Annotated in this window: 50 protein-coding genes (2 of these 50 only partly in view); 26 read left to right on the top strand and 24 right to left on the bottom strand. The window is 63.2% G+C overall.

Annotated elements, in window-relative coordinates:
• The 3 genes from AAF358_04005 to AAF358_03995 all read left to right on the top strand — a co-directional run.
• Positions 1–744, top strand: the 3' portion of a protein-coding gene (locus tag AAF358_04005) for a HAMP domain-containing sensor histidine kinase (GenBank protein ID MEM7704690.1). The gene continues 570 nt to the left of window position 1, outside the view; the window shows 744 of its 1,314 coding nt (coding positions 571–1,314); its start codon lies beyond the left edge, outside the window; the stop codon is at positions 742–744.
• A gap of 87 nt (positions 745–831) precedes the next feature.
• Positions 832–2,298, top strand: coding sequence for a diguanylate cyclase (locus AAF358_04000; GenBank protein MEM7704689.1), 1,467 nt, complete (start codon positions 832–834; stop codon positions 2,296–2,298).
• A gap of 32 nt (positions 2,299–2,330) precedes the next feature.
• The gene (locus tag AAF358_03995; GenBank protein MEM7704688.1) at positions 2,331–3,113 is read left to right on the top strand and encodes a dihydrofolate reductase; all 783 of its coding nucleotides are present in this window, start codon (positions 2,331–2,333) and stop codon (positions 3,111–3,113) included.
• Here the strand turns inward: AAF358_03995 and AAF358_03990 are convergent.
• Entirely contained in the window at positions 3,110–3,904 is a 795-nt protein-coding gene (locus tag AAF358_03990) for a symmetrical bis(5'-nucleosyl)-tetraphosphatase (GenBank protein MEM7704687.1), read from the bottom strand. The two genes, AAF358_03995 and AAF358_03990, sit on opposite strands and share 4 nt — an antisense overlap.
• A gap of 43 nt (positions 3,905–3,947) precedes the next feature.
• Here AAF358_03990 and AAF358_03985 point away from each other — a divergent pair, with 43 nt between their 5' ends.
• Genes AAF358_03985 through AAF358_03975 form a run of 3 tightly spaced genes read left to right on the top strand, consistent with a single transcriptional unit; the run spans position 3,948 to position 7,727 of the window.
• On the top strand, positions 3,948–5,663 hold the full coding sequence (locus AAF358_03985; GenBank protein ID MEM7704686.1) for a proline--tRNA ligase: 1,716 nt from the start codon (positions 3,948–3,950) through the stop codon (positions 5,661–5,663).
• Positions 5,647–6,468 (top strand): peptide chain release factor N(5)-glutamine methyltransferase, encoded by an 822-nt coding sequence (gene prmC, locus AAF358_03980; protein ID MEM7704685.1) that lies wholly within the window; start codon positions 5,647–5,649, stop codon positions 6,466–6,468. Before AAF358_03985 ends, prmC begins: the two co-directional genes overlap by 17 nt.
• The gene (locus AAF358_03975) at positions 6,465–7,727 is read left to right on the top strand and encodes an MFS transporter (GenBank protein MEM7704684.1); all 1,263 of its coding nucleotides are present in this window, start codon (positions 6,465–6,467) and stop codon (positions 7,725–7,727) included. The genes prmC and AAF358_03975 overlap by 4 nt, the downstream gene beginning before the upstream one ends.
• Positions 7,728–7,771: 44 nt before the next feature.
• Here the strand turns inward: AAF358_03975 and AAF358_03970 are convergent, their stop codons facing one another.
• Both AAF358_03970 and lgt read right to left on the bottom strand, forming a co-directional pair.
• Complete coding sequence (locus AAF358_03970) at positions 7,772–8,566, bottom strand: thymidylate synthase (GenBank protein MEM7704683.1); 795 nt, start codon at positions 8,564–8,566, stop codon at positions 7,772–7,774.
• A gap of 8 nt (positions 8,567–8,574) precedes the next feature.
• Entirely contained in the window at positions 8,575–9,426 is an 852-nt protein-coding gene (gene lgt, locus AAF358_03965) for a prolipoprotein diacylglyceryl transferase (GenBank protein ID MEM7704682.1), read from the bottom strand.
• Positions 9,427–9,549: 123 nt separating this feature from the next.
• On the opposite strand from lgt, the gene AAF358_03960 reads away from it, so the two are divergent.
• Complete coding sequence (locus AAF358_03960) at positions 9,550–11,568, top strand: thioredoxin domain-containing protein (GenBank protein ID MEM7704681.1); 2,019 nt, start codon at positions 9,550–9,552, stop codon at positions 11,566–11,568.
• A gap of 70 nt (positions 11,569–11,638) precedes the next feature.
• On the opposite strand, the gene AAF358_03955 is transcribed toward AAF358_03960, so the two are convergent.
• On the bottom strand, positions 11,639–13,360 hold the full coding sequence (locus tag AAF358_03955; protein MEM7704680.1) for a Zn-dependent hydrolase: 1,722 nt from the start codon (positions 13,358–13,360) through the stop codon (positions 11,639–11,641).
• A complete protein-coding gene (locus AAF358_03950) occupies positions 13,360–14,391 on the bottom strand; it encodes a tetratricopeptide repeat protein (GenBank protein MEM7704679.1) in 1,032 nt (343 codons plus the stop codon). The genes AAF358_03955 and AAF358_03950 overlap by 1 nt, the downstream gene beginning before the upstream one ends.
• Between AAF358_03950 and AAF358_03945 the strand changes: the two genes are divergently transcribed.
• From AAF358_03945 to AAF358_03935, 3 genes are all read left to right on the top strand, one after another.
• Positions 14,378–14,536 carry a hypothetical protein gene (locus AAF358_03945; GenBank protein MEM7704678.1) on the top strand — a complete coding sequence of 53 codons (159 nt, stop codon included), beginning with the start codon at positions 14,378–14,380 and terminating at the stop codon, positions 14,534–14,536. The genes AAF358_03950 and AAF358_03945 overlap by 14 nt on opposite strands.
• Positions 14,537–14,633: 97 nt before the next feature.
• Entirely contained in the window at positions 14,634–15,479 is an 846-nt protein-coding gene (locus tag AAF358_03940; protein MEM7704677.1) for a mechanosensitive ion channel domain-containing protein, read from the top strand.
• Positions 15,476–16,351 carry an NAD(P)-dependent oxidoreductase gene (locus AAF358_03935; protein MEM7704676.1) on the top strand — a complete coding sequence of 292 codons (876 nt, stop codon included), beginning with the start codon at positions 15,476–15,478 and terminating at the stop codon, positions 16,349–16,351. Before AAF358_03940 ends, AAF358_03935 begins: the two co-directional genes overlap by 4 nt.
• Here AAF358_03935 and AAF358_03930 read toward each other — a convergent pair.
• From AAF358_03930 to AAF358_03915, 4 genes are all read right to left on the bottom strand, one after another.
• Positions 16,332–17,213 carry a LysR substrate-binding domain-containing protein gene (locus AAF358_03930; protein ID MEM7704675.1) on the bottom strand — a complete coding sequence of 294 codons (882 nt, stop codon included), beginning with the start codon at positions 17,211–17,213 and terminating at the stop codon, positions 16,332–16,334. The two genes, AAF358_03935 and AAF358_03930, sit on opposite strands and share 20 nt — an antisense overlap.
• A 1-nt stretch (position 17,214) precedes the next feature.
• Positions 17,215–18,549: a dicarboxylate/amino acid:cation symporter gene (locus tag AAF358_03925; GenBank protein ID MEM7704674.1), complete on the bottom strand. Its 1,335-nt coding sequence runs from the start codon at positions 18,547–18,549 to the stop codon at positions 17,215–17,217.
• 219 nt (positions 18,550–18,768) lie between these two features.
• Complete coding sequence (locus AAF358_03920) at positions 18,769–19,179, bottom strand: phasin family protein (protein MEM7704673.1); 411 nt, start codon at positions 19,177–19,179, stop codon at positions 18,769–18,771.
• A gap of 125 nt (positions 19,180–19,304) precedes the next feature.
• Positions 19,305–20,594: a serine hydrolase domain-containing protein gene (locus tag AAF358_03915; protein MEM7704672.1), complete on the bottom strand. Its 1,290-nt coding sequence runs from the start codon at positions 20,592–20,594 to the stop codon at positions 19,305–19,307.
• A 188-nt stretch (positions 20,595–20,782) separates the two neighbouring features.
• Here AAF358_03915 and AAF358_03910 point away from each other — a divergent pair, with 188 nt between their 5' ends.
• Positions 20,783–21,364: a LemA family protein gene (locus AAF358_03910; GenBank protein MEM7704671.1), complete on the top strand. Its 582-nt coding sequence runs from the start codon at positions 20,783–20,785 to the stop codon at positions 21,362–21,364.
• A gap of 64 nt (positions 21,365–21,428) precedes the next feature.
• Positions 21,429–23,372 (top strand): M48 family metallopeptidase, encoded by a 1,944-nt coding sequence (locus AAF358_03905; GenBank protein MEM7704670.1) that lies wholly within the window; start codon positions 21,429–21,431, stop codon positions 23,370–23,372.
• 59 nt (positions 23,373–23,431) lie between these two features.
• On the opposite strand, the gene AAF358_03900 is transcribed toward AAF358_03905, so the two are convergent.
• Positions 23,432–26,134 carry an EAL domain-containing protein gene (locus tag AAF358_03900; GenBank protein ID MEM7704669.1) on the bottom strand — a complete coding sequence of 901 codons (2,703 nt, stop codon included), beginning with the start codon at positions 26,132–26,134 and terminating at the stop codon, positions 23,432–23,434.
• 285 nt (positions 26,135–26,419) lie between these two features.
• Positions 26,420–28,354 carry an alpha/beta hydrolase domain-containing protein gene (locus AAF358_03895; protein ID MEM7704668.1) on the bottom strand — a complete coding sequence of 645 codons (1,935 nt, stop codon included), beginning with the start codon at positions 28,352–28,354 and terminating at the stop codon, positions 26,420–26,422.
• Positions 28,355–28,555: 201 nt separating this feature from the next.
• On the opposite strand from AAF358_03895, the gene AAF358_03890 reads away from it, so the two are divergent.
• The 4 genes from AAF358_03890 (at position 28,556) to AAF358_03875 (ending at position 31,689) form a co-directional block, all read left to right on the top strand.
• Positions 28,556–28,834 (top strand): permease, encoded by a 279-nt coding sequence (locus AAF358_03890; GenBank protein ID MEM7704667.1) that lies wholly within the window; start codon positions 28,556–28,558, stop codon positions 28,832–28,834.
• Entirely contained in the window at positions 28,831–30,096 is a 1,266-nt protein-coding gene (locus AAF358_03885; protein MEM7704666.1) for a TAXI family TRAP transporter solute-binding subunit, read from the top strand. Before AAF358_03890 ends, AAF358_03885 begins: the two co-directional genes overlap by 4 nt.
• The gene (locus AAF358_03880) at positions 30,093–31,385 is read left to right on the top strand and encodes a TlpA disulfide reductase family protein (protein MEM7704665.1); all 1,293 of its coding nucleotides are present in this window, start codon (positions 30,093–30,095) and stop codon (positions 31,383–31,385) included. Before AAF358_03885 ends, AAF358_03880 begins: the two co-directional genes overlap by 4 nt.
• Positions 31,386–31,515: 130 nt before the next feature.
• Entirely contained in the window at positions 31,516–31,689 is a 174-nt protein-coding gene (locus AAF358_03875) for a hypothetical protein (GenBank protein ID MEM7704664.1), read from the top strand.
• A 104-nt stretch (positions 31,690–31,793) separates the two neighbouring features.
• Here the strand turns inward: AAF358_03875 and ilvC are convergent, their stop codons facing one another.
• Positions 31,794–32,819 (bottom strand): ketol-acid reductoisomerase, encoded by a 1,026-nt coding sequence (gene ilvC / locus AAF358_03870; GenBank protein ID MEM7704663.1) that lies wholly within the window; start codon positions 32,817–32,819, stop codon positions 31,794–31,796.
• Between the two features lie 102 nt (positions 32,820–32,921).
• Between ilvC and ilvY the strand changes: the two genes are divergently transcribed.
• Both ilvY and AAF358_03860 read left to right on the top strand, forming a co-directional pair.
• The gene (ilvY, locus tag AAF358_03865; GenBank protein MEM7704662.1) at positions 32,922–33,836 is read left to right on the top strand and encodes an HTH-type transcriptional activator IlvY; all 915 of its coding nucleotides are present in this window, start codon (positions 32,922–32,924) and stop codon (positions 33,834–33,836) included.
• 2 nt (positions 33,837–33,838) lie between these two features.
• Positions 33,839–34,867, top strand: a complete 1,029-nt coding sequence (locus AAF358_03860) for a glucokinase (GenBank protein MEM7704661.1) — start codon at positions 33,839–33,841, stop codon at positions 34,865–34,867.
• 52 nt (positions 34,868–34,919) lie between these two features.
• Here AAF358_03860 and AAF358_03855 read toward each other — a convergent pair whose 3' ends face one another.
• Positions 34,920–35,669 (bottom strand): glucose 1-dehydrogenase, encoded by a 750-nt coding sequence (locus AAF358_03855; GenBank protein MEM7704660.1) that lies wholly within the window; start codon positions 35,667–35,669, stop codon positions 34,920–34,922.
• Between the two features lie 102 nt (positions 35,670–35,771).
• Here AAF358_03855 and AAF358_03850 point away from each other — a divergent pair, with 102 nt between their 5' ends.
• A complete protein-coding gene (locus AAF358_03850; protein MEM7704659.1) occupies positions 35,772–36,686 on the top strand; it encodes a LysR family transcriptional regulator in 915 nt (304 codons plus the stop codon).
• 9 nt (positions 36,687–36,695) lie between these two features.
• Here the strand turns inward: AAF358_03850 and panB are convergent, their stop codons facing one another.
• A complete protein-coding gene (gene panB, locus AAF358_03845; protein ID MEM7704658.1) occupies positions 36,696–37,517 on the bottom strand; it encodes a 3-methyl-2-oxobutanoate hydroxymethyltransferase in 822 nt (273 codons plus the stop codon).
• 195 nt (positions 37,518–37,712) lie between these two features.
• Here panB and AAF358_03840 point away from each other — a divergent pair, with 195 nt between their 5' ends.
• The 4 genes from AAF358_03840 to AAF358_03825 are packed head-to-tail and all read left to right on the top strand — an operon-like array spanning position 37,713 to position 41,823.
• Complete coding sequence (locus tag AAF358_03840) at positions 37,713–38,303, top strand: 3-hydroxyanthranilate 3,4-dioxygenase (GenBank protein ID MEM7704657.1); 591 nt, start codon at positions 37,713–37,715, stop codon at positions 38,301–38,303.
• 6 nt (positions 38,304–38,309) lie between these two features.
• Entirely contained in the window at positions 38,310–39,590 is a 1,281-nt protein-coding gene (gene kynU, locus AAF358_03835; protein MEM7704656.1) for a kynureninase, read from the top strand.
• On the top strand, positions 39,587–40,981 hold the full coding sequence (locus tag AAF358_03830; GenBank protein ID MEM7704655.1) for an NAD(P)/FAD-dependent oxidoreductase: 1,395 nt from the start codon (positions 39,587–39,589) through the stop codon (positions 40,979–40,981). The genes kynU and AAF358_03830 overlap by 4 nt, the downstream gene beginning before the upstream one ends.
• Positions 40,978–41,823 (top strand): tryptophan 2,3-dioxygenase family protein, encoded by an 846-nt coding sequence (locus AAF358_03825; GenBank protein ID MEM7704654.1) that lies wholly within the window; start codon positions 40,978–40,980, stop codon positions 41,821–41,823. Before AAF358_03830 ends, AAF358_03825 begins: the two co-directional genes overlap by 4 nt.
• 28 nt (positions 41,824–41,851) lie before the next feature.
• On the opposite strand, the gene AAF358_03820 is transcribed toward AAF358_03825, so the two are convergent.
• A complete protein-coding gene (locus AAF358_03820) occupies positions 41,852–43,477 on the bottom strand; it encodes a choline dehydrogenase (protein MEM7704653.1) in 1,626 nt (541 codons plus the stop codon).
• 224 nt (positions 43,478–43,701) lie between these two features.
• On the opposite strand from AAF358_03820, the gene ppc reads away from it, so the two are divergent.
• Both ppc and AAF358_03810 read left to right on the top strand, forming a co-directional pair.
• Positions 43,702–46,407, top strand: coding sequence for a phosphoenolpyruvate carboxylase (gene ppc, locus AAF358_03815; GenBank protein MEM7704652.1), 2,706 nt, complete (start codon positions 43,702–43,704; stop codon positions 46,405–46,407).
• Positions 46,408–46,486: 79 nt separating this feature from the next.
• Positions 46,487–47,227, top strand: coding sequence for a hypothetical protein (locus AAF358_03810; GenBank protein ID MEM7704651.1), 741 nt, complete (start codon positions 46,487–46,489; stop codon positions 47,225–47,227).
• 28 nt (positions 47,228–47,255) lie between these two features.
• On the opposite strand, the gene AAF358_03805 is transcribed toward AAF358_03810, so the two are convergent.
• The 9 genes from AAF358_03805 to AAF358_03765 form a co-directional block, all read right to left on the bottom strand.
• The gene (locus AAF358_03805; protein ID MEM7704650.1) at positions 47,256–48,623 is read right to left on the bottom strand and encodes a radical SAM protein; all 1,368 of its coding nucleotides are present in this window, start codon (positions 48,621–48,623) and stop codon (positions 47,256–47,258) included.
• Positions 48,620–49,357: a prolipoprotein diacylglyceryl transferase family protein gene (locus AAF358_03800; protein ID MEM7704649.1), complete on the bottom strand. Its 738-nt coding sequence runs from the start codon at positions 49,355–49,357 to the stop codon at positions 48,620–48,622. The genes AAF358_03805 and AAF358_03800 overlap by 4 nt, the downstream gene beginning before the upstream one ends.
• A 3-nt stretch (positions 49,358–49,360) precedes the next feature.
• Positions 49,361–49,663 (bottom strand): hypothetical protein, encoded by a 303-nt coding sequence (locus AAF358_03795; GenBank protein MEM7704648.1) that lies wholly within the window; start codon positions 49,661–49,663, stop codon positions 49,361–49,363.
• A gap of 141 nt (positions 49,664–49,804) precedes the next feature.
• Positions 49,805–51,082, bottom strand: coding sequence for a hypothetical protein (locus AAF358_03790; GenBank protein ID MEM7704647.1), 1,278 nt, complete (start codon positions 51,080–51,082; stop codon positions 49,805–49,807).
• Positions 51,083–51,148: 66 nt separating this feature from the next.
• Positions 51,149–53,473 carry a TonB-dependent receptor gene (locus AAF358_03785; GenBank protein MEM7704646.1) on the bottom strand — a complete coding sequence of 775 codons (2,325 nt, stop codon included), beginning with the start codon at positions 53,471–53,473 and terminating at the stop codon, positions 51,149–51,151.
• Positions 53,473–54,444, bottom strand: a complete 972-nt coding sequence (locus AAF358_03780) for a FecR domain-containing protein (GenBank protein ID MEM7704645.1) — start codon at positions 54,442–54,444, stop codon at positions 53,473–53,475. Before AAF358_03780 ends, AAF358_03785 begins: the two co-directional genes overlap by 1 nt.
• 94 nt (positions 54,445–54,538) lie before the next feature.
• A complete protein-coding gene (locus tag AAF358_03775; protein ID MEM7704644.1) occupies positions 54,539–55,030 on the bottom strand; it encodes an RNA polymerase sigma factor in 492 nt (163 codons plus the stop codon).
• Positions 55,031–55,040: 10 nt separating this feature from the next.
• Positions 55,041–55,772, bottom strand: coding sequence for a TonB family protein (locus AAF358_03770; protein ID MEM7704643.1), 732 nt, complete (start codon positions 55,770–55,772; stop codon positions 55,041–55,043).
• Positions 55,769–57,190 (bottom strand): hypothetical protein, encoded by a 1,422-nt coding sequence (locus AAF358_03765; GenBank protein MEM7704642.1) that lies wholly within the window; start codon positions 57,188–57,190, stop codon positions 55,769–55,771. Before AAF358_03765 ends, AAF358_03770 begins: the two co-directional genes overlap by 4 nt.
• A 196-nt stretch (positions 57,191–57,386) precedes the next feature.
• Here AAF358_03765 and AAF358_03760 point away from each other — a divergent pair, with 196 nt between their 5' ends.
• A protein-coding gene (locus AAF358_03760) for a pyridoxal-phosphate dependent enzyme (GenBank protein MEM7704641.1) crosses the window boundary here: on the top strand, positions 57,387–57,671 show its 5' end (the start). 675 nt of this gene lie beyond the right edge of the window; 285 of the gene's 960 nt are visible here — the first part of the coding sequence; it begins with the start codon at positions 57,387–57,389; its stop codon lies beyond the right edge, outside the window.

Below are 57,671 nucleotides of genomic sequence, written 5' to 3'. Positions count from 1 at the left end.
ACGCACCCGGAACCGTTGGCGCCAAACTACGCTGATGATGAGGTCGGGCAGCTCGCTCGAGGACTGGACGAATACGCCGAGCGTCTCACGGCGATGGTGGTGCGGGATAAGGAGTTCAACGCGGACGTGAGCCACGAGCTGCGGACGCCGTTGGCGGTGATCAAAAGCGCCACCGAGCTGCTGCTGGCGCAGCCCGAGGTGGATGAAAAGACGCGAACCCGACTCAACCGAATCGAAAGGGCCGCCCGTCAGACCACCGAATTGACCGAAGCGCTGCTCCACCTGGTTCGAGCGGAACGGGTGGATCGCGCGACCGGCGAATACTTCCGCGTTGATCGAATTGTCGAGGAGGTGGTCGACTTCAAGCGGGTGCAGATCGGCAGCAAGCCGGTGGAAGTCTCGATCAAGGTGGTCAACTCGTTTCTCGTATGTGCGCCCGAGTCGGTCATCGCGGTGGCGTTGGGCAATCTGATCGGCAACGCGTTCAAATACACGCCGCAGGGGAGCGTCGACATTACCGTGGTGAACAATCAGGTGGTGGTCGAAGATACGGGCCCCGGGCTCGCCGAAGACGAGCTGCGCAAGGTTTTCACCCGCCACTATCGCGGCAGCACGGTCAAAGGAAAAGGCTCAGGACTGGGGTTGGCGATTGTGCAGCGCTTCTGCGAACTCTACGAATGGACTGTGGACGTGGCGAGCCGAGATGGGGGTGGTCTAAGGGCCACGCTGTCTTTTGGTAAATAGGCGGCCAAACCGTGCCTGCTGATCGGACACGATTTCATCGACCGGCGGAAGCTGACGGATGAGCCATCTAGCAGCATAATTGCGTCTATGCCGAAACTCGCCGCCGCCCGAAGCGCTTTTGATGAAGCACGTTTTGTGCAGGCCGCCGAGTCGGCGCGTGGTTTTCTTGCCCAGGAAGACATCGAGCCTTCCCGCGCGGCGCAGGCGATGGCGCTGGAGGGCGCAGCGCTGGTGCAGCTTGGCCTGTACCGCGACGGCCTCGACGCACTTCGCCTCTCGATCAATCTCCACCTCGAGCACGACCAGCGCGAAGAGACGGGCTTTGCGCATAACTACATCGGCATTGCGCACGAAGAGTTGGGCGACCTCCAGCAGGCGTATCAGAACTACGAACAGGCGCTGGCGCTCGCCAACCACACCGCAGACCGAAGCCTGCAGGCTCGCGTGCTGGCCAACATGGGCGACGCCATGGCGAGCGAGGGACGGTTCGACGATGCGTTGAAGCAGCTCGAGCGAGCGGCGCGTCAGGCGGAGCAGAGCGGCGAAAACGCGATGCTCGGATGGATCGAGGGCGCTCGCGCGCGAGCGCTCGCGGCCAAAGGTGACGTCGAAGCGGCCGGCGAGTGGTTCGCCAGCGCGATCGCCCACTGCCATCAGGATAAGGAGACGCGCAGCGAGGCTGAGATTCTGCTGCATTTCAGCGATTACCTGGCGAGCCTGGGTCATCAGACTCAGGCGCTGGAGAATCTCAACTCCGCGCTGCGGATCTTTCGTGCCGTCAACGCCCGCTCAGGCGTTGGCCGGGCCCACGAGAAGCTGGCCCGGCTCGCGGAAGAGATGGGCGACTTCCAGTCGGCCCTCGCGCATTTTCGGGAGTACCATCAGGTCCAGACCGATATGCTCGAAGAGCTGGCGACGGCGCGCGTTCAGTCGATGGTCAATCAGCGGGACCTGGAGCGCGCCCAAATGGAGCGGGCGGTGTCACACCTGCGAAACGTCGAGCTGGCCGAGGCGCTGAAGGAGGTGGAGGCACAGAAGGCGGAGCTTGAGCGGCTGAGTATCCGCGATCCGCTGACCGGCACCTACAACCGCCGCTATCTGGATAGCTGCCTCGGTAAGGAATACAACTTTGCCGAGCGACACGGGACAGCGCTTTCGCTGGCGGTGCTAGACCTCGATCACTTCAAGCAGGTGAACGACCAGTACTCCCATACGGTGGGTGATGAGGTCCTCAAACAGCTGGTTGAGCTGCTGCTGGATTGGGTCCGGACGGAAGACGTCCTGGCTCGCTTTGGCGGCGAGGAGTTTGTGCTGGTGATGCCCGGCACCGACGAAGCCGGTTCCGTCAGAGCTTGCGAAAAGCTGCGAGTTGCCGTCGAGCGCCGCAGCTGGGAAGCGCTGGAGTCTGGCCTGAGGGTCACCATCAGTATCGGGGTGGCCGACAACCAGGGCACCTGCGGCTGGTCGGAGATGATGTCAAAAGCCGATCGGCGTCTATATCGGGCGAAAGACGCGGGTCGCAACCAGGTTTTTCCCAGACCGGAAAATCCTTGAAGCGGCTGCTTTCACTCATTGAGAAGGAATCCATGAAAATACTGACCCTGATCGCCGCGATAGACCAGGCGCGAGCCATCGGCATCGACGGGGGGCTGCCTTGGCACCTGCCGGAGGACCTCAAGCACTTTAAGGCTTCGACGGTCGGAAAAACGGTTTTGATGGGGCGCCGCACGTTCGAGGAAGTGGGCAAGGCGCTTCCCCGGCGCCAGAACCTGATTTTGTCGCGGTCGATGACCACCGCGCCGCCGGGCTGCGTGCTGGCCGCCACGCTGACGGACGCTCTGGCCATGGCGGACTCCGACGAGGTGATGGTAATCGGCGGTGGCGAGATCTATCGCGCCACGCTGCGCCGGGCTAGCCGCCTGCTGATCACCCACGTCCACACGCGGGTTGCCCGAGCGGACACCTGGTTTCCGCGAATCTCCTCGAAACGCTGGTCCGGCTGGACGATGAGCGAACAGCAGCCCGATCCCAAGCATGAACACGGCTTCTCCATCGTTGAGTATTTGCCGCGGGTGGTCGACGAAAAAGTGTTGTGCCGAACGCCGGCGGTGGGCAAAAAGCCGACCCGGATTCCAGCCTGGAAATTTGAGCTGATGCGCGACCGCATTCTGACGGTTGTCGGGGGCCAGAAGGAGCCAATCGCGTTTAAGGCGCTGCCCGGGCTGGTGGACCGCAAGCTCAGCAAGGCGGAGCGAGCGTCGCTCGGTTCACTCGGCTGGCACGTCACCACGGTCAAACTCGAGCTTGAGGCCGCGGGTGAACTGCGCCGAGCGCCCGGCAGCGGTCCACAAAAACTCACAACCAACTAAACCTGGATTGGCTTATCGGGCTCCTTCAGCTTCACCGCGGTCAGGCGACCGCCCCAAACGCAGCCGGAGTCCAGACATACCGCCTGCGGGGTGGATAGGTATCCCAGCGTGGCCCAGTGGCCAAACAGGACTCGCCAGCGCGCCGGGCGGACGCTCGGAAGGGAAAACCACGGAAACAACCCCTCGCCCTGCGTGCCGGGTGGCCCTTTGTTGACCGAGTCGAAAGACCCGTCGCCGCTCAGGTATCGCATGCGCGTCAGATTGGCGGTGATGGCCTTGAGGCGTTTGCTGCCCTGGAGCGTTCCGTCCCAGCCGATCTTGCCGCCGTAGCTGCGCGAGAGGTGTTTTTCCCAGCTGCGACCTCGCAGGCCCGTTTCCACTTCATCAGCTAACGCCCGGGCCCTTGCTACGGACCAGCCGGGATGAACCCCGGCATGGGACAGCAGGATGCTGTGCTTGCGAAAGACCTTGAGCAGTTTCTGACGGCGCAGCCAGTCGATCAGCTCCGGTGCGTCGGGCGCGTCGACCACCCGCGCCAGCTCTTTCTCCGGGCGCTCGACCAGTCCTGCCGCGTGGGCGAGAAGGTGAAGGTCATGATTGCCTAGCACCGCTCGGCAGGCGTGCTGGTGCTCGACCACAAATCGCAGCACCTCCAGCGACTGTCCGCCCCGGTTTACCAGGTCTCCGGCAAACCAGAGGCGATCTCGCTGCGGGTCGAACCTAAGCCGCTTGAGGAGCCGCATTAGCGGTCCAAAGCAGCCCTGCACATCGCCAATCACGTATCGTGTCATGTCCAGTGGTAAGATTCGCGCCTTTGGATTTAGGTGTTCGGCCATGCGTGCGGCACAATTTCACATCACCACGGTCAAGGAAACTCCGGCCGATGCGGAGATCGCGAGCCATCAGCTGATGCTTCGGACCGCGATGATACGGCGTCTGACATCCGGCATCTACACGTGGACACCGCTGGGCTTTCGCGTTCTGCGCAAGGTCGAGAACATCGTTCGCGAGGAAATGAACCGGGCCGGGGCGCTGGAGATGCTGATGCCTGCCGTGCAGCCGGCGGAACTCTGGCGAGAGTCCGGCCGCTGGGACGTATTCGGCCCCCAGCTTCTGAAGATGGTGGACCGCGCTGAACGAGAGTTCTGCTTCGGCCCGACGCACGAGGAAGTGATCTCCGAATTTGCGCGCGACGAGATTCGCAGCTACAAACAGCTGCCCGTTAACTTCTACCAGATTCAAACCAAATTTCGCGATGAGATCCGGCCGCGCTTCGGCGTGATGCGGGCGCGCGAATTTATCATGAAAGACGGCTATTCGTTTCATCTGGATCAGGCGTCTATGGACGAAACCTACCAGCGCATGTATGACGCCTACTCGCGGATGTGCCAGCGCATGGGGCTTGAGTATCGGGCCGTCCAGGCAGACTCCGGCGCTATCGGCGGCAGCCACTCCCACGAGTTTCAGGTGATTGCCGAATCGGGTGAAGACGCGATCGCCTACTGTCCCGACAGTGAGTACGCGGCCAACGTGGAAACCGCTGAGGCGGTTCCCACGATCACCGAGCGGCCGCAGGCCAGCGCGTCGCTGGAAAAAGTCGCCACACCAACCCAGCGCACGATCCAGGCCGTGGCCGAGCACCTGGATGTTCCCGCGGCGCAGTGTCTCAAAACGCTGGTGGTGGCCGACAGCGAGGGTGAGCTGGTCATCCTGGTGCTGCGCGGTGATCACCAGCTCAACGAGATCAAGCTCGGCAGGCTCGCGCGCTTTGCCGAAGGTTTTGCGATGGCCACCGAAGCACAGATTCAGGAAGCGTTCGGCGCCGAGCCGGGCTTTCTGGGCCCGGTGGGCACGGAGCTGCCGGTTATCGCCGATCGCAGCGCCGCGCTGCTGGCGGACTTTGTCTGTGGGGCTAACGAAAACGGCTTTCACTTTGTGGGCGCCAACTGGGAGCGCGACGCGGCGATCACCGAAACGGCGGACCTGCGCAACGTGGAAGCGGGCGACCCCAGCCCCGATGGGGCCGGCACGCTGGCGATGGCCCGGGGCATCGAGGTGGGGCACATCTTCCAGCTGGGGACGAAGTACTCCGAGTCGATGGGAGTTACCGTGCTGGATGAACAGGGCAAAGCGCAGCATCTGCTGATGGGCTGCTACGGCATCGGCGTTAGCCGCTTTGTCGCCGCGGCCATCGAGCAGCATCACGACGAGGCTGGCATTCGCTGGCCTTTGGCCATTGCGCCGTTTGAGCTGGCGCTGCTGCCGATGAATGCCCACAAGTCGCATCGGGTGCGAGAGGCGGTCGAGCAAATCTATGCGGATCTTCAGGCGGCCGGCGTTGAGGTGGTGCTGGATGATCGGGGTCTTCGACCCGGCGTGATGTTTGCGGACTGGGAGCTGATCGGCGTGCCCCATCGGCTGGTCGTCGGCGAGAAGGGCCTCGACCAGGGGCAGGTGGAATACCGTGCGCGGGGCGATTCGGAGAATCAGTTTCTGCCGCTGGATACCCTGGTGACCGAAATACAGGACCGACTTGCCCACGGCGGCTGAACTGCTGGCCGCTGCGGGTGCTCAGGACCGGCTGAGCGCTGAAAGGCTGCTGGCCCATCGGCTGGGCCGGCCCCGCAGCTGGCTGTACGCGCACGGTGAGAAGCCGGTTCCCGCGGCAGCCGCTGAAGGGCTGCGGGGCGATTTAACCAGGCTGCGACAAGGTGAACCACTGGCTTACCTGCTCGGCAGCTGGGAGTTTTATTCGCTGCCGCTTAAGGTCACGACCGATACGCTGGTCCCACGGCCGGAAACCGAGCTGCTGGTGGAAGCGGTGCTGGATCTTACGGAATCCACCTGGGATGGCACCCTCGTTGATCTGGGCACCGGCAGTGGCGCCATTGCGGTGGCCGTGGCGGCCCACCGACCGGCGGCAAAAATCACCGCGGTGGATATCTCCGGCCCGGCGCTGGCGGTGGCGCGCGAGAACTTTGATCGACACGGCTGTTCCCGAATCGAGACCCTGCAGGGGTCGTGGTGGGAGCCCCTCGGCGATCGCCTTTTTGACGTGGTCGTGTCCAACCCGCCCTACGTGATGCCCGGCGACCCGCGCATGACCACTCGCGGCGAGCCCGAGCTGGCGCTGCTGGGTGGCAGCGACGGTCTGGAGGCCTATCGTCAGCTTGCTGAGGGCCTACCTCAACATCTCCACCGCGGCGGCAGCTTGCTGCTGGAGCACGGCCTGGATCAGCGACAGGTATTGTCGGAACTGTTTGCGCCGGGGTTTGAGCACCTGGACACCATCGACGACCACGCCGGTCATCCGCGGGTAATACGAGCGCTTGGCTACCGAGGGGCGGTGTCGTGAAACTGCTGGATATCCGGCGAGACGAGTGGCTGCCGGCGGCTGCATCCTTTCTTTATTTCTTTTTTATCCTGTCGAGCTACTACACCGTTCGTCCGCTCCGAGACGCTCTGGCCGTGAGCGGTGGGGTGGAATCGATGCAGTATCTGTTCACCGCAACGTTCGTCTGCATGCTCGCCATTGTGCCGCTCTATGGCTGGTTGACCAGCCGCCTGCCGCGGCGCAAGTTTTTGCCCATCGTCTACAGCTTTTTTGTGCTTAACCTGCTGGTGTTGCACTGGGCTTTTGTGGCGTTCCCGGACAGCGTTTGGCTGCCGCGGGTGTTTTTTGTCTGGGTCAGCATCTTCAACCTGTTTGTGGTGCCGGTGTTCTGGAGTTTCATGGCTGACCTGTTTGCGGCCGGCCAGGCACGCAGGCTGTTCGGGGCCATCGCCGCCGGCGGCAGTATCGGCGCGATTGCCGGACCCCTGCTGGTGAGCCTGCTGGTGGATCGAATCGGCACGGCGGGGCTGCCGCTGCTGTCAGCCGCCCTGCTGGTGTCAGCGTTGGTCTGTCAGTTCTGGCTGCTCCGCTGGTCGCGCGGGCGACCTGTGCAGGGTACCCGCCCCGATCCGGAGGAGGCGATGGGCGGCAGCATCTTTGCCGGCTTCACGCTGCCGTTTAAGTACGGCTACCTCGCGGCGTTTTGCGGGATTATGTTTCTAGGCACCTTTTCAGGATCTCTGCTCTACTTTGAGCAGGCTCAGGTTGTGGCCGAGCGCTATGAGGGAACCGAGTCCATGACAGGCCTGTTTGCCCGGCTCGACCTGCTGGCCAATACCCTGACCATTGTGATCCAGCTGCTGTTTACCGCGGGCATCGTGCGGTGGCTTGGGCTCGGGCTGACGTTACTGCTGCTGCCGGCGCTGGCCCTGGTCGGGTTCGGCGTCATCGCCGTAGCGCCCGTGCTCGGTGTCATCGCCGTGATTCAGGCGCTGCGTCGCGCGGTGCTGTTTGCGATCAATAATCCGGCCGTCGGCATGCTCTTTACGGTCGTCGGACCGCAGTCGCGCTACAAGTTCAAGCAGTTTGCGAACACCGTGGTCTACCGGGCCGGCGACAGCACCGGCGCCTGGACCTTTACCGGCATGATGGCTTCCGGTGGAGGGATGAGCGCCATATCGATTGTCGGCATGTTTGCGGCTTTGCTGTGGGCCGTGCTGGCCCTCTCGCTGGGCCGGCGCTATCAGGACATGCTCGACGGGAAAGTGGTTATCCCCTGACCCCGCGTCGCTCGCCTGGGTGGCCTTCACCGCCCGGCGGCTCACTACACCGCAATCGGCGCCTTGATGTGAGGATGCGGCTCGTAGTGTTCGAGCGTGAAGTCCTCGAAACGGAAAGCAAAAAGATCGTCCACATCCGGGTTCAGTGACATCGTCGGCAGGGCTCGCGGGTCACGCTTCAGCTGCTCCCGGGCCTGATCCAGGTGATTGAGGTACAGGTGGGCGTCACCCAGCGTGTGAACAAAATCGCCTGGCTTAAGGCCGCTGACCTGGGCCACCATCATCGTCAGCAGCGCGTAGGAAGCAATGTTGAACGGCACGCCAAGAAATACGTCGGCCGAGCGCTGATACAGCTGACACGACAGGCGACCACCGGCCACATAAAACTGAAAGAGCGTATGGCAGGGCGGCAGCGCCATCTGGTCGATCTGGGCCACATTCCAGGCGCTGACGATATGGCGCCGGGAATCGGGGTTGTGACGGATGTCGTGCAGCACCCGGGCGATCTGATCGACATGACCGCCGCTGTAGTCCGGCCAGCTTCGCCACTGATAGCCGTATATCGGCCCCAGGTTGCCGTCCTCATCCGCCCATTCGTCCCAGATCGAGACCCGGTTTTCTTTGAGGTATTGGATGTTGTCCTCACCGCGCAGGAACCACAGCAGCTCGTGAATGATGGACCTCAGATGCAGTTTTTTGGTGGTCAGCAGGGGAAAACTCTGGCCGAGATCGAAACGCATCTGGTGGCCAAAAACACTGAGGGTCCCCGTGCCGGTGCGGTCCCCCCGCTGTTCGCCGTGTTCAACGATGTGATTGAGAAGCTTGAGGTAGTTGTCCATAAGGTGTCTTAGGAGTTTTTGAGTGGGCGTTGGCGGAAGGCCAAGGCCAGCATAACCACACCCACCGCGATCAGCGGCCACGACAGCAGCTGGCCCATGGTCAGCCAGCCGCCGGCCAGGAATCCGATATCCCGGTCAGGCTCACGGAACCATTCAACCGCAGAGCGAAACACGCCGTAGCCGACAAAAAACAGGCCGGTGACCGCCAGCGGTGGTCTCCGCCTGCTGGAATAAACCCACACGATGGCGAACAACACCAGCCCTTCCAGCAGGGCTTCGTAGAGCTGCGAGGGGTGACGCGCGAATGCGTTGAGGTTCCCGTCCAGATACTCGGCCTTCAGCGCCTCGGGGCTGAGGGCCGGGGTGATCGACTGCGGGAAAATCATTGCCCAGGGCACGTCGCTCTGGCGTCCCCAGAGTTCGCCACCGATGAAGTTGCCGATCCGGCCGAAAAACAACCCGGGCGCCACCATTGGAATCACAAAATCAGCAATCCGGTGGTAGGGCTTGCCGGTCTTTCTGGCAAACCAGGCGAACGCAACGCCCACGCCGATCAGGCCGCCATGAAACGACATACCACCGTTCCAGATCTGATAAATGCGATGAGGGTCGTCCACGACCGCCCCGAAATCGTAGAAGAGCAGGTAGCCGATGCGTCCTCCCAGCACCACGCCCAGGACGCCATAAAACAGGAAATCGCTGACTTCAGCCTCGGTCCAGTCGCTGCCGGGCTGGCGTGCCCGGTAGTTGCCCAGCAGCAAAAAGGTCAAAAACCCCAGCAGGTACATCAGGCCGTACCAGTGCACCTTCAGGGGCCCGAGCTGAACGGCAACCGGGTCAAAATCGACGAGAAACGGCATGGCGCGATTCTACCCGAGTTGATCACCGTCGATCGAACGTCACGGCAGATTTTCGGTCTGAAACAGACGCGACCGCCGCTATACTGGGGCGGAAGGATTTTTCGTGCAAAGGAATCGACCCTCTTGAATCGCCTGGCCGACTCGCCCAGCCCCTATCTCCAGCAGCATGCCGGCCAGCCGGTGCACTGGTGGCCGTGGTGCAAGGAGGCGCTGGCAGCAGCGCGAGAGAAAGATCTGCCGGTGCTCCTGTCCATCGGCTACTCCGCGTGTCATTGGTGCCACGTGATGTCCAGCGAGTCGTTCGAGGACCCGGACACGGCGGAGGTCCTGAACGAGAACTTCGTTTCCATCAAGGTCGATCGCGAGGAACGGCCCGATCTCGACCGAATCTACCAGCTCAGCCATCAGGTGATCACGGAGCATCCGGGCGGCTGGCCGCTGACCCTCGTGCTCGATCCGCATTCGCAGACGCCGTTTTTCGCCGGGACCTACTTTCCGTCGAGCGGGCGGGACGGGGTGCCGGGCTTTCGGGATGTGCTCACCAACATCAGCAAGGCCTGGGAAACGAAACGGGACCAGCTCGATGATCAAACCGAGCGGCTGCGAGATTTTCTGTCTCGCTCTACCCAGGTCACGGCCACCGATCGGCCCCTGTCGATGAGCCCGGCGGGCGCGGCGCTCAGCAATCTCCAGCGCCAGTACGACCCCATCCATGGCGGCTTCGGGTCAGCGCCGAAATTCCCCAATCCGCCGCTGCTCCGTTTCCTGCTGAGCTGGTCTTCGTTCGATCCCGAACAACAGTCGGCTGCCGATCGCATGCTCGAGAACACGCTGAGCCGCATGGCCGGCGGCGGCCTGTTCGATCAGCTGGGTGGAGGCTTTTTCCGCTACAGCGTCGACGGCGCCTGGGGTGTCCCGCACTACGAAAAAATGGCCAGCGACAACGCGCAGCTGCTCTGGCTCTACGCGCTGGCCGGCGAGCGTTTCAGACGCGACGACTTTATCCAGGTGGCGCGCCAGACTGCGGCATTCATGGAGCGCGAGCTGGCTTCAGCCGGTGGCGGTTTTGTCACCGCGCTGGACGCGGACTCAGAAGGCAAGGAAGGTCAGCACTACCTCTGGACCCGCGAGGAGCTGACCGCCAATCTCAGCGACATTGAGGCGCAGATTGCCGGGGCGTGCTGGGGTTTTGACCAGCCGGCGAATATGGACGGCGAGCGATGGCACCTGGGATCAGGAAAGCCGCTGACCAAGGTGGCGCGACGAATGGGTATCGGTCGATCGCTGGCGGAGGAGTGCCTGTATAACGCGCGGAAAAAATTGCTTGGGCACCGCCGTCTTCGCCCCGCGCCGGCACGTGACGACAAGGTGCTGAGCGGTGTTAACGGGTTGACCGTCAGCGCGCTAGCCGCCGCGGCGCGCGTGACCGGAGATCCCGCGCTGCTGGCCGCGGCGCAGCGGTCACTCGACTTTGTGCGGTCCCGTCTCTGGGAGGGAGGCCGCCTGCTGGCGGTGTCGCGAGGTTCGCGAACCTATCAAATGGCGTTCCTCGACGACCACGCCTTTTTGCTGGACGGGGTGCTGGAGCTCCTGAGCGTATCCTTCCGGCCGGCCGATCTGGCCTTTGCCAAACAACTGGCTCGATCGCTGCTGACTCACTTTGAAGACCCGTATCAGGGGGGCTTCTTCTTCACCGCCAACGACCACGAGCCTCTGATTCAGCGTCCGAGGCCGATGCAGGATGACGCGACGCCGGCCGGCAACGCCGTGGCTGCTCGAAGCCTGCTGCGCCTGGGCCGCCTGCTCGACAACCTGGTGTTTGTAAACGCCGCGGAACGAACGCTCAAAAGCGCGTGGGACGAGCTGCAGCGTGCGCCGCAGGCGTGCGGCGCCATGCTCGAGGCGCTGGACGAGTGGCTGAACCCGCCGGCGCTGCTGATCATGCGGGGTGACGCGGAACAGGTCCAGGATCTGCAGAAGTCACTGCGCGCCCGGGGCACGGTCCGCGATCAGGTTTATGCGCTGGACCCAGCGTCGCTCATCGAACGCTACCCGGCCAAGGGCACGTTCACTGCGTATCGCTGTGAGGGGACGCAGTGCTCGGCGCCGATTGTTGACCCCGCTGACCTGGCGGCAGCCTGATCCTCGCTCTGATCGCGCGCCGATCGATCCGGCGGCCCGCTGGTGGGACAAGTGGTTTCCGGACCGGAAACTAAAGCCCCAAAACGTCCTTACCCTGCCGAAACACGATATCAACCGGGATGCCGGCGGCCGCCAATCGGTCCAGATCAGCCTGCAGCGCCTCGCCCACAACCCCTTTTTCTGCCAGCAGTGCGCGCGTGCCTTCGTAGTCACCATCACCCTGCAGCGTCAGAATCAGCCTGCTCAGGTCGCTCATGGCAATCGCCATCGCGTCAAAGTCCACCGCGTAGACCCGCTCGACTGGATCATAGGTAAAGGCGCCCTGGTCGGCGAAATAGTTGAAACGGACCATATTGGCCTTGCCGTGAGCGGAGCTGGCGCCGAAGCGCACCGAGCGAAAAATGCTGGCCAGGAACGTCACGTAGTAATCCGCCAGGTGCCCCTCAAGCTCACCGCGCTCGTGCAGTCCGGTGACCATATAGAGACCCAGAACGTCGGCCTTGCCTTCCTCCAGCGCCGAGGCGTGCTCCCGGAGGGCCTGACGCACCGTGCCGCTGCCGTCCAGCGTGTTTTTGATTCCCAGCCCGTGGGCAACCTCGTGGAACATGGTGTTGGCGAAAAAGGCGTCAAACGTCAGATGTTTCCGCTGCTGCGGCGTGATCAGCACCTCGCTGATCGGCAGGAGGATCTTGTCGAACTTGGCCCGCATCGCGTTCTTGAGCTGTAGCCGACGGGCGCCTTTGGCGAGCTGGACTCGCTCATCGTTCGGCAGGTTGATGGCGATGGTCTTGGAACCCGCGTTGCTGTCGCCCGCGTAATACACCACGTCGTAAGCGTTGAGGTCAGCGTCGGAGCCCGGGTTTTCCGTCTTGTAGCGGTCGTCGACGGGTAGATCCCGCTGCAGCTCCGGCAGAAACTGGGCGAAATGGGCAAGCCGTTCGCTCCACGCCAGGTCTTTGATCAGCACGTAACCCTCGAACGCGGCCCGATAGCCATAAAGCTGATCCTCGTAGGTCTCAATCGGACCGATCACCAGCTCTACCGGGTTGGTCTTGTTGTCCATCCATGCCATATCGGACGCAAAGTAGTCGTTGGTCAGGAAAGCATCGGCTCGCAGCCTCAGGTAATTTGCAAAGCCCTTGTCGTCCGCCAGGTCGGCCGCCTCGCGGAGAAGCCGCGCCGCCTGACTCAGTTCGTCGGCAAAGATCTCGCTGTACGGGTGGAGGTGTAGCTCGCCCGCCCGGTTGCGCTCAACGATGGAATAGAGTCCGTCCTTGCCTTCCTGATCCCAGTCTTCGAATTCAGCACGAGTCATATCAGGGGGATAAAAGCGGGCGCCGGCGGGCTTTTCTTCAACCCCGGGCAGGAACGGTCGGTTGGCGTCCAGTCGGTCCCAAGGACCGTAGTTGATCTCAGCAAAGCGCCTCAGCGCGGGATCGCCGATCGCCTCCAGCAGCGGTTCAGGGTCGCCGTAGGCCTGGCGCCAGAACAGGCCGTTCATGATATCGGCGGCGTCGATCAGCAGGCCGACCATTTCCCGCTGATTGGCCGACAGGTGGTCGAGCTCGGCCTGCAGCCTGACTTCCGTGTAGACCTCTCGGCTGGCTGGCGGGGCCGCGGCTTCAGGCGCCGCGTCGGAGCTCAAACCTGCGTCTGCCGCACCTTTACCCGGTGCGGCGGCATCGGGTCCGCAAGCGGCCAGGGCCAGCGACATGACCAGCATTAGCGGCAGCGTGAGGCGCGTCGAGCGATGCCTCCAGCGAAAGTGGGTGGCTTTGGGCGACGCGGTCATCAGGTGTCGAGCGAGCTTTTGATTTGATCGATTTCGGCGGCGAGCGCCTGGCGGTCCAGCGCGGGCTCCGCTTTGGCGGCAAGCTGCTGAAGCTGCTCCAGGGCTTGGTCCGCCTGTCCGCTGCGTGCGAGCAGCTGGGCCTGCCAGAACGCCGGAAAGTCGCTTTCGGCCAGCAGCTCACCGCTGATGCCAAGCTGCGTTCGCATGTCCGACAGCCGCCGCGTTTCCGCCAGCAGGCGCATCAGCGAAACGTGGGCATGCAGCACCCGCGGCGCCCGACGGGTTAGCCGGCGGTAGATATTGATGGCGGAGTCGTTGTCGTCCCGTTTCTCCGCCAGCTCCGCCAGCGCCAGACGGGCGTCGTGGTAGTGATGATTGATCGTCAGCGCGTGGTGTAGCGATTCTTCAGCCTCGCTTAGCCGATCGGCGCTCAGCAGCGCCCGTCCGAGGTTGTAGTGCGTGTGGGGCAGGTCCTGGCGCAGGTCTCGGGCGCGCGTGAACTGCTCCAGCGCCTTGTCGAGCCGCCCCATCTCCTGGTACTGAAGCGCCAGCGCGCTGACGCCCGCCAGGTTTTGCGGTGCGCTCTGCACCGCCGTCTCCAGCTGGCTCAGCGCTTTGTCCAGCTCACCGCTATCGCGGAGCGCCAAGCCCAGAAGCACCTGGGCGTCCGCTAGCTCTGGCTCGAGCGCCGCCGCCTGCTCAAGCTTCTCGGTGGCGCCGGCCGGGTCGCCGCTGTCGCGCAGACATTTGCCGAGATTCAGCCACGCGGTCGCGCTGTCCGGTTGAAGCTCCGTGATCCGCGCAAAGTCTTGGCGGCCAGCGTCAAAGTCTCCTTTCTGGCAGGCGATGATGGCACGCAGCTCCAGCGCCGCTGGGAGTTCCGGATTGATACTCAGCGCTTCCGCCAGCTCAGCCTCACCGGTAGCGCCGTCTCCAGCCCGCAGGGCCGTTCGCGCTCGGTCGAGCGCCTGCAGTTCGGGTGTGTCGGTTGCCACAACGTCCTCGCGGGCGCCGTTGATGTCGTCACTCAATCGTGAACCTCCGTTTGACGTCTACACCGCCGCCGTCGACCAGCTGATCGGTTTCGGCGGCCTCGAGGCGCGAAAGCGCCCGGTCGGAGTCGGGCTGACTCCGGAAAGCCCGGCATGTTATCACGCGGAAGCGCGGGTTCTGTGACCGGTTTGGACGCATCCGGACACAACCTCATCGCCATAACGTACCGAGCTGATAGGTTCGGGTATCATCCGTTTTTTTTGCCGAACGGGAGCCTGTCATGAACTTCGAAGTGGACTGGAATAATCTGTTGCAGGAATACGCAATTCCTTGGGCGATCAAGTTAGCCCTGGCCCTGGTGGTCTATGTGGTTGGCCGCTGGATCGCAAAGCTGATCGTTGCGGTGGTGCGTCGCGTAATGCAGCGCGCCAAGATGGACGAGATCCTGATCAATTTCATGTGCTCGATCCTCGCCGCGCTGCTAACGGTGGTTGTTGTGGTCGCCGCGCTCGATCAGCTCGGTCTCAATACGACTTCGCTGGTGGCTGTGCTGGGTGCGGCAGGGCTGGCGGTCGGTCTGGCGCTGCAGGATTCGCTGAAGAACTTTGCTGCGGGAGTCATGCTGATCCTGTTTCGGCCGTTTAAGACCGGAGACTATGTCGAGGCGGCCGGCGTTGGCGGCAGCGTTGAGGAGCTGGCGGTTTTCTGGACCCGGCTGAAGACGCCGGACAACAAGATGGTGATTGTGTCTAACGGCGACATTATCGCCAGCTCGATCACCAACTACTCGGCGAATGATACCCGGCGAGTCGACATGGTGTTTGGCATCGGGTACGACGATGATCTCGATCAGGCTCGTCAGCTGATTGAGGAGGTGGTGACCGGGCATTCGCAGGTTCTTCAAGACCCCGCCCCCACCATTGCGCTGGCGGAGCTGGCTGACTCGAGCGTGAACTTTGTCGTTCGGCCCTGGAGCCGGACCGAGGACTACTGGAAGGTCAAGTTTGAGATCACCGAGCAGATCAAGCGCCGCTTCGATCAGGCGGGGGTATCGATTCCCTATCCGCAGATGGACATACACCTCAACAAGCTGGAGGCGCAGGACAGCCCGGCGCAGGCAGCATGAGGACGGCGTTTGTTGGTCTGGGCGTCATGGGTTATCCCATGGCGGGCCACCTTCAGCGAGCGGGCCACGAGGTCACCGCATATAACCGTACCGAGGCAAAGGCGGCCCGCTGGGCCGCCGAATATGGCGGCGCTAGCGCTCCGACGCCGGCTGCTGCCGCGCAGGACGCAGAGGTGGTGGCTCTGTGTGTGGGCAATGATGACGACGTCCGTTCGGTGGTCCTGCCGCCCGACGGCGTCCTGGCGAGCCTTAAGCCGGGCGCAGTGGTCGTCGACCACACCACAACGTCTGCCGAGCTGGCCCGCGAGATGGCGAGCCGGTGTGCTGAGGTGGGCGTGACCTTTCTCGACGCCCCGGTATCCGGGGGTCAGGCGGGGGCTGATAACGGGCAGCTGACAATCATGGTGGGTGGTGAACCCTCAGCCTTCGAGACCGCGCAACCGGTCTTGGACTGCTACGCCAAGTCCGCTTCGCTGCTCGGGGCCAGTGGGTCGGGGCAGCTGGCTAAAATGGTTAACCAGATCTGCATCGCCGGCGTGGTACAGGGTTTGGCGGAAGGGCTTAATTTCGCCCGCCGTGCCGGGCTGGATGGGGCAGCCGTTGTCGACGTGATCTCCAAAGGCGCCGCGCAGTCGTGGCAGATGGATAACCGGGCGACAACCATGCTGGACGGTGAGTATGACTTTGGCTTTGCCGTGGACTGGATGCGCAAGGACCTGGGGTTTGCGCTGGAAGAAGCCGGCCGCAATGGGTCGGCGCTCGAGGTAACGGCGTTGGTGGATCGCTTTTATGCCGAGGTTCAGGCCCTGGGTGGCGGTCGCTGGGATACGTCCAGCCTGCTCCAGCGGCTGGTCAGCCAAACTCCGCGCTGAGCCAGGTGAGAAACCGCTGGACGTTTGGTCTCACCTCGTCACCCTTGCGATACAGCGCGTAGTAGCGGTCCGGGATTTTGACCCGCTCCGGAAAGGCCGGCACGAGGTGGGACCGCTCCAGCCAGTTGGCGGTGAGCGGCAGCGCGGCGGTGACGATGCCGAGTCCCTGCTCAGCGGCCTGGAGCGCTGAAAAAATGCTGTCCATGGTCAGCGTGCTGGCAGGCTCGAACTTCTTCAGACCCACGCCGCGGGCCCACTGCTCCCAGGCATCGAGGTTGCTTTCGAAGTAGATCAGGGTGTGTTCGTTGATGTCCTCCGCATGGTCCGGCCGAATCCTAGCGGCCAGCGCGGGCGTGCACATGGCCTGCAGCTCGAGCTCCATCAGCGGCAGGGAGACCAGGCCGGGCCAGCTCCCCTGGCCGAGACCAATCGACAGGTCGGCATGATCCGGATGGGTTTGGCTCCGCCCGAATGACGACTCCAGCCGCAGATCGATATCCGGATGCTGGCTCTGAAAGCTCTGCAGCCGCGGCACCAGCACCTCGGTGGCAAAAAAGGGCAGCAGATGGAGCCGGAGGACCTGGCGGCCAAACTGATGGCTGAGCTGCTCCGTGCCGTTTTCGATACGGGCAAAGGCCCGGTGAATATCCCGGAAATAGGTCTGGCCCGCGGCCGTGAGGCGGATGGACCTCGGCAGACGCTGAAACAAGGGGATTCCGAGATCCGACTCCAGCTGGCGAATCCGGTGGCTGACCGCCGATGGCGTGATGTGGAGTTCAGCCGCGGCCAGCTTGAAGCTGCGGTGATAGGCCGCTCGCTCGAACGCCAGCAGCAGGTTCAGTTGGGGTAGCTGACGGCGCAACTCAGGGGCCGGCGGGCTGCTGCGAGGGTTTTTCCTCCAGCCTGTTTTCCGAGCCCTCCTTCAGGCCATCGATGGTCCCGGCATCCGGGTCGTTAAAGCGCGCGGTATCCATCTCGTTTTCCGAGTGGGCAACCACCGTGGTGACCGCCGCATCCCCGGTGATATTGACCACCGTGCGCATCATGTCGAGGAGCCGATCCACCCCGAGGATCAGCGCGATACCCTCAACCGGGAGTCCCACCTGCTCGAGCACCGTGGCCAGCAGCACGATACCCACACCCGGCACACCCGCGGCGCCGATCGAAGCCAGCACGGCCATCAGCACCACCGTCATTAGCTGTGCAAGCGTCAGGTCTACGCCGTAGGCGTTTGCAATAAAGATGGTGGCACAGCCCTGCATGATGGCTGTTCCGTCCATGTTGATTGTCGCCCCGAGGGGAACGGTAAACGACGCCACGGAGTTGTTGACCCCGAGGCGTTCCTCGGTGGTTCGCAGCGTCACCGGCAGGGTTGCGTTGCTCGACGAGGTGCTGAAGGCAAACGCCATGGCGGTGCGCATCTTGCTGAGAAACACCAGCGGATTCAGTCCCGTGGTCAGTTTCAGGAGCATCGGATAGGTGACAGCGCCATGGATGGCCAGCACCGCAACCACGGTCAGGAAGTAGGTCAGCACCTCGGAGAACTCTTTGAGGTCCAGCGTCGCGCAGAGCTTCGCCATCAGCGCCAGCACGCCGATGGGCGCCGTCTGCATGACCATGGTGACCAGCATCATCACCACGTCGTTGAGGTCCGAAAAAATTCCCCGGATTCGTTTGCCCGGCTCGCCGGCCAGCGAGATGGCCAGACCAAAAAGCACGGCAAACAGGATCAGCTGAAGCATCTTTGCCTCAGCCATCGCGTTTATGGGGTTTTGGGGCACCATGCCCAGAATCACTTCAGAAAGCGTCTGGCTCGGGGGCGGCGTGTATGCCCGGTCAGGGGGTGAAAAGCCTTCGCCCGGCCCCACCAGGCTCGCCACCGTAATGGCCAGCGCAATGGCCAGCCCGGTCGTGAGCATGTAAAGCCCCACCGCCTTTCCGCCCAGCCTTCCCAGCTCTTTTGGATTGGCCAACGAGGTGACGCCGCAGATCAGCGACACCAGCACCACCGGCACCATCAGCATCTTCAGGAGCTTGAGAAAAATCTGACCCAGCAGGTCAAACAGACCCAGGGCCAGCGTTTGCTCGCCCCATTCCCAGTTGGTGACGTTGATGGCGACGCCCACCACCACACCAATGGCCATGCCAATCAGGATGCGGCGGGTCAGGGCACCACCCAGGGCGCTGGAGTCGGTCATAAACGTGCTCGGGTTTGATGAAACAGCATTATAGGACATGACGCTGACCATCCTGGCTGGCAGCGTCAACCGTGGTGGGAAAGCGCGCAACGACACGCGAGCTGCGCTTGCGCAGTCGAAGGTATTACGTTGGACAGGGCTCGAGCACCACGGTTCCCGCGTGCTGAGCAACAGCAGGACGAGCAGGGTGGCAGACGAGCTGCCACCCGGGGTCAAACGTTACGCAGCCCGCTTCAGGCGGGTCACCTCACGCCGCAGGGATGCGAGGCGGGTGTTCAGTCGATCCAGCTCTGCCTGACTCGGTAGACCGGCAAAATCCAGCACCTTGCCGAGCTGTTCCTGGACCACGGTTTCCAATCGCTGGACGTTGTCGCTCACCACCTCGCGCGCCTGATCTACCTTCGGCGCAAGCTGGACCCGGCTGCTGAGCTCCTGGCGCAGCTTGGTGACCGGCGTGGTCACCGCGGCGACAGCGCGGCTCTGAACCGCCTCTCCTTCCTGCACCAGTTCCGCAAACAGGCTGGTGCCGTTGCTGCGCAGCTGAGTCACCATAGCCAGGCCCGACTCGCGCAGCTCTTTGATGGCGCTGTTGACCTGGTCGATCGTCTTGTTCAGTGAGGGCGTTTTCATCGTGTTTGTCTCCTGATTCGTTAACTTGATGACGTCAGGATAGGGCCGGCGCTTAGAGCAAACACACTATGGGTCTTCGAAGGGTTGTGATTTCGCGGACCCGTCCAGCCGGTGGGCGGGCCCGCCTAAGGCGGTGGTTCGGGCGCGTAGGCGCCCGTGGCGGCGGGGTCGCCGCTCAGTCGGAGTGGATCGAGCTTCATCCAGTCGCGCTCCGGCAGCCCGAGATAAGCATCCAGAAAGGCGGGCAGGATGCCCCAGGGCCGGGTGCTTTCCGAATTCCAGACCGCCGCCAGCCCCACCTGCTGGTCCGGCAGCACCGCCACAACGGCGCCGTACCCGCTCACCGACCCCGCATGAAACACCACCTGCTGGCCGGCGTAGTCGTAGATTCGCCAGCCCAGGCCGTAGTGAGCGCTCCTGAGGCGCGTTCGGCGCCACTTGCCCCGATACATTTCTGCTCGGGTGAACACCTGCGGCGTGCGCAGTATCTCCAGCACCTGGGGGCTGACAACCTCGGGTGATTCACCCAGCTGTGTCTTCAGCCAGCGGCACAGGTCGCTGGTGCTGGCGTTCAGGCCGGCCGCTGCCGGCACTCGGTAGTAGTTGTCGTTGACCTTACTCTGCCGCAGAAATCGACCGCGCCCGCGGTGGGGGCGAGCCCAGTTCTCATCGCTGCTCAGATGGCTACGGCCAAAGCCCGCGTCCTCCATGGCCAGCGGCCGCAGCAGCCGATGCACCACCTGCTCCTCATAGGCCACGCCCGTGGTCTTTTCGATCGCCTCGGCGATCAGATTGAAGCCCACGTTCTGATAGCCGTAACAGTCGGCTGCCGGACATAGCGGCTCGACCTGGGCGAAGCGGGGCACGATGTCCTCCGGTTTGCGGCTGGCCTCCAGCAGATTGTCGTAGGCGTTTGGCGGCAGCCCCAGCCGATGACTCAGCAGGTGAGTCAGCGTGACGCGCTCAACCTGATCAGGGTCGGGCAGCGTGAAGTAGGGCACCAGCGATTTCGCCTGCGTGCTTAGATCCAGCTTGCCCTGGGTTGAGAGGATCACGGCGGTGGTGGCGGCAAAACCCTTGGAGACGGAAGCCAGCCGAAATCGCGTGTGCGGGTCGAGTGGCTCGCCCGCGAGGGTGCGGCGACCCTGAGTCAGCAGGAGGCGTGTCTCAGTGCCCTCGGCTACGCACACGCCCAGCCCAAGCATATTGGGCGCGGTGTCCAGGAGCGACAGGCTATCTTTTAGACTCTTGAGCGCTCCGTCCAGCCCGTCCGAACTGCTGGGACCGGCCATCGTCAGCATCAGTGCGGCACCCAGCGCCGCCAGGGCCCGACTGAGGTTCAGCCTGCGGCTCGGTCCGCGAGAGTAAGACGTATCCTTCCGGCAACGTCGCTGATGGAAAAAGGAGCGGCGCATCGCGCGTCAGCTTAACCGTCTGGCCCACCCGCTGCCAGCCTCGAAGGCGCGTAAGTTGCTGGAAACCATGACGAATGACAGGGATAGCCCTGCTGGCAGCGCGATTGAACCGCCCGGCCCACCAGCACATTTAACGCGTCACACCGCGTGGCATAATTGTTGTTTAGCGATTTTCCCGGGAGATAAACATGGGTTGGATCTTTTTTGGCCTGATTATCGTGGCCATTGTCTTTGCCATCTCGTTGTACAACGGACTGGTCACCAAACGTAATCGGTACAAAAACGCTTTCGCGCAGATCGACGTCCAGCTGACCCGTCGACACGACCTCATCCCGAACCTGGTCGAAACAGCCAAAGGCTACATGAAGCATGAGCGCGAGACGCTCGAAGCCGTCATCCAGGCCCGGAACCAGGCGGTGAGCGGACTGCAGGGTGCAACCAGCAACCCTGGTGACCCGGGCGCAATGCAGCAGCTGTCGGGCGCGGAGAACATGCTGACCGGCGCGCTGGGCAAGCTGTTTGCCCTCGTGGAGAGCTATCCTGATCTCAAGGCTAATCAAAACATGATGCAGCTCACCGAGGAGCTGACGAGCACCGAAAACAAGGTGGCGTTTGCCAGGCAGGCGTTTAACGACTCCGTGATGAACTACAACAACGCCCGCGAGACGTTTCCCAGCAACCTGATCGCCGGTTCGTTCAACTTCGAGCCTGCAGATCTGCTGGAGATCGAGGACCCCGAAGTGCGGGAGGCCCCCAAGGTCGAATTCTGACCGGACTGGCTCTTAGCGACGGCGGCGTGCGCCGTCGCTGGCTCCGGCCGGAATTGCCTCGTCGATGAATTTTTTTGACCAGCAGGATAAGGCCCGCAAAAAGACGCGCGGGCTGATCGGCATCTTTTTGCTGGCGGTGGTGTGCATCGTGCTGGCCGTAGACCTCGTTGTCCTGGTTGTCGCCGCCAGCGTCACCAGCGCCGAGCGCGATGTGGCCATGCCGACCTGGGAGTGGCTGAAGCAAAACCCGATGCTCCTGATCTGGTCGTCGCTGTTTGTTTTGGTGTCGATCGGCGGCGCCACGCTGTTCAAGATGGCGCTGCTGCGCGGCGGCGGCGGGGTGGTGGCTCGCTCCATGGGCGGGACGCTGGTCTCACCCGACGCGACCGGTCCCAAACGGCGCCAGCTCTGCAACGTTGTCGAGGAGATTGCGCTGGCCTCCGGCGTGCCGGTTCCCGAGGTCTACGTGCTGGAAGGTGAGAGCGGCATCAACGCGTTTGCCGCCGGCTATGCGCCCGGCGACGCGGCCGTAGCGGTCTCCCGGGGCTGCCTGGAAACGCTTTCTCGCAGCGAGCTGCAGGGTGTCATCGCGCACGAGTTCAGCCATATCTTCAACGGCGATATGCGGATGAACATCCGGTTGATGGGCATACTCTTCGGGATCCTGGTGATCGGGCTGGCCGGCCGGCAGATTCTGCGGGTGACCTATCACGGCGGCTCGAAGAAAGACGGCGCGCCGCTGGTATTCGTCGGCGGGTCGCTCATGATCATCGGTTTTGTCGGGCTGTTTTTCGGGCGCCTGATTCAAGCTGCGGTGTCGCGCCAGCGGGAGTATCTGGCCGACGCGTCCGCCGTGCAGTTCACCCGCGATCCGAGCGGTATTTCCGGGGCGCTCAAGAAGATTATGGCCGTTTCCCAACACGGCAGAATCGAGGCGGTAGACCCTGAAGAGGTTGGCCACATGCTGTTTGCTGACGGCGTCGGGCGGCGGGTATTTGCCACCCATCCGCCGCTGGAGGAGCGGATCAAAGCAATCGACTCCCGCTTCGACCCAAAAGAGATCCGGGATCTTGCCGCTCGGATTGCCCTGGAGCCACCGCCGATGGACGCTGGGCCTGCGCCGGCAAGCGCAGCCGGGGCGGCCGAGGCGGCAATGGGTTTTGCCGCCGCCGGCTCAGCGGCGATTGCGGCTGACAGCGAGGAGCTGCTGTCTGAGGTGGGCAACCCCAGCTGGGATCACGTGGCTTATGCCGAGCTGCTGATCGACGCCATTCCCGAAGACCTGCTCGACAAGGCCCGCTCCGTGCAGCATGCGGTCGACGTGGTGCTGGCGCTGTTGCTCGATCGCGACGCCGCCATGCGCCAGCATCAGCTGAGCATCATCGAGTCCGGCATGGGTCCGAACCACCGGCAACGGGTCGAAGACAACCTGTCCGCCACCGACGCACTGCCGGCCCTGCATCGGCTGCCGCTGGTCGAGCTGGCGTTTCCGGCGGTGAAGCGCCGGCCGCGTCAGGCGATCCGCACCTACCTCGAGGTGATCGGTCAACTGATCCGGGCGGATGGCGATATCTCGGTATTCGAATACGCGCTCTCGAAAGTGATCAGCCAATACCTGGAAGAGTCGATTCGGCCCGATACCGTGGACAACGGGCATGCGAGCCTCAAACAGTGCAAGAAGGAAGCTTCAGCGCTGCTGGCCGTGCTCGCCAGCGTCGGCCATGACGACGAGAATGCCTGCCGCCAAGCGTTTGCGTCCGGCATGAACCACCTCTTTCCCATGGACCCGGCGAGCTATCGAGCGCCGGCCAACTGGGTCACCACACTGGACGACGCGCTGGCCAAGGTGGATGAGCTAAGACCGATGTTCAAGCAGGCATTGATCGAGGCGTCGATCAGCACGCTGGCTCACGACGGGCAGGTCACGCTGGAAGAGGTTGAGCTTCTGCGAGCCATCTGCGCGGCGCTGCACTGCCCGATGCCGCCGAGCCTGTCGGCGAGAAGCTAGAAACTCGGTGCGTTTCAGCGCCCCGTTGGGCGCCAGGAGAAAGGCGCGTCGCGCCGAGGTCAGGCCTGGGCCAGGTGGCGATCCGCAGCTTCGCTGCACTCGAACTGACGGCGAACAATGAACTCGGCCAGCTGATCGATGCCTGGCAGCGGCTCCGAAAACACGTAACCCTGCAGGTCATCGCACCCAAGCGCCTTGAGCTTCCGCAGCTCCAGATCAGTTTCGGCACCCTCGGCGACCGTACGTTTGCCAAGTGAATGGGCGAGCTGCACGACCGCGGTAACAACCCCCTGCTGCGTGTCGTCGGAGTCGACGCGGGTGACAAACGACCGGTCGATCTTGATGGAGTCGACGGGCAGTCGCTGCAGGTAGGTCAGTGACGAGTAGCCGGTGCCGAAATCATCCAGCGCGAGGTTGAGCCCTACCTCCTTGAGCTGCTGGAGCTGACGAATGGCCCAGCCGTTGTCGTTGACCAGCAACGATTCGGTGATCTCGAGCTCCAGCTTGCTGGCGTCCAGAGCGTGTCTGGCGAGGCATTCAGCGACGAAGTCCACGAACTGCGGATCGGCCAGCTGACGCGCTGAGACGTTGACCGAGATTTTAGGCGGTCGCAGCGTCTCGTCCAGCCCGGCAAAGTCGGAGCAGGCACGCTCCAGGACCCAGCGTCCGAGGGCGTTGATCACGCCGTAATCTTCGGCAATTTGAATCATCTCGCCAGGACTGACGCCGGACTCGGGCCAGCGCACCAGGACCTCCGCGCCGCAGAGGTTTCCAGTCCCCAGGGAAAGCTGTGGCTGGTAGGCGAGGGTCAGTGAGTTTTCGGCTAGCGCCTTTCTGAGCTGGGTGAGGATCTGGAACTTACGAGTGATCTCGAGATTGATGTCGTCGGTAAAGAACGTCACCCGATTGCGGCCGAGTTCCTTGGATCGGTACATGGCCGCGTCAGCGTTGCGCAGCAGCTGTCCGGGTTTGGTGCCGTCCTCCGGGTAAATCGCAATCCCGATACTCGCGTTGACCTCCGTGCTGTGCCCGCCGATGGTCACGGCATCCGACAAGGCGGCGATCACCTCCTGGGCTCGCTGGTCCAGGTCCTGCGGCGTTCGGTAGCTGGTGAGAAGCATGACAAATTCGTCGCCTCCGAGGCGGGCGATGGCATCACCGGGCTGGCACAGGTCGTTCAGTCGGCCAGCAACTTCCCGCAGCAGCTGATCTCCACCCTCATGGCCGACAGAGTCGTTGACCAGCTTGAAGTTGTCGAGGTCCAGAAAGAGCAGCGCAAAAGGTTCACCGGTCGACAGGTTGCTATCGCAGGCCAGCCTGAGCCGGTCTTCCAGAAGATGCCGATTCGGCAGGCCGGTCAGCGAGTCGAAGTTCGCTTTGGCAAACAGCGCTTTTTCCTTCTCGGCGGCGGTCAGGGTCACGGCGACACGGTCCCGGAGCTCCATCGCCTGGCTGCGGATCTCCGCTTCCGAGGTGTCAGCTGCGGGCATACCGGCCAGCATGAACCCCAGCGGTCGGGAGTGCCAGGTGATGCCCAGAAGGAGCCCGCTGCTCCCGCCCAGTTCACGCATGGATTCGGCGCCGGCCCAACGAGGGTCAAGGCCTACCGGGTGTCGAGCGCTCGCCAGCAGCGCTAGATCAGCGTCGCTCAACGTGGCCCGGGACAGCGGCGTGATCTTGCCGTCTTGTTTGCGGGTGCTCTGACAGATCGCCTCGGTTGGACTTTCCGGATCGATGATGCCAATGGTCAGAAAATCCGCTTCGACAAACGAAAAGGCGCGCCCGAGAATCAGGTTGAGGACGGTCTCCGGCGACTCGCTTTGCAGGATCAGCTGATCGATCTCGGCGTTGCTGCGATAGCGGCCGACCTGCTCCTGGAGCTGCACCATCATGGCGTTGAAACGTTGGCTGAGCTCTCCGAGCTCGTCGTTATCGTCGACCTGAACGGGCAGGTCAAAGTTGGCCATGCCGACACGATCGGTGGCCTCCTTGAGCGCCTGCATGGGTTTTTGCTGCCGTCGGCGCAGCAGGAAAGCCGCCAGCGCCGCGAGAACCACCGAGAGACCGGTCAGCGCGGCTAACAGCCGACCTAGGCCAAGCTCGCCAAGCAGGCTGGTGTCGGTCCTGAAGGCCACCAGCTCGAGCGCAGCGCCCGCGAAAGGTTCGTTGATCACCAGCTCTTGGCGGACGTGTTCGACGGGGTTTTCTTCTCCCAAACCCAACTGAAACCCCCGGTCAGCGGCATCGTCCAGGCGGTCGAGCAGCGGGCCGGCGCCGGCGACAGCCCCCTCCCGGGTGCCGCAATACACCGGCGCCAGGGTGGCCAGCGACTCCAGACAGAGAACCACACCCGGAGGCAGCGTGACCGTGCCACGCCACAGCCAGGTCTCACTCAACAATGCCCGGACGCCGGTCTGGGAACCACGGAGCAGCAGCCAGACCCCGTCACCGGACGTTTCCAGGGCAACCCGCGGGCCCGAGGGCGCCACATCCATGCTGCTTTCGAGCGACTGGAACGCGCCGCCTTCGAGTACGGTGTCGGAACGCAGGAGCTGCAGCAGGGCCTCCTCAAGCCGCGTCGCGAGCAGCTGGCCCTGCGATTGCACAACGTCGAAGAGCACGGTTTGCCGCTGTTCTTGAATGGTGGCGGTGAGGTGGCTGAGCGCGTAGACGCTCACGGCGATGACCGGGAGGGCGGCCACCAGCAAAAAAGTCAAAAACAGGCGGCGGCCTGGACCGATCGGGGCGGCAAGCGTGGGCATCTCAGCGTCGCCCGTTCCGTCGGCCTGACCGTGAGGTCACGCGGTGCGGTTTCCAGGCGACGGCAAACGGCCGCAAGGTGGGGTCACCCCCGCCAAGGCCGCTCGATGAACAGAATTTGCCTGTCCTCGCCATGGTTCCGCCGTTCCTTAACTACCCCGGGATGCACTGTGACATAGATCCCCCGCCAAAACCCCTCAAGACTGAAGAAAAAACCGCTGCGGTGACAATCGTTTACGGCTCGCGGCGTAGATTAAGGAAAGGGGTCGGCTGATCGGCGAAAAACTTTAGTTTTGTGGCGCTGCCCCGACGAGGTCGGCAACCGCTGCGTCTGACTCTAAACAGGTCAGCTCGCGGGCCCAGCGATGCCTGTCCAGCGCGCTGGCGATGATGCGCTGGCGATCTTCGTGGTGGACGTACCCACCATCAATGAGTTCGTCCGCGGCTTCCGCAATGGCCTCCATCGGCACCGTCTCGGCCAGCGTCGGTCGGCTGTCACCGGCGTGTCGACAGGTCCTCAGCGGCACCAGAAGGCCCGTGAAGTCCTTCAGCTCGGTCGGGTTGGGCAATCCGTCGCGACGCGCCCAGGGTGTGTAGGTGGCGGCCGGGACCACAATTTCCAGATTGCGGATTCCGCCCCGTTCGTTGCCGTAATCGTCAACCGCGGGCACCAGGACGGGAAAAGCCGTCCCCAGCTCGGGGGGCTGCAGGTCGATGATGCCCTGGCGCCAGCGGCGACCGAAGTTAGCTCGGTAGGCCTCCTGCGCCACCGGTGGCGCTGCCACGCCCGCCAGCGACGGAAAACGAAAGTCTTGGATGGTGAGAAGCGAACCGTCGGCGAGCTTCGGGTAGCGGCTTGGCGGCGGCGCCTCGCCGCGGACCACCCAGCCCTCCAGCCTCAGCAGCAGGGCGCGCAGGTTGACCAGAAAATCGAGCGGGTTGCTTCGCCAGATTCCGTCGCCGGGCGGGTTGGCCGGGTCGGGGGGCGCGCCGACAAAGTGTTGTCCGGAGGCCAGATGGTAAATCCGCTCGTTGCTTAGCGGCGGTACGTCGCGTGTGCCGTCGGGGCTGACGTGCAGCAGCGCCGCGGAGCGGCCCCAGTACTCGTAGCCGGTATTGGTGTAGACAATGCGGGGCAGCAGCGAAGGGTCCTGGTAGGTCGCGAACAGCCCGTCAGTCTGGCCGCTCACCGAATCAAGCTGCGTGGTGCCGCTGAAAGGAAACAGGTCGGTGGGATAAAAAAATGCCGAATAGCGGTGTCCGTCGCGGGACGGCTGGGCGAAGCGGTGGTTGAAGCTTCCTCGCCCGCCACCGGCAGAATGGATCAGCAGACCGTCGAGCGCGCGTCGACCCTGTTCGTCCTCATTGAAACCCTGATAGAGAAACTGCCGCGCAAAGCGGCCGGTCTGCGAAACGCCGAAGCCGAGCACGTGCCCGACGCGGATGGGCGCGTCAGCCGCGTGTTTTAGCCAGCTGGCCATGTCGCGGACTGCCGCCAGGCCCAGGCCCACCAGCTTCGGATCCTTGGCGACGTAGGTCAGCTCATAGATGAAGCCGGGTTCGGCGTTCCCGTCGATTTTGAGATGTGGCGCCTTGTTGCCCAGCGGATTGCGTTCGATCACAAAATCCCACCGGCTGCGGGGAATGATTTCCCTCGGCCCAAGCCGGGCGCGGCGACGCGTCAACACGTTGCGCGGATCTACCGAGCGGGCCGGTCGATAGGCCTGATGGTTGCGGTGTGCCAGCGCCAGCAGCTCCGTCGGTTCATCCACCACCCAGTCAGAGCGCACCAGACCGTAGTTGGCCGGGTCACGGCTCGGCGCATACGGCACCTCCAGACGCAGCCGGCTCTGTCCGTCTTCCGGGACGTCCCACTGCCAGCCCACCCAGACCAGCGTCATGCCGCGACGCATCAGCAGCCCGTCACCAAAGTGTTGCGGCAGCGCCGGCTCCAGACTGAACTCGCCGCGTTGAAAGTAGCGCAGGCCGGCGATACCGCCGCGGTTGGAGATTTCCAGCAGCGCGACCGGGTCCTCCGGTTGCTCCATGGGCCTCAGCATCAGGAAGTTGGCGCTGGCGACGGCCCAGCCGTGGGGATGGGTCGTCCGGACCAGGGAGATGTCGCTGATTCGCTGGTTGACCGCCAGCGCCGGGTCGATCGCAAACCGAACCGTGCCGCTCAGCCGCTCGTAGGCCGGATATTGCTCGGTCGCTGGAATCAACTGGCGGTCGCGGATTTTTACCGAGTCGACCCGCGCACCGCAGATGCCTCCGAACGCGAGCAGCAGCAGGCTCAGCAGCAGCCGGACAAGCCAAACGCGATTGCCGGAGCGCTCAGGCCGTGGGATAGAATGCGTGTTCGTTTTTCTGGACCTTATGCTGCCAAAGCAGGTTCGGAAGCAGGCTAAACGGGCTGAAAGCAAATGGCAATTCACGACGTACTGGGAATGATTGGTGTGGCGCTGCTGCTGCTGGCGTACCTGTCGCTGCAGCGCGGCTGGTGCAGCGCATCCGCATGGCCCTACTATGCCGCCAACGCCGCCGGGGCGGGGCTGATTCTGCTGTCTCTGTGGATCGACTTTAATCTTTCTGCTTTTGTGATCGAAACGTGCTGGCTTGGCATCAGCCTGCTCGGCCTGGTCAGCAGTCTGCGCTCCAATCGCGGCGCGTCGGCCGAACAACAGCCGGGGCGGGCCGCTTGAACCGGCCACTGCTGGGCAGCGGCGGTCTGGCGCTGGCGCTGGTCGCCGGCGGATTTTTGCTGGCCTATCAGTTTGTTGAGCCTGCGCCGCCCAAGGAACTCACCCTGGCGACCGGCGGCCCCGATGGCGCCTACCACAAGCTTGGCCAGTCGCTGGCGACGCTGCTGGCCGAGGAGGGTATCGAGCTGCGGCTGACAACCAGCGCCGGCAGTCAGGAAAACGCTGCGCTGCTGGCGGCCGGCGAGGTTGACGTAGCATTAATGCAGGGCGGCACTCGGACGGACAAAACCGCTGAAACGCCGGTCGTCGCGCTGGCGAGCCTCTACTTTGAGCCGCTATGGTTGTTCCATCGCGTTGGGCTTGATCCGATACCTCAGGAGCTGGAGGAGCTCGCGCCGCTGCGGATCAGCCGTGGGGCGGCCGGCAGCGGAACCCGAGACCTCGTGGACGAGCTGCTGCAGCTCAATGGCGTGACCCTCACCTCGCTGGCGCTGCCGGCGCCGGCAGATCCGGACAGCGCGCTGGTGGCCGGCGCGCTCGACGTGCTAGCGGTGGTGGCGGGCGAATCGTCGCCCAGGGTTCAGAAGCTGCTGGCCGATCCGGCCGTTCGACTGCTGGATCTGCCGCGGGCCAACGCTTACCCGCTCCATCGGCGCTACCTTTCGGCCCTGCAGCTGCCGGCCGGCGCGATCGATCTTGCCACCGACAACCCGCCCGAGGATCGTCGGCTGATTGGCGTCGCCGCCATGCTGGTCGCCAGAGAAGACCTGCATCCGGCGCTGGTTGATCTGCTGCTGATGGCCTCGCCGACGGTGGTGGGCGCACCGGGTCTGTTTCAGCAGCGCGACCAGTTTCCCTCGCCGGACTATTTGTCGCTGCCGCTCGCCGACGAAGCGCGGCGATTCCATCAGCGCGGGCCGTCGTTTCTGCAGAGTATCCTGCCGTTCTGGGCGGCCACGCTGATCGATCGACTCATTGTGATGGTGATCCCGCTGCTGGCACTGCTCCTGCCGCTGATTCGCCTGTTACCTCCGGTCTATCGGTGGCGCGTTCGATCGAGAATCTATCGCTGGTATGAAGATCTGCGCCAGCTGGAGTCGCGCCTCGACCGGGAGGGCGTCAGCACCGAGCTGCTGCATCAGGTCGCGGAGCTGGATCGCGAGGTGAAGCAGGTGGACACGCCGCTGTCCTATGCTGACGAGCTGTACCATCTACGTAGCCACATCAAGCTGGTTCGCACCAGAGCTGAGGAAACTTCATGAATAGAGTGATCGGGACGTTTGCGCTGACGGCGATGCTGCTGACCGGCTGCGGTGATGACGGTGCCACGTCCGCCCCGCGAGAAGCTGAGGGCGCAGCGCCGGCCGGCACAACCATCGCCGGATCCTGGCGGGCTGTCCTCTCCTCACCCGGTGGCGAGCTGCCCTTTGAGCTCGTGATCGGTGACGACCAGGCGAGCGGCTATGTCCTCAATGGGGAGGAGCAGGTGCCCTTTGGAAGTGTTGTTCGCAACGGCAGCGAGCTGGTGATGAGCTACCCGTGGTATGACTCAGAGATCACCGCCGAGCTGTCGGACGACGGCTCGGTCATGCGGGGGCGCTGGCGAAAGACCCATGAGGGGGGCGTGGATTCCGCGCTGCCCTTCAGCGCAACCCGGGGCATGGCAATTCGGTTCCTCCCGCTGGCCGGTTCCGGAGCCGGTGACCCACCCGCGTCGATCGACGGCGCCTGGCGGGTAGAGTTCAGCGACGAGGACGGCACCGAGCCCGCGCGAGGCGAGTTCGTCCAGGTCGGGCAGGCGGTGACCGGCACCTTTCTGACCCCAACCGGCGACTACCGCTTTTTGGCCGGCAGCTTTGAAGAGAATCGACTTCGCCTGTCGGCGTTCGATGGCGCTCACGTGTTTCTGTTCGATGCGCGCCTTGATGAGCAAGGGACCCTGAGCGGGGATTTCTGGTCGCGGGAGACCTACCACGCCACCTGGGAGGCGAGCCGCGCGGACGAAGGAGAAAAGATTCTGCCCGATGCCTGGGAGCAGGTAAGTCTGAATTCCGACAGCAACCAAATCGACTTTGAATTCCAAAATCTGGCGGGAGAAACCGTTTCTCTCAAGGATCCTCGTTTTGAGGGCAAGGTGGTGTTGGTGAACCTCTTCGGGAGCTGGTGTCCGAACTGTAACGACGAGGCGCCGCTCTTGAGCCGCTGGTATCGAGAGCGCCGCACCGAAGGGCTCGAAATCGTCGGTTTGGCCTTTGAATTTACCGGCGACGTTGAGCGCGATCGGGAAATGATCGGCCGGTTTCGTGATCGTCACGAGATTGAGTACGAGCTGCTGCTGGCCGGCGTCAACGACAAGGAAGAGGCGGCCGCAACGCTGGGCTTTCTGGACAAGGTTGTGGCCTATCCCACAACGCTTTTCCTGGACCGTGACCATCAAGTGCAGCGGATCCACAGCGGTTTTGCCGGCCCTGGCACCGGGGAATTTCATACGGAAATGCTCAAAGAACTGCAGGCTGAGCTCGATCAGCTGCTGGCAGAACCCAAGATTTAGACCGCCTCAGACCGGCAGTTGACATTCGTTAACGGAAAAAAGGCCGACGTAACATTTCTTAAAACACAAGCGGGATCGCTTTGGGTACATTGACGCCATGGAAACGGCAGTCAAGCAAGGAGCACACGACATGAGCCAAGCAAAATCCAAGCGCGTAAGCCGCGTCGAAATGTACCACGACCTGTCAGTTGAACTGTGCCGGATCGAGATCGCGATGGAAAACCAGGACGAGAAGGATATCGATCAGACGCTGCTGGCCAAGCGGGCCAAGCTGCAAAGCGCTATCAAGCACCTGGCTATCTAACAGAGCATTTTCGAACCACGACGCAGGCGCAGCCTGCGGATAGATCAAGACCGGGTATCGGGTCGCCCACGGAAGGGCGGCCCGATCACCTTTAACCTCAAGCGTTATTGACCGGCCGTCTTCTCCCGGTCGACCAGCTTATTGGCCGTAATCCACGGCATCATGTCCCGAAGTCTTCCACCCACCTGTTCGATCAGGTGTGCTGCGTTGTTGCGTCGCCGGGCCGTCATCGACGGGTAGTTGGTGGCGCCTTCGGAGATAAATTTCTTCGCGTATTCGCCAGACTGGATATCAGCCAGCGCCTCGCGCATGGCGGCCCGCGAACCCTCGTTGATCACCTTGGGGCCGGTAACGTATTCGCCGAACTCCGCATTGTTGGATATGGAATAGTTCATGTTGGCGATGCCGCCTTCGTACATCAGGTCAACGATCAGCTTCAGTTCGTGCAGGCATTCGAAGTAGGCCAGCTCGGGCGCGTAGCCGGCGTCCACCAGCGTTTCGAACCCCGCCTTGACCAGCTCGACACAGCCCCCGCACAGCACGGTCTGTTCGCCGAAGAGATCGGTTTCCGTTTCGTCCTTGAACGTCGTGGCGATGATCGCGGTGCGCCCGCCGCCGATCCCGCTGGCGTAGGACAGGGCAACCTTCAGCGCGTCGCCGGTGGCATCCTGAAACACCGCAACCAGATCAGGGATTCCGGCGCCGCGCACAAACTCGCTGCGGACCGTATGGCCTGGGGCCTTGGGGGCGATCATGATGACGTCGAGATCCGCTCTCGGCACCACCTGGTTATAGTGCACCGCAAAGCCGTGGGCAAAAGCGAGGGTAGCCCCCTGTTTGATGTTGGGCTCGATCTGCTCCTGATAGAGCGACGCCTGAAACTCGTCCGGCGTCAGCACCATCACCAGGTCCGCCTGCGCCACCGCATCCGCCACCGGCGCCACCTTCAACCCGGCCTGGCGCGCCTTGTCGACCGACGCCGAGTCGCTGCGCAGACCCACAGTTACGTCGACACCGGAATCCTGGAGGTTCAACGCGTGGGCGTGGCCCTGTGATCCGTAGCCAATAACAGCCACCTTGCGCGCCTGGATCAGCCCCAGGTCGCAGTCTTTGTCGTAGTAAATTTCCACGGGTAACGGGTCTCCCTGTTTCGTTGGCGGCAAAGCTTACGCCATTACGCAGTGTTTAGAAAAATGAAATATAATCACTGTATTGTACCGTAATGCACAACAATGGATTTTCGCCATCTAACCAGTTTTACGGCCCTTGCCCGCACCCTGCACTTCGGCAGGGCAGCCAGCGAGCTCAACATCAGCCCGTCGACGCTGAGTCGTAGCATCGCGCAGCTGGAGCGGCTCGTCGGGGTGGAATTACTCGAACGCAACAACCGCCGCGTTGTGCTGACGCCGGCCGGCGAGCGCTTTCAGCAGTACGCGCTTCAGGCGCTGACGGGCTGGGATTCGGTTCGGCAGGACCTGCGCGAAGGTGCGGAAAGCCTGCACGGTGAGATTCGCATCTACTGCTCGGTCACGGCGAGCTATAGCTATCTGCACCGCATGCTGACCGACTTTCTTGGACAGCACCCGCGAGTCAAGATCAGTCTGCGGACCGGCGACCCCGAGCTGGCGCCGGATCGGGTGCGCTCAGGCCAGGAAGAGATTGCGATCGGCGTCAAGCCCGATCGCCCGCCGGCGGGGCTGTCTTTTCGATCGTTGGCCGAGTCGGCCCTGCAGCTCATCGCCGCCGCCGACGCTAGCAAAGGCCCTGCGAGCTTCGGGCCAAAGCAGCTCGCGGGCGAATCGCTGGTGCTGCCGGAACGGGGTGTCGGTCGGGTGCGCATCGATAGCTGGATGCGTGAGCAAAACGTCACGCCCGCGGTGGCCGCACAGGTTGCCGGCAACGAGGCCATCGTCAGCATGGTCAGTCTGGGCCGAGGTCTCGGCGTGGTGCCCCAGATTGTGCTGGACAACAGCCCGCTGGCGGACCGGGTTCGGGTCCTGCCCCTGCGCCCGCGGCTCGGATCGATCGAAATCGGACTGTTTGCCCAGGACAGCCGGCTGCAGGGCCGGCTTCTTCGAACGTTCTGGGAGTCGGCGTCAAGCGTACAAAGCGCATCCGGTGCCGCGGCCATAACTAAGGTTCCCTGAACGTGACAACAGCTCGCCATATCACCGCCGTCGACATCGGCGGCACTCACGTGCGCTTTGCGCCGGCGCAAATCCGTGCCGGCGAGCGCCCGAGGCTCGGCGAACCGGTGGTGCTGCGCACCGCCGAGTTTGCCGGACTGACCTCAGCCTGGCAGAGCTACCTGCGACAAGACCAGGCGCGAGTGGAAGAACATTCGGCCGAAGCGGTGTCGGTCTGCTTTGCGGGGCCCGTCCGGGGGCAGACGCTCAAAGCGACCAACAGCCACTGGCTCATTCAGCGCGATCGCGTGGCCGAAGAGCTGGGTGTCAAACAAGTACACCTGATGAACGATTTTGGCGCGATGGCCTACGGGGTTTCGCAACTGAGCAGCGATGAGCTCCAGCCGATCTGCGGCCCTACTGATGGCCCGGCTTTAGACCCTCTCGCTGACGGCGTTACCACCGTGATCGGACCGGGTACCGGGCTGGGCGTCGCGATCTTGATTCGGCGCCAGGGGCGCGTGATGGTCCTGGAGACGGAAGGCGGGCACATCGATTTTGCCCCGCTGGACGAAATGGAATCGGCCATCGTCAAGCAGCTGCGTGAGCAGTTCCTGCGCGTATCGGTTGAGCGAATCGTGTCCGGGCCCGGTCTCAACCACCTCGCTCACGCTATCGCCAGAATTGAGCGGCGCACCATCCAGCCCCTGGACGATCCGGAGCTCTGGGCCCAGGCCCTGGACCCTGATACCGAGGACGATCTTCCCGCGCTGGCGCTCCAGCGATTCTGCCGTGCCTACGGCGCGGTGGCCGGCGACCTGGCGCTGGCCCATGGCGCCTCTCGCGTGGTGCTCGTGGGCGGTCTGTCTAACCGGCTGGCCGAAACTCTGCGGCAGGCGCCTTTTTTCCGCCAGTTCTGCGCCAAAGGGCGATACCAAGCTGATATGGCGAAGATTCCGGTGCTGGTGGCGTCGCACGACCAGCTGGGGCTGCTGGGTGCAGCAGCGGGGTTTGCGGCGGAGGCGAATCTGGCGGAAGCCTCGTCTTCCTGAGGTCCGGGTGGAATGCCCCGCCGCACCGGATGGTACAGCGGGGCTTGAATCGTTAGACGCTCATCCAGCCGCCGTCGATCAGCAGGTCGGCAGCGGTCATATAAGCTGAGTCATTGCTGGCCAGGAACAGCGCGGCGTTGGCCATATCCTGCGGCGTGCCTGCGCGGCCCAGCGGGGCCTGGCTTTCGACCATCCCGATAAATCCTTCAAAATCCTCGGCCGGTACGTTCGTTCGGTCGGCAAAGTTGGTGCGCACGATGCCGGGGCTGAGCGTGTTGACCCGGATCTGCCGCGGTGCCAGTTCCGCTGCCAGCGTTCGGCCCAGCGAACGGACGGCGGCTTTGCTGGCAAAGTACAGGCTGCCGGTGGCAACACCCTTCTCGTGAACCGCAGATGCGGTCAGGATGATGCTGGCCCCATCGTTGATCAGCGGTAGCAGCTTCTGCACCGTGAAGAACGCGCCTTTGACGTTGATATCGAACTGTTTGTCGTAGCCCGCTTCGTCCACCTGCTCAATCGGTGCAAAAACGCCTAGCCCGGCGTTCGCAAACAGAATGTCGATCCCGCCGTGCTTCTGCCGGGTCACCTCAGCGAGCCGATCCAGATCCGCAAGGCTGGTGACGTCACCCTGGACAGCGATAGCGTTCTCGCCGAGCGTCTCAACCGCCTCGTTCAGACTGCGCTCGTTGCGACCAAAGATTACGACCTTGGCGCCTTGCTCGATGTAGGTCTGTGCGGTCGCCAGCCCGAGACCGCTGTTGCCGCCCGTGATAACCGCTACTTTTCCGTTTAGCTTGCTCATGATTGTTGCTCCTATTTGATTGGGCCCGGAGGCCGTTGCTTCAGTGAGTTCAGGCTACGGAAGCGCATTGCATAAATGAAATGAATATGAAATATTTTCAATATGCACAAGATTAATGTGGACGCGCTGGATCTGAATCTGCTGCGCGTGTTTGATGCCGTGATGCTGGAGCGCAACGTGACCCGTGCCGCCGAGCGGCTGTATCTGTCGCAGCCGGCCGTGAGCCACGCGCTCACGCGTCTTCGGCATACGCTGAAGGACCCGCTGTTTGTGAAAGGCCCGCAGGGGATGCAGCCGACGCCCCGTGCCGCCGAGCTTGCCGAACCCATCAACGGTGCGCTCATGGCGCTGAGAGATGCGCTGGACCCAACGGTGTTCGACCCGGCCGAATCGAATCGCAGCTTCACCATCGCCACGCATGACTACCTCACGACCGTTCTGATGGATCGCGTGGCGGCCCATCTCAGCGAGTTGGCGCCCGGCGTTCGCCTCCACCTCAAGCCGACGGAAGGGCGGGCGCTGGAGATGCTCGACCGACAGGAGGCTGAGCTGGCGATCTCAGCTTTTGGGGAGCTGGGCTCGCGCTTTGCTCAGCAACAGCTGTTTGAAGACGGCTATGTGGTGCTGACGCGCCGAGACCATGCGCTGGCGCGCGGGCGGATCACGGTCAAACGGTTCGCCCAGGCGCGCCATCTGCTGGTGAGCCCGCGTGGGGATGCGCGGGGGTGGGTGGATACGGTTCTCGCGGGCCAGGGGATGACTCGCCAGGTGGCGATGGTGATCAATCACTTTGCGCCGGCCGGCCAGATTGTGGCGCACTCAGACCTGGTGCTGACGCTTCCTGAACGCGTGGCTGAACGCTTTTGTGAGGACCCGACATTGGTCCAGCACCCGTGTCCGCTCAAACCTCTCGAAACCTTTACCCGGACTTCGATGGTTTGGCACCGACGCTTCGGTCAGCACCCGGCGCTGGACTGGCTTCGCGGCACGCTGCTAAAGATCGCGTCCGCCGCCTGAGCTCACTCGCTACTGATAGCAGTGTTCGGGGCCTGGGAAGGTGCCTGCTCTGACGGCCTCGGCATAGGCTCTGACGGCTCCCTGGATGCCCTCGACCTCGCCCGTCAGGAAGTTTTTGACAAACTTTGCGGGCCGACCCGGGTACAGGCCAAGCAGGTCATGCAGCACCATAATCTGGCCGTCGGTTTCCGGACCAGCGCCGATCCCGATCACCGGCACGTCCAGCGCCTCGGTCACCCGCGCTCCCAGTTCAGCCGGAACACATTCCAGCAGCACCATGCTCGCGCCCGCGTCTTGCAGGACCAGCGCCTCGTCGATAATGCTCTGCGCTTTGGCGGGGTCGCGCCCTTGAACGCGGAAGCCGCCCAGATGGTTCACCGATTGCGGCATCAGGCCCATGTGGCAGCAGACCGGAATGCCTCGCTGGGTGAGCAGGCGTGTCGACTCAGCCAGCCAGGCACCGCCTTCCAGCTTAACGATCTGCGCACCTTCCCGCATCAGGGCCGCCGCGCTCTCCAGCGTGACCTCCTCTGAATAGAAGGTCATAAACGGCAGATCGCCCATCAGCAAGGCGCCCCGATTGCCTCGCTGGACGCAGCGGATATGGTAGGCCACGTCGTCGATCGTAACGGGCAGCGAATTATCGTGACCCTGGATCACCATACCCAGGGAATCACCCACTAAAATCACCTCCACGCCGGCGTCGCTGACGGCGTAAGCCTCGCTGTAGCCGTACGCGGTCAGGCAAGAGAACCGCTCCTTGCCTTTCATTGTTTGCAGCGTGGTGATGGTGACCGGTTTGCGGGCCGGTACCGCTGGCTGGCTGGACATGGGTCTGAGGTTCCTGGACTTAAGTGGAGAACACAACGGGCTCCGAAAATACCACAGCCCGCACACCCCGCAAGCATTCCCCTTACTGCACGAGTATCTGCACTTCGTTCACACGATCGCCGCGCTTTTGTCGCGAAGATCCCGGTATCATGCGTTTTGGTTCAAGGCAGCGGTCATTTCCGCTCGGTCACGCTTATGTCACAACGCCTCAGCGCCTTTAATTTTCGCCAGTGGATCGATGATCACGCCCATCTGTTGAAGCCGCCCGTCGGCAATAAGCAGGTTTGGGAGGATTCGGACATGATGGTGACGGTGGTCGGCGGGCCTAATCAGCGTACTGACTATCACGATGATCCGGTCGAAGAGTTTTTCCACCAGCTGCGGGGCGACATGCTGCTGAAGATCTACGACAACGGTGAGCATTACGACGTCCCGATTCGCGAGGGTGACGTTTTTTTTCTGCCGAAGCACGTGCGCCACTCGCCGCAGCGCCCTCAGGAGGGAAGCGTTGGGCTGGTGATTGAGCCCAAGCGACCACCAGGCGCGCTCGACGCTTTTGAGTGGTATTGCTTCGAATGTGGCGCCTTGGTGCATCGGACCGAGGTGGTGCTCACATCGCTGGTGGACGATCTCCCGCCGATCTTCTCCGCGTTTTACGCCAGCGAGGCAGACCGCACCTGCGGTCGCTGTGGTGCGCTGCATCCCGGCAAAACCCCGCCTCAGGGCTGGGTCACGCTGGCGCCGGCTGACGCGGACTCCCCACAGGACTCACCGAGAGGCGGCTGACCAAGCATGTTTGAAAACACGCTGAACTTTGCCAGAGAAAACGACGAAAAGGATTCGCTGGCCCCGTGGCGCTCGGCATTTCATCATCCGGTGGTGGATGGACAGCCGCTGCTGTATTTCACCGGTAACTCACTCGGGCTCCAGCCGGTAGCGGCGCGCAAGGCGGTCGATCACGAGCTGGGCCGGTGGGCGAAGCTCGGCGTTGAGGGTCATTTCTCCTCAAAGGACCCGTGGTACACGTGCCATAAAAAGCTTGCCGGCCCGATGGCCCGCGTTGTGGGCGCCCAGGAGAGCGAAGTGGTCTGCATGAACTCGCTGACCGCTAACCTCCATTTTCTCTTTGTTTCGTTCTATCGGCCAACCCCTGGTCGCTTCAAGATCATCAGCGAAGCCGGGATGTTTCCCTCGGACCGCTACCTGCTGGAAACCCAGGTGTTGTTTCACGGTTTCGACCCGGCGGATGCCATCGTCGAGATCGGCCCGAGAGAGGGTGAGCATGTGGTCAGGCACGAAGACCTGCTGGCAGCGATCGAAGATTGCGGCGACCAGCTCGCCCTGCTGTTTCTCGGCGGCGTCAACTACTACACCGGTCAGCTCTTCAACCTCCAAGAGCTAACGGCGGCGGCGCATCGCGTAGGGGCTATCGCGGGCTTCGATCTAGCCCATGCGGCGGGGAACGTGCCGCTGTCGCTCCATGATGACAACGTGGATTTCGCCGCCTGGTGTACCTACAAATACCTCAACGCCGGGCCGGGCAACCTCGGCGGCATTTTTGTCCACGAACGCCACGGCACCGATTTCGACGGCCCACGCTTCGCCGGCTGGTGGGGCTACGATGAGTCCAAACGTTTCCTGATGCAGCCAGGATTTCGACCCATACCTGGGGCAGAGGGTTGGCAGCTGAGCAATCCGCCGGTCGTTGAGGTCGCGATGCTCGGCGCGTCGCTGGCAATGTTTGACGAGGTGGGGATCGTTGCGCTCCGGGAGAAGAGCCAACGGCTGACCGGCTACCTGCTGTTCGTGCTGCAGGAGGAGTTCGGCCGGCGCCCGGAGCTGGGACTTCGGTCGATCACGCCGGAGGACCCGGCGCAGCGTGGCTGCCAGCTTTCCGTCCAGCTCGGGGGAACGGACCGATCGTTTTTCGACCGACTGCGTGCGGAAGGGGTGAGTGCTGACTTCCGCGAACCCGACGTGATGCGTTTTGCTCCCACTCCGTTTTATAACCGTTTCGAAGATATCTGGCTGCTGGGCGCCATTCTGCGGCGCCTGCTTGAAGAAGAGGAATGAGCACCCGTGTGGTGGTCGTGGGGGCCGGGCCGGTCGGCACGCTGCTGGCAATCATGCTGGCGCGCCTGGGCATGCGGGTCGACCTGCTGGAAGCCCGCACTGACTCTCGGATCCACGACGTCTACGAAGGGCGTTCCATCAACATCGCCTTGTCAGAGCGGGGCTGGTTGGCCCTGAGCCGGATTGGGGCGGACGAGGCGGTGCGCGCCGTGTCGCTTCCCATGTCGGCGAGAGCCATGCACGACCGAGACGGCGCCGTGACCCGGCAACCCTATGGGCAGCTCGGCCAGGCGATCTGGTCTGTCTCGCGGGCGGCGGTCAACGAAGTGCTTCTGAACATGGCCGACCAGGAGCCCAACATCACGCTCCATTTTGAAGCTGTGCTTGCCGCCATCGATCTTCCGGGCCGGAGAGCCTTTTTTACCCGGCCGGAATACAGCGACCTTGAGCTTTCCTTTGACTATCTGTTTGGCGCAGACGGCGCCAACTCCAAGGTTCGCCGGCTGCTGGCCGTTGACCACGGTGCGGAGGTCAACGTGCGCAGGATGGGCCACAGTTACCTGGAACTGAACATGCCGCCGGCGATCGACGGTGGCCACGCGCTTGCCAAAGACGCGCTGCACATCTGGCCTCGCGGCAACTACATGCTGATCGCGTTGCCCAACCCCGACGGGTCGATGACCGCAACGGCGTTCCTGCCGGACGAGGGCGCCAACTCGTTTTCCAGTCTCTCGGACCGACGGGCGGTTGAGGCCATGTTCGACCAAGATTTTTCGGACGCCCGGCCTTTGCTTGAGCGGCCCGTGCAGCGTTTTCTCCAAACGCGGCCGTCGCTGCTGGCGCTGGCAGAGGTGTCGCGCTGGGTTTTTGCTGGACGGGCGGCGCTGATCGGCGACTCTGCGCACGCGATCGTCCCGTTCTATGGTCAGGGGCTCAACTGTGGGTTCGAAGACTGTCGGGCGTTCGGGGATCTGTTCGCTGATTATGATGGTGACTGGGCGCGGACACTCGAGGCCTATGAGACGGTTCGTAAACCCAACGCTGACGCGCTGTCAGAGCTGGCGATGCAAAATTTCACCGAAATGAGTGAGCTCTCCGGCCAGCCGGATTTCCTGCTACAGAAGACCATCGAACGGGATTTCCACCGCGCCCACCCGGAATTGTGGGTTCCACTCTACACCCAGGTGACATTTCTGCCGGAAGTCAGCTACAGCGAAGCGCTGGCGTCCGGCGTGCGCCAGCAGAAAATCATGGATCAGGTGATGGCGCTGCCGTGGGTTGCAGATGCTGATCGATCCGGTGAGGTGCAGCAGTTCCTGCTTGATCTGGTCACCAACCACCACCATGACCTTAAACAACCGCCGCCTGCGCGTTTGGGAGAAGAGCGTTGAAAACCCCCAGCACAAACTTTCGGGAAGTTGAGTCCGACATCCGCACCAACTTCAAGGGCGCCATGGCCTACGGCGACTATCTTCATCTCGACAAGATTTTGTCGGCGCAGGAGATGCGCACCGATGAACACGACGAAATGCTGTTTGTTGTGATCCACCAGGCCAGTGAGCTATGGCTGAAGCTGGCGGTACATGAGGTCTCAGCCGCCATTCGGCTCATCGATGAGGGGCAGTTTCGACGCGCCTTTAAGGTGCTCGCTCGGGTCAAAGAAATCCTGAACCAGATGAAACAATCCTGGTCGATTCTCGCCACCATGACGCCGGTGGACTACCTGAAGTTTCGCGACAGCCTCGGCAACGCCTCGGGTTTTCAGTCGGTAGGCTATCGGTCGCTGGAATTTTTGCTGGGCAACAAAAACGCTCAGGCAATCAGTGTGCACAAGGATCGGCCGAGCTGCACGGCCCGACTCGAGGCGCTGCTCGCGAAGCCGAGCCTCTACGACGCGGCTATCGCCCAGCTGGTGCGCGCCGGCTTCGCCATCGACCCCGAGCTCGCGTCAAGGGACCCGCGTGAGCCGTATCAGCACAACGCCTCGGTCGAAGCCGCCTGGACGAAGGTCTACCGCTTCAGCGACCGCTTTTACGATCTCTATGAGCTCGCCGAAACGCTGGTTGATCTCGAAGACGCGTTCCAGAACTGGCGCTTTCGCCACATGTACACCGTGCAGCGGATCATCGGCTTTCGGCGGGGGACGGGCGGCTCCAGCGGCGTGGGCTTTCTCAAGAAAGCCCTGGACACAAGCTTCTACCCGGAGCTGCTGGCACTGCGCACGAACATCTAAGGAGGCCCGGCGGATTGCGGCCGGCGCGTCAGGCGGCGGCGTCCGTCCGCGCCTGGCTGGTGCGATACCCAGCAATGTTGCGGATCAGCGTGCTGGCCCGCTCGGCGATCATGACCGTCGGTGCGTTTGTGTTGCCGCTGACCAGTGTTGGCATGACCGAAGCGTCGATGACTCGCAGGCCTTCGATGCCGTGAACCCTTAACTCGCTGTCCACCACCGCCATGTCGTCTGAGCCCATCTTGCAGGTGCCCACCGGGTGATAAATGGTTTCGGCCTTGCGGCGGACAAATGCCTCAAGGTCGCTGCGGCTGGTGACGTCAGCCCCCGGGAAGATCTCTTCGGCCCGATACTCGTCGAACGCCTTGGCGCCGAGAATCTTGCGGGACAGCCGAATGCCTTCGATCATCAGGTCCATGTCCTGAGGCGCACTCAGATAGTTGGCCTTGATGGCCGGATACTTTTTGGGATCCTGGCTGACAATTTCGATGCTTCCGCGGCTGTCGGGCCGCAGCGCGCAGCAGTGCAGCGTGAAGCCCGCCCCGGCAAGCCGATTGCGGCCGTGGTCGTCGAGCATGGCCGGCACAAAATGAAACTGCAGGTCGGGCCGGTCGTCTTCCGCCAGATCACTCACAACAAAACCGCCGGACTCGGCGATGTTGGAGGTACCGACACCGCGGTGGAACAACATGTATTTGAGACCGACCGCCAGATCGTTGGTGCGATCGTAGGTGATGTCGGTTTTGCTGCGGTAGAGCGTGCAAATGTCCAGGTGATCCTGCAGGTTGCGTCCAACGCCTGGCAGCTCGTGGTTGACGCGGACGCCGCAGCGGCTCAGCACCGGGCCCGGACCAATGCCCGACAGCATCAGCAGCTGGGGTGAGTTGATGGCGCCGGCGCTGAGGAGCACTTCGTTCCTCGCGCGTGCCGTTTGCAGGTAGCGACCTTTGAAAAACTCGACCCCAACGGCGCGTTGACCCTCCAGCAGGACCCGATGGGTCAGTGCTTTGGTGGCGATTGTCAGGTTTGGCCGGGGTTTGGCCGGATTCAGGTAGCCGGCGGCGGTGCTCCACCTTGCACCGCCTTTTTGGGTGACCTGGTAGTAGCCAAAGCCTCGTTGAGTTGGGCCATTAAAGTCATCGTTGGCGGTGTATCCGCATTGCTGCGCTGCCTCCAGAAACACTTCGCTCAGCGGGTTATGGTGCAGCAGGTCCTGCACGTTCAGCGGGCCGTCGCTGCCGTGGTAGTCCGACGCGCCGCGCTCCTGATGCTCCGCCTTCACGAAAAACGGCAGCACGTCAGCGTAGCTCCAGCCGCGATTCCCAAGATCCGCCCAGTGATCGTAATCCGCGCGATGGCCACGGGCGTAACACATGGCGTTGATGGAGCTTGACCCGCCCAGCACCTTGCCGCGGGGCCAGTAAAGGCGTCGGCTTTCAAGCTCGGGCTCAGGCTGTGTCTCATAACCCCAGTTCAGCCACTTGATGTTCACGAGCTTGGCCAAACCTGCGGGCATGTGAATGAACGGGTGCCAGTCGCGACCACCGGCTTCGAGGAGAAGCACGCTGATGCTGGGGTCTTCGGTGAGGCGATTGGCCAGAACGCAACCGGCCGAGCCGGCACCGACCACTATGTAATCGTATTCGTTGACGTCCATGTGTCACTCTCTTTCAGCACGGCATAAAAGGACAGCCGGAATTTAGTCTACGGCTGACGCTACCGAGTCCGCGGACGCTGCGGCGAGGATCGGAGGCCCGTCATGGTGCCCAAGCCGGGCGGTTTTCGCAAGTCGCGATCATCGCTGAAAAACACTCGCCAATTGTTTTATAGTCGGGCTCTCCCCAAACCGAGCTGACGCGCTGAAGAGCCGTTTCTGAGCCCATGAGCCCGAGAGAAATATCGTTTCCAGACAAGGACCTGGCGCTGAAGGAGGACGTGAGTCTGGTGGGTGCCATGGTTGGCGACGTGCTGGCCGAACAGTGCGGTGAAGCGCTCTATTCGCTTGTCGAAGAGGTGAGGCTCGCGGCGATCGCCCGGCGCGAGGGTGACGACAGCGGGACCGACGCGCTCTCAGACATCGTTCGCCATGCCGATCAGGACAGTCTGGCCCAGGTTGTCCGCGGGTTTTCCGCCTACTTTCAGGCGGTCAACCTGGCTGAAAAGGTCCATCGGATTCGTCGTATCCGGGAGCGTCAGCGCGAGGAGGAGATAATCTCCGGGTCGCTGGACGCGAGCCTGAGCCAGCTGCGGGATTTGGGCGTGACCAGCGAACAGCTTCGAGAGCTGCTGCAGCAGACGGTCATCGAGCCGGTGATGACCGCCCACCCAACAGAGGCAACCCGTCGAACTTTGCTCGAAAAAGACCGGTCGATGGTCATACGGATGGTCGAGCGCTTCGATCCGGGTCGAACGCCGCTGGAAGAGGATATGGCGCTGCAGCGAATCCGTCAGGCGCTGACCTCCGCCTGGCAGACCCGAGCCTACTCGGCGGCGCGACCGACGGTTGCCACCGAACGCGAACACGTCATGTTTTACGTGACTGAAGTGATCTACCAGATCGTGCCGGCGTTTTATGAGTCCTTTCGCCGATCGCTGGATCGCTATTACCCAGACGCCTTCGCGGGAGAGCGGCTGCCCAGCGTGCTTCGCTTCGGCTCCTGGGTGGGTGGCGATATGGACGGTAACCCCAACGTCACGTTCGAAACCATCGGCGAAAGCCTCAAGGAACACCGCCAGCTGATCGTCGCCCGGTATCTGCCGGAAGTACGGCGCCTGGCGCGCGATCTGTCGCAGTCGCAGGGCTTGGTGACCGTGAACGAAGCGGTGATGCATCGCGTCACCAAGTACGAGCGGATGCTGCCCGACACGCGCGAGACGATCCCGGATCGCTATGAGGACATGCCGTATCGCTGTCTGCTGACGTACGTGACTGCGCGGCTGGTGCAGGTGCTCAACGACGGCGAGTCGGCCTACGCCAGCAGTACCGAGCTGCTGTCGGACCTGCAGATGGTCCGCACCTCGCTGGAGCAAAACAACGGGAGCCACGCAGGCCTATTCCTGGTGAAGCGTCTGATGTGGCGGGTCCGCACCTTCGGCTTTCATCTGGCAACGCTCGATGTCCGCCAGGACGCTATGGACCTGCGGCGGGCGGTGGCCGGCTGGGCGGGAGACGACGAGTGGACCGATAAGTCTGCGCAGGAACGGACTGAGCAGCTGAGCGAATGGCTCAAAGATCTACCGGCGCTACCCGAAGATATTCCCCACCAGCTCGAACGGGTGCTCGCCGTTTTCCGGGCCATAGACGAGGCCAAGAAAAGCTACGGCAGTTCGGCGATCGGTAGCTACATCATCAGCATGGCTCAGGGTGCTGACGACGTGCTCAGCGTGCTGCTGCTGGCGCGCGGCGCGGGTCTGGTCTCGGACGGTAACCAGGTGCCGCTGGACATCGCGCCGCTGCTAGAGACGGTCGACGATTTAACCGCCGGTGAGGGCATTGTGCGAGGCCTGGCCGCGGAAGAGAGCTATCGCGAGCACCTCAGCCAGCGGGGTAACCGTCAGCTGGTGATGATCGGCTACTCAGACAGCAACAAGGACAGCGGCATTGCTGCCGCGCGCTGGGCGCTGCAGCGCGCGCAGCGTCAGCTCACCGACGTCGCGGCCGAGCTCGATCTCAAGATCGGCTTTTTCCACGGTCGCGGTGGCACCGTGAGCCGGGGGGGCGGCAATACGGTCGACGGCATCCTCGCCGCACCGTCCGGCAGCGTGCAGGGCTACCTGCGGGTCACCGAGCAGGGTGAGGTCATCCATCAAAAATATGGCATTCGCTCCCTGGGGCTTAGAAACCTCGAGCAGATGACCGGCGCGACCCTGGTAGCGAGCCTGCGTGAGTCAGCGCCGGACACCTCGCAGTGGACGGATCGGATGGCGCATATCGCCGCCGCTGCCCGGGCTCGCTATCGCGCCATGGTGTACGACGATCCGGACTTTGAGCCTTTCTTCCGCGAGGCGACGCCGATCGACGTGATCCAGCGTCTGGCGATCGGTTCCCGACCGAGCGCGCGCCGCAGCCAGCAGGGGATCGTCAACCTGCGCGCCATACCGTGGGTTTTTTCCTGGGGCCAAACTCGGATCAACCTGCCGGGCATCTTGGGTTTTGGCAGTGGACTTGAGGCGGCGATGGCGGAGTTTGGCGAAGACGCCATCGTCGACATGCTCCGCTGGCCGTTCTTCCGGAGTTTGATCAAAGACGTGGAAATGGTGCTCGCCAAATCGGACCTGACGATCGGCCGTGAGTACAGTCTGCTGGCCAAGCCGAAGCTGCACCGGGTTTTCGATGATATCTGCAGCGAAATCGACCTGACCCGTGAGAAAGTGCTGACGATCACCGGCGCCTCCCGGCTGCTGGAAGATGACAACACGCTGCGCCGCGCGATTCGTCTGCGCAACCCTTACGTCGACCCGCTCAACCTCGTTCAGATCAGACTGCTCAAACAGTGGCGCGAGGGCAAGCGGAAGGACGATCACCTCCTCTCCATGTTGTTCGACACCGTGAATGGCATCGCTCGCGGTATTCAAAATACGGGATAAAGGAACTTTCCAAACAGAACACTAGAGCCCACCCAAAGCGTTTACTAAACGTTAAGGTTGCCTGCGATAACCTTCGTATATGGGTACTCTGACGGCCACGGCGGATCTGCCGCGGTGGCCTGCGGCCCGCTGGGGACGTAACCCGCGGCCGCTTCGATGGTTTTGGCTGGCGCTGCTGGCCCACCTGGCGGCGCTTTGGTGGCTGGCAGGTCTGCCTCTGCCCGAGCCGAATGTCGACGAGCGCGAGGCGATCCGTTTGGAGCTTGTGCCCGATCGCGTTGAGCCGCTGCCAAAATTGGCGCCGGTGCCTGTGACCGAGGCCCCCTCGGAGCCGCAGCAGGCCGTCCCCGCGTTGCCCACCGAAACGTCGCCGGATTCGCCGCCTGCTGAACCCGCCCCGGCAGCCACAGCGCCAACGCCGACGATCCCAACCGTCAGCCTGCCGCCGACCGAGGTTCCAAACGTGGACGAAGCGTCACCAGCCCCGAGGGCTGAAGATATTCTCAAGCGCATGCGCCGCTACCGTATCGAGGAAAATCCCCGGCTGACGCCGGCGGACCCCAAGACACCGCCGGCACCCCTCGCCCTGGGGCTCGCAGACCAGACCAACCTGCTGACCGAGCTCGACGGCCCGCTGCCGCAGCTGCCGTTTGAACCGGGGGAGATGGGCCTTCGCTTCTATTCGGCCGGCGTGAAAGGAGATATCGCCCGCACCTTCGATCGCATCACGCCGGAGTTCGGGTTTGTCACCAATTTTGGGCTGGAGGTGAGATGCAAATATGTGCTGATTGTTGTCTCCTGCGGCTGGCGGGAACGTTAGTCACTCGAGCAGGAGGCGCCGCAAAGCCTCAGCGATAAAACAGATTGTAGGTGTCGAAGGGGTAGATTTTTCCTTTGGGCGTCACGAAGTGAACGCATGAGCGCTTGACCGAAGAAATGCAGAAGTCGTGCGCGTCCAGAAAGGACATGATGACCACACGAAACACGTTCTCGTAGCTGAGCTCCGGCGCCTCAACCTTGGGCAGGCAGCACAGCAGCGTCTCCATGCGTTGCGCCACCTCGGGCGTCAGGGCGTCGAGCGAGAAGGTCTCCAAAAACGCCTGCTTCAGGTCACTGTTGGTCTCAAACGTGATGCTGTTGCCGGATCCGGAGAGCAGCGTCTCTCGGGAGATCATGCCCGACACCGGAGCGAGCATCTCCGGCCGCTCGGGGCTGCGCAGGCCGTAACCGATACAGATGTTTTCCGGATGGCAGGGCAAGGGCAGCAGGTCCTCATCGGTGAAGGCGTTGCTGCCTTCAGCGATCCGGCGACGGATATCGCTGAGCGTCAGCCGGTCGGCCTTGCCGAAGTTTTCCGTTCGCCCCGCACGCTGAACCGGTTGAAAAGTGACCCCTCGAACGCAGCGCCAGCGCAGAGCGTAATTGATGATCTCGTCGATTTCCTCGTCGTTGACGCCCAGCTGCACGGTGCAAACGAGCGTCGTCGAAATGCCTCGCTCCTCCAGATTTCTGAGCGCCGCCTCCCGCGTCCGACGGGCGTCAATGCCGCGCAGCGTCTTGAGAGCGTCTGCCCGAAGCGAGTCGAACTGCAGGTAGACCTCAAACCCCTGGCGGTAGCGGGCGAGTTCATCAGCGAACGCCGGTTCACGGGCAATGCGGATACCGTTGGTATTCAGCATCAGATGCCGGACCGGTGAGCGATGTAAGAGATCGATGATCTCTAGAATCTGTGGGTGCAGGGTGGGCTCACCACCGGATAGCTGCACCAGGTCGGGCGTGAGTTCGCTGGCCAGGAGCGTATCCAGCATGGCCTGCACCTCAGCCATGGTTTTGGCGTTGCCGAGGCTGGGTGCTGAGTCGGCGTAGCAAATCGGACAGCGCATATTGCACTCGTCGAGCAGGTCGAAGATCGCCAGGCACGAGTGTTGTTCGTGATCCGGGCAAAGGCCGCAGTCGTGGGGGCAGCCGCGGTCGATGCGGGTCTGAAAACGGTGGGGCAGGTCGCCCGGTTTCAGGTAGTCCTTGCACTTCAGGTAGTAATCAATGTCGGTCGAAACGAGCGTTTTCTGCGTACCATGCTCCGGGCAGCGCTTCAGGTAGTAGACGCAGTTGTCCATGAACACGATCTTCGCGGGCACTACCGCCAGACAGTGTTCGCATAGCGACTGGGTCTGGCCATAGAAGAGGTAGGGTCGCTGCCGCTGAACCTGGCTCAATGGGCACCTCCGGTGGATAGTTCAGGCGTATCACCCGTTTGCCGCAGCATGGCCAGGCCGTAAACGGCCAGCGCAATGCAGGCGAGATGAAACAGATTGAGGGGGCCGATTAGCGCGGCGTAGGGTTTCAGAAACTCCCAGGCGAAGCGCTGTAGCGCGTAACACAGCACAAACAGATAAAACATATTGGCGGCCAGCCAGCGGCTCAGGCGCCCGACGTTAGCCTGCCGGTCGCGCCAGCGCACCGTCAGCGCCGTCAGCAGCACCAGCAGCATGATGCCGCTTTCGTAGAGCTGTACGGGGTGGCGAGGCACACCGTCACCGAAGTCCACCGCCCAGGGCAGGCTGGTAGGAATACCGTGCGTATGGTCCTCAAGCCCGGCCGAGAAACAGCCGATCCGCCCGATCACAATGCCCAGCGCCAGTCCCGGTACCAGCTTGGCCCCGGTCGAACCGTGAATGCCGTGGAAACTCTTAAAGGCTTCGACGGCCAGGATGCCTCCGCAAATGGCGCCGAGGATGGATTTACCAAAGACGTTGCCCACGCCGAGCAGATAGAGGTTTAGTGTGCCGAGCAGGAGGCTTCCGAGAATCACACCCTGCGTCAGGATGAGCAGGTAGCGAGTCTTGAGCGGGGCGGGTACCGGCGACGGCTCGCCCCGGTTCAGAGCCAGCGTCATCGCCCCAGCGGCGGCATAGGCTGCTAAGTCAAACCACAGATGGCTGGTCAGCACCGGCTATTGAAACCCGAGCGTGCAGCCGCCGAACAGCACAAACGCCGCGGCTAGAATTAGGGTGCAGCCCGCGAGGAGACGTGGGCGGCCGGTTTTAGATTGATTGAAGGTGAGTGCCATGGCGTAGCCAAAAATGGCGAGCCCCACGGCGACAGCAACAATCGCCAACGGTTTGTTCTGGCCAAGGGCCAGGACCACCGCACAGCCGGCGAGAAAAAGGAACCCGGCGACTTCGAGCACCCAGATCAGCCAGCCCAGGACAAGCAGGACTGTGGGCGGCTGGTCGCTGGGTTGCGGATTTTCCATTAGCCCAGTCTACCGAATTTGCCATGGCGGATTTCTCGCCTGCTCAGCTGGGCAAAAAAAAGCGGCCCCAAACCTCGGGGCCGCAACAGGGCGAACGCCTGGGACTGATCGATCAGGCGATCGGCCAGACTTCTGGAGACCTCATTGCCGCCGCATCGGCACGGTGTAGATGCCGAGCGCGTTGGCGTTGCTGCCGTCGAGACTGGTCTGAAGCATGTGGCCCACAGCGGGCAGGCCGTTGAACACGGTGCCCTCGTCTGAGGTCACGCTGCCGGCCAGCGGCAGCTCCAGCAGTCCGCGCACGTCGTCATCAAACAGAAAAAACTCTGCGTCGCCGAGCAGGCACGGGTGGCTGAAGGCAAAGAAGTTGACGAGCTGCACAAAATTCACCGCGCCGGTATAGCGATCGCAGTTGATGCCCGCCACCGGTGCCGGCAGGTCTTCGATTGGGTCGCCGGTGTTGTCCACCAGATTCCCATTCACCGGGCTGTCGTCGGGCGCAAAGGGTGAGGCGGTGAAACTCCGATAAAAGCCCGGGTTGGCGTGAAACGGGCGGGTGGGCAGCAGCACCAGGGCGCTGGCAAACGCGCGAGCGTCCTCTTCGCTGTGGTATTCAGCGGCCAGCTGCTGAGTCATCAGCACCGCTTCCACCGCGTTAATCGGGTTGGTCGCAAACGTCTCGGTCTGGCCATTCACCTCGGCCTGCGGGGGCATGACGTTGGCCAGCGACGGACGCCCCGCGCGGGCACTCACGGTGTGCATCGGCTCGCTGCTGAAATCCGCCAGCCCGGTCGGCTGCAGGGCAAAGGTGCGCCCGGAGTCGACGTCTTTGATAAACGAGATGCCCGATAGGCCACCGCCTGGCGCGGTGACGCTGTCATTGAGAAAGAGATCGTTGCCCGACCACTCGCCGTCCGTAAACCGCTGACTGATCGCGTTGCAGTCGCCGGCAAGCTCAGCCGGAATCTCGCCCATTTCAAACACCTCGATGTAGCCGCTGTCGAGGCGGCTGCGGGGCAGCAGGCTTTCGTTGAGCGAACGGTCCAGGTGCACCGGGGTAGCGCGCACCGTACCGAGCCGCGGCACCGTGCAGCTCTCGTCCTCGGTGGTGATGCTGGTGGAGAAGCGCGGCTGTCCCGTCAGCCGAGCATTCCAGGCGTCGCCCGGCTTGAGGTATACGTTGATGCTGATCGTAGGACGCCCGCTCAGCGCGTCCTTGGTGAGCACCTTTAGCGCCTTGCCTTGATCGGTGTGATTGCGGATTGTCAGTTCCGTCACGTTGTCACCCTCGGTGGAAAAGAGGGGGAAAATCAGCACCTGGCTGTCAGCGCCGGTGGTGTCCAGGCTGACGGCGCCCACTCCGCAAGGGAGCACCGTGGCCAGCAGCATCAGGGTTAGAAAAGTTGAGGTTGATCGCATTGTTGTTCTCCGATGTTTCATGCCCGGCAGACGCATACCCGGGTCTTGTCCCCCAAAACGCGTTTCCTAGAATCGATAGTGAACGGTGAGCGTAATGTTGCGCGGGCGGCCGGGCAGGAAGTCGATTCGCTGGTTGCGCCGCACCACGTTGGGTGTGGTCTGGTGATAGTCACGATCGAACAAATTGTTGGCGGTCAGGGCAACCTGGAAGCCTTTTCCCTGCCAGCCCAAATTGAGGTCGGTCAGCGCCACCCCCGGAATCTCTCCCGCTTCGGGATTGTTCGCGTTGGCCTGCACCGACGCGTGAAAGCTTAATCCCGCCCCGAGGCGCCAACCGCCGCCCAGCTGGCTGGCCCAGCTCAGCGCACCCGAGTAACGAGGCGCGCCCGGAAACTGGTTTCCCGATGCCGGCTCAAGCAACGCGTCTCGCTCAAACGGAAGGAACTGCTCGTACTCGGTGTCCAGCCACCCGAGACTGAAACTCAGGGCGTGTGCTTCACCGATGCGCCAGCGGCCGTCCAGCTCCAGGCCCCAGTTGCGCGACTTGCCGGCATTGGTCACGGCGCCAAGATTCAGCTGATCTTCAACCACCTGCCACTGTTGATCGAGCTGTGTAAAGAAACCGGTCGTGCTGAGCTGCAGCGGCCCCAGCTGGCCACGCCAGCCAAGCTCCGCGCTCCGGATGCGCTCCGGCTCGTAGGAGAGCCATTGTGGGGTGCCGGCAAACGTGGCGTCAGAAACGGCGCCGCCGGCGTTGAACCCTTCAGCCAGGCGCATAAAGTACTCGCCGGTTTCGCCGGGGCGATAGCTCAGGGCCAGCTCCGGACTCACGTTGCGGTAGGTTTCACGGAAGGGCTCAAACTGACCGTCGGCTGGAATCAGCAGCAGTCCGGAGACCTGAAGACAGGCCAACGTCGCGTTGTCGCCGTCGGGTGCTGCCGTCTCGGGCCGCGTTTCACAATCGCGCCGCAGCTCGTCCCGGGAAAGTCGAACGCCGGCTTCGACCCGCCAGCGGGTGGACAGCGGTTTTTCCACCGCGACCGAAGCCGTGTGTCTCCGCAGGCGGCTGTCCAGCTGCCAGCGACGCTGTTCTCGCCGATAGACTTCACGGCTCTGGTTAACGCCCGTGCTGAGGCCAGCGTTGATGTTTGCCCCCCGCCACCGAGCCTCCCAGTTGAGCTGCGCAAAGCGCAGGTTTTCCTCCTCCGCGTCGATGAGAAGGTCGGTTGGGTCAAAATCGTTGACCAGCAGCCTGCTTGGTTCGAGCTCCGCGTCACCGCCGGAGTCGACCAGCGAGAGATCCCATCGCTGGGTGGCTGCCGGCTCCCAGCTCAGCTTCAGCGAAGCGACGTGACCGTCGACCTCGCGTTCGCGAAAGGGCGGTGCGCGCCCACGGCGGCTGAAGGGGTCTGCCGCGCTGAGCCGCTGGGGTCCGGCTCGGCCGTCGAAAGCCGTCCAGTCCACAGCCAGGGCAAACTCGGGTAGCGTTGCCGGTTCCCACAGCGCAGCCAGCCGGGCGGTATTGCTGCGACTGAAGTTAAAGTCTGAGCCCAGACCACGGTCACCCGGATCGTCGAGAGTACCGGCGACCGTTTGGCGATCGAAGCTCACGCGTAAGGCCAGCTCTTCGGCCAGCAGCGGCTGGTTGATCATCACCGAAGCCTGGGTGTCGCCGAGGTCGCTCACGCCGGCCCGCAGCGCGCGCTGAGTCGTAAACTGGGGCTGTTGGGGAACGATGCTGATACGTCCGCCAAAGGTGCTGAAGGGGCCTGCAACGCTGGCGCTCCGCGGGCCGCGCTCAAAGCCGGCGCTGGCCGTATCCCAGGTGCTCAGAGGCAGGTTGGCCAGCACCACGCCGGCGAGCGGCGCCTCTCCAACCACCGCCGCGGCGTTGCCGAGCGTGTTGAGGTCCCCGGCGCTCGGAATTCCCCGGAAATAGTATTCGTCGCCGCTGCCAAAGACGTTGGCGGCCCGCGCGAACAGCTGATCGAGCCGGTTGTCGGTGAGGTTCTCAATATCGCTGGCTGAAACGGTGGTGGCGCTGACGCCACTGCGCAGCGGCAGGCCGGCGGCCACGGGCAGCGTGGCGGTGACCGGGAGGGCCGAAAGGCTCAGGCTGGCCTGGCTCAGCTGCCTGAGTTCACGGTCCCCCGAGGGCAGCTGGACTAGCTCGATGCCCTGGGTTTGCAGCCAGCTGGCCAGCGCCGTCTCGCTGGTGACGGCTTGATCCACCGGCGTGTCCAGCGAAACGCCGGGACCCAGCACGTAGTTCCAGCCGAGGCGCGTGCTCAGCTCGCTCAGCACATCCCGCAGCAAAGGCTGCGCGGTGGCAACGCTGGTGAGCAGCGTCGCCAGCACCGCGAGCCAGGCTCTACGGGACTGAAGTGGCATCAATACAGCAGCGTGACGGGTCCGGCGGAAACCAGCCGGAGGCCGGCCCGCGATGCCAGCGTCTCCAGCGCCTGCGGGCCGCTGTCGACGGCGATAACGGCGCTGACCGATGGGTCACCGGCGCCCGGCAGCTTGACGACGGGTCGATCCAGAAAAGGGGCCAGTCGCGCGAGCACCTCGGACAGCGGGAGATCGTCAAACACCAGGTTGCCCGAAGACCAGCCAAAGTAGCGCTGCACTAAGCCGGGATCCGCGACTCGCTGCCCGTCGCGGGCGAACTGCCCGCGGCTGAGCTCGACGACGGGTAACTGCCCGTGCTGCACCGCCACGCGGCCCTCGACGACGCCGGCGCGGTGAATCCGGTCGCGCCAGGAAACGCCGAACTGGGTCCCAAGGACGGTGACTTTGGCTTCGCTCGTTTCGACGACAAACGGCTCGGCTGCGTTGTGCTCAACGTCCAGAAAGATTTCGCCGTAGTGAAGGACTAGCCCGCGCCCCCCCGGCCGCAGACTCACGGCGCTGTCGCCGGCCAGCTGCACGCTGCTGCCGTCTTCCAGCGCCACCGACTGGACCTGCCCTGCCTGGGTGGCAAAGTCGGCCTGCATGCCGGCCCACTGCTTGGGGATTGCCGGCACGATCAGCGCCACCACCAGCGCCATCATGCCCGCCGCAAGTAGCGGCCAGCGGCGGTTCCGGCGTGCTGTGGGCGTGGCGCGACCGGACTCAGCTGCGGGCATGGGATCCAGCCTTGACGACTGCTCGAGCTCATCACCCAGGTCGGACGCTTCCAGCTGGTCAGCCGCAAACCAAATGGCGCTGACCTCAGCAAACGCCTCCCGGTGACCGGGCGATTCCCTTAGCCAGGCGGCCAGCTCTGGATCATCCCAGCTTGGGTTGCCGTCAGCAGCCAGCCGACTCATCCATTGTGCAGCCTGTTGAATCACGTTGGGTTTTTCACTATTGGTCGTCATAACAACGTATCGCCGCCGCTTTGCCCCTAACGGAGCCCTGCAGACGGCGTTACCACTCCTCCCGTAAGTTCCGGGTTTCTTCTTCGAAGTTCCATCAATGCTGCTGTCCTGCCATCGCTTCACGCAGCAGCTTCAGCGCTCGGCCAATATGGTTTTCCACGGTTTTTTCGGTGATACCCTCGCGGGCAGCAATCTCCCGATAGCTCAGCCCCTCGTATTTCCGCGCGACAAACGCCCGCTGACACTTTGTCGGCAGCTGGGTAATGGCCTCGCGCAGCGCCACAAGCTGTTCATCCAGCGCGGCGACCTCGCCGGCTCCGGGGCTATGCTCGTCCCTTGCCAGCGTCTTGATGTGCTGGTCGGCGCGCTTGTCCCGCCGCAGCAAGTCGCGGGCGAGGTTGGCGGTGATGCGAAACAGGTACGCCCGCTGGTTGGTCACCGGCTGTCGCTCAAGCGCGCGCGCCAGCCGGAAGCAGGCGTCCTGCACCACATCCTCGGCGCGATCGGGTCCGACCATCGCGGCCGCAAACGCCGTCAGCTCCCGGCGATGCTGCTCGATGGCCATAGCTGCCCCGGCCAAATTCACGACGGAAGGCTCATGTGGCGGGCGGCGCGAGCCGGTATTCGATGGGGATTTTGACTTCCAGTCTTGCGGCGGACACGGCCGCGGGCAGTGGCGGGTAGGGCGCAGCGTCGGATACCAGCTTCAGCGCCGCCTGGTCCAGATGCCGCGATCCGGAGGATTCCATCAGCTCTGAATCAACCAGCCTGCCGCTGCGGGTGATGACAAAGCGAACGGTTGCCGCCCCTTCAAGCCCACGCCGGCGCGCGCTGGCTGGATACGCCTGGTAGCGCGCAAGCTGCTGACGGATCGCCAGGATGACCCCGGCGTTCTGCGCTTCCCGTGTGCTGGCGGCAGACCCGGGCGTCGAAAAAGGTTTGCTCGGCGTCAGCGGCTCGAGCGCGCGCGACCGATCGACAACGGGAATCGGTAGCGGCGACGCTTCGGTGGCCGGGCGAACCGTTTCGCGGGTGGGTCCCTGCCGGCTGAGCCGACGGTCGGTCGCTGCCTGCGTGGGCGCCGCTCGGTTGGTGGCTGCCGCAGCGGGGTCCGACTCGGCGGGCCGGGTTTCGCTGGCGCCGGTTCGTTCGGTGGGGTCGGTGATCACCGGCGCGGAGGACGGAGCCTGCCGGGGACTGACCAGCAGTACTTCCATCGTGGGTAACGACAGCGGAACGGCCACCGGTCGATAAAACCACGCCAACGCCACCAAATGGACCAGCAGCGACGCCGCGATCAGCAGCGTTAGGCGACGGTCGGCCGTCATGGCGGATCACTCACCTGGCGCTCGATCTTGAGTGCCCTGGCCCAGCCGTAGTCGGCAACGCCGACGGTTCCCGGGCGTATGTCGATTTGCTCATTCGTAATCGACTGGATCACAAATCCCGCGATGGGCAGCCCGGAGAAAACGTGGCCTTCGTCCGAAACGATCTCGCCGCTTAGCTGGTAGCGAACCTCTCCCTCTGACGCATTGTCCGGAACGCGAAAGATGCCCGTCGTGTAGGGGCAGGGCTCGGTAAAGCCGATGGTGCGGCTTAAGAACACGGTGGACACCGCGCCGTTGGCCAGGTCGCAGTTGATCTGCCCCGGGAACGGCTGCAGGTCGAACGCAGCACCTTCGCGGTCGATGGAGCTCACCGTCAATCGGTTCTGGTCGAGGCTCTCGTCGGCCTCGACCGGCAGCGACACCGCGAACGGCGCCAGCACCCGTTCCTGGCCTTCGGGGAGGAAAAACGTCTGGGCATCAGCATGATAGGGCCGGGTGGGGAAATTCAGCGTGGCGAAGACCAGGGCGTCCAGTTCCTGGGCTGCGGTAAAATCGGCACGGGCCTCCGTGGCCATCAGCAGCGCGTCTACCGCGTGGACCGGGAACTCGCTCCAGGTCGACACGCGTTCGACCTGAAGCGTTCGGTTTCCGAACACCACCGTTTCCACAACCCGGCTTTCAGCGGGGGAAACGTCGGCGAGATTTGGCTGTCGGCTGCTGAAGGGATTGGTGTGAAGTGACGCGTCGCGAAAGTCGGCAAGCGCGATCGCCTCGTACTGGTGGGCCCGGCCGTTGTCGACCTGAACCAGCACCGCGTAACCCTCGAGCCCGCCGCCGGGCGCCTCGATATCCTGGCCCGGGTCGAGGTCCCAGGCGCCGCCGGCAGCCCAGCGGGCGTTGATCTCGGCGCAGTCCTCCGCCAGGGTTGGGGCGAGTGTTCCCATCTCGTAGATCTCGACGTAGCCTGACCCCAGCCGGCTTCGGGAGACCAGAAGGCCCGACAGATCTTCCGTAAACTGCTCATCGCTCAGGGCAATACCCTCGTCGGGAATGTCGGCGCGCGCCGGAAACGTGCAGCTCTGATCGACCCAGGGCGCCAGCAGGCTCTCAGCCGTGTCCACCGAAGCGCCGCTGGGTTCAAACAGGGCGCCGGACCAGCTGTCCCGAGGGCTCAGATAGACATTCAGTGACAGCGTTGGGCGGCCGTTTACCGCGTCTTTGACGACAAATCGCAGCGCTTTGCCCTGGTCGGTCTGGTTGCGCACCTCGAAGATCGTCTGGAAGCTGTCGCCGGTAATAAACAGCGGGAACAGCAGCACCTGTCCGGCGCTGTCCAGACTGAGGCGAACGGCCTGCGTCTGCGTGCAGCCAAGCAGAAAAATCAGACACAGGAATTGTCGAAAAGCAGTCTTGGCCATGCGCATTATCGACAGACGCGGGGTGGTGGCATTTCCCCCAAATCGTTAAGGTCGGTCTCAACGCAGATGAGGGGCTGGAGCCGGCCGGAAAAGCGGCCTTCGCCGTTGCTGTGCCGACTCTATCCTCATTATACGTCAGCACAACGAGCCTGCGATGCGAGTTGGTCCGTGAGCCCAGCCAGGATGATCAGAAACCATGTACCGCAACACACCGCTGCTTGAGCAGCGCATCGGCCGGCAGGACGTCCTGCTAAAGCTTGAATGTGATCAGCCCACCGGGTCTTTCAAACTTCGCGGCATGTCACGCCTGTGTGAGCACGCGGTCCGCAGCGGAGCAAACGCTGTGGTCAGCTCGTCGGGCGGCAATGCCGGACTGGCGGCGGCCTATGCGGCACGCTCGCTGAAGCTTGCGTGCCGGGTTGTGGTGCCGGAATCGACGCCAAACCTCACCGTGAGGCGCCTGGAGGCGCTGGGCGCCTCA

This window comes from Pseudomonadota bacterium, from assembly GCA_039033415.1.
GTDB lineage: Bacteria > Pseudomonadota > Gammaproteobacteria > Xanthomonadales > SZUA-38 > JANQOZ01.
This window is presented reverse-complemented; position numbering and strand designations above follow the sequence as displayed.

What these genes read in the sequence shown, in the direction of transcription:
- AAF358_04000 (MEM7704689.1), top strand. Translation starts at nt 832, where the DNA reads ATGCCGAAACTCGCCGCCGCCCGAAGCGCTTTTGATGAAGCACGTTTT.
- AAF358_03995 (MEM7704688.1), top strand. Translation starts at nt 2,331, where the DNA reads ATGAAAATACTGACCCTGATCGCCGCGATAGACCAGGCGCGAGCCATC.
- AAF358_03990 (MEM7704687.1), bottom strand. Translation starts at nt 3,904, where the DNA reads ATGACACGATACGTGATTGGCGATGTGCAGGGCTGCTTTGGACCGCTA.
- AAF358_03985 (MEM7704686.1), top strand. Translation starts at nt 3,948, where the DNA reads ATGCGTGCGGCACAATTTCACATCACCACGGTCAAGGAAACTCCGGCC.
- AAF358_03970 (MEM7704683.1), bottom strand. Translation starts at nt 8,566, where the DNA reads ATGGACAACTACCTCAAGCTTCTCAATCACATCGTTGAACACGGCGAA.
- lgt (MEM7704682.1), bottom strand. Translation starts at nt 9,426, where the DNA reads ATGCCGTTTCTCGTCGATTTTGACCCGGTTGCCGTTCAGCTCGGGCCC.
- AAF358_03955 (MEM7704680.1), bottom strand. Translation starts at nt 13,360, where the DNA reads ATGACCGCGTCGCCCAAAGCCACCCACTTTCGCTGGAGGCATCGCTCG.
- AAF358_03945 (MEM7704678.1), top strand. Translation starts at nt 14,378, where the DNA reads ATGTCGTCACTCAATCGTGAACCTCCGTTTGACGTCTACACCGCCGCC.
- AAF358_03940 (MEM7704677.1), top strand. Translation starts at nt 14,634, where the DNA reads ATGAACTTCGAAGTGGACTGGAATAATCTGTTGCAGGAATACGCAATT.
- AAF358_03935 (MEM7704676.1), top strand. Translation starts at nt 15,476, where the DNA reads ATGAGGACGGCGTTTGTTGGTCTGGGCGTCATGGGTTATCCCATGGCG.
- AAF358_03925 (MEM7704674.1), bottom strand. Translation starts at nt 18,549, where the DNA reads ATGACCGACTCCAGCGCCCTGGGTGGTGCCCTGACCCGCCGCATCCTG.
- AAF358_03920 (MEM7704673.1), bottom strand. Translation starts at nt 19,179, where the DNA reads ATGAAAACGCCCTCACTGAACAAGACGATCGACCAGGTCAACAGCGCC.
- AAF358_03915 (MEM7704672.1), bottom strand. Translation starts at nt 20,594, where the DNA reads ATGCGCCGCTCCTTTTTCCATCAGCGACGTTGCCGGAAGGATACGTCT.
- AAF358_03910 (MEM7704671.1), top strand. Translation starts at nt 20,783, where the DNA reads ATGGGTTGGATCTTTTTTGGCCTGATTATCGTGGCCATTGTCTTTGCC.
- AAF358_03905 (MEM7704670.1), top strand. Translation starts at nt 21,429, where the DNA reads ATGAATTTTTTTGACCAGCAGGATAAGGCCCGCAAAAAGACGCGCGGG.
- AAF358_03900 (MEM7704669.1), bottom strand. Translation starts at nt 26,134, where the DNA reads ATGCCCACGCTTGCCGCCCCGATCGGTCCAGGCCGCCGCCTGTTTTTG.
- AAF358_03890 (MEM7704667.1), top strand. Translation starts at nt 28,556, where the DNA reads ATGGCAATTCACGACGTACTGGGAATGATTGGTGTGGCGCTGCTGCTG.
- AAF358_03880 (MEM7704665.1), top strand. Translation starts at nt 30,093, where the DNA reads ATGAATAGAGTGATCGGGACGTTTGCGCTGACGGCGATGCTGCTGACC.
- AAF358_03875 (MEM7704664.1), top strand. Translation starts at nt 31,516, where the DNA reads ATGAGCCAAGCAAAATCCAAGCGCGTAAGCCGCGTCGAAATGTACCAC.
- ilvY (MEM7704662.1), top strand. Translation starts at nt 32,922, where the DNA reads ATGGATTTTCGCCATCTAACCAGTTTTACGGCCCTTGCCCGCACCCTG.
- AAF358_03855 (MEM7704660.1), bottom strand. Translation starts at nt 35,669, where the DNA reads ATGAGCAAGCTAAACGGAAAAGTAGCGGTTATCACGGGCGGCAACAGC.
- AAF358_03850 (MEM7704659.1), top strand. Translation starts at nt 35,772, where the DNA reads ATGCACAAGATTAATGTGGACGCGCTGGATCTGAATCTGCTGCGCGTG.
- panB (MEM7704658.1), bottom strand. Translation starts at nt 37,517, where the DNA reads ATGTCCAGCCAGCCAGCGGTACCGGCCCGCAAACCGGTCACCATCACC.
- AAF358_03840 (MEM7704657.1), top strand. Translation starts at nt 37,713, where the DNA reads ATGTCACAACGCCTCAGCGCCTTTAATTTTCGCCAGTGGATCGATGAT.
- kynU (MEM7704656.1), top strand. Translation starts at nt 38,310, where the DNA reads ATGTTTGAAAACACGCTGAACTTTGCCAGAGAAAACGACGAAAAGGAT.
- AAF358_03830 (MEM7704655.1), top strand. Translation starts at nt 39,587, where the DNA reads ATGAGCACCCGTGTGGTGGTCGTGGGGGCCGGGCCGGTCGGCACGCTG.
- AAF358_03820 (MEM7704653.1), bottom strand. Translation starts at nt 43,477, where the DNA reads ATGGACGTCAACGAATACGATTACATAGTGGTCGGTGCCGGCTCGGCC.
- ppc (MEM7704652.1), top strand. Translation starts at nt 43,702, where the DNA reads ATGAGCCCGAGAGAAATATCGTTTCCAGACAAGGACCTGGCGCTGAAG.
- AAF358_03810 (MEM7704651.1), top strand. Translation starts at nt 46,487, where the DNA reads ATGGGTACTCTGACGGCCACGGCGGATCTGCCGCGGTGGCCTGCGGCC.
- AAF358_03795 (MEM7704648.1), bottom strand. Translation starts at nt 49,663, where the DNA reads ATGGAAAATCCGCAACCCAGCGACCAGCCGCCCACAGTCCTGCTTGTC.
- AAF358_03790 (MEM7704647.1), bottom strand. Translation starts at nt 51,082, where the DNA reads ATGCGATCAACCTCAACTTTTCTAACCCTGATGCTGCTGGCCACGGTG.
- AAF358_03785 (MEM7704646.1), bottom strand. Translation starts at nt 53,473, where the DNA reads ATGCCACTTCAGTCCCGTAGAGCCTGGCTCGCGGTGCTGGCGACGCTG.
- AAF358_03780 (MEM7704645.1), bottom strand. Translation starts at nt 54,444, where the DNA reads ATGACGACCAATAGTGAAAAACCCAACGTGATTCAACAGGCTGCACAA.
- AAF358_03770 (MEM7704643.1), bottom strand. Translation starts at nt 55,772, where the DNA reads ATGACGGCCGACCGTCGCCTAACGCTGCTGATCGCGGCGTCGCTGCTG.
- AAF358_03765 (MEM7704642.1), bottom strand. Translation starts at nt 57,190, where the DNA reads ATGGCCAAGACTGCTTTTCGACAATTCCTGTGTCTGATTTTTCTGCTT.